The following is a 42,613-nucleotide window of genomic DNA, read 5'->3' as shown; positions in this document are numbered from 1 at the left end:
ACGGTGTCGAGCGCGGTCAGATTCTCTGCAAGCCGGGCTCGGTGACGCCGCACACGAAGTTCAAGGCGGAAGCCTACATCCTGACGAAGGAGGAGGGCGGACGCCATACGCCGTTTTTCACGAACTACCGTCCGCAGTTCTACTTCCGCACGACGGACGTGACGGGTGTGGTCACGCTTCCCGAAGGGACGGAGATGGTGATGCCGGGCGACAACGTGACGGTGGACGTGGAGCTGATCGTGCCGATCGCGATGGAAGAGCGCCTTCGCTTCGCCATCCGCGAGGGCGGACGCACCGTCGGCGCCGGCATCGTCGCAGAGATCGTCGAGTAGCTTCGGGCCATACGTGATCATCGCACGCGCCGTTCGATGCGGCGCGTGCGGTTTTCCAACAAGGACACATTGCCATGAACGGCCAGAATATCCGCATCCGCCTCAAAGCCTTCGACCATCGCATTCTCGATTCCTCGACCCGGGAAATCGTCTCGACGGCGAAGCGTACGGGTGCCGGCGTTCGCGGACCGGTTCCGCTTCCCACCCGTATCGAGAAGTTCACGGTCAACCGTTCGCCGCACATCGACAAGAAGAGCCGCGAGCAGTTCGAGATGCGCACGCACAAGCGCCTCCTCGACATCGTCGATCCGACGCCGCAGACCGTTGATGCGCTGATGAAGCTCGATCTCGCCGCCGGTGTGGACGTGGAGATCAAGCTCTAGGACCCCGAAGGGTTTCGACGAACCGGTAACTCGACCGACAAGAGGCGAGGCAAGCCGACAGGCTTCGACCGGTAGCCAAGCAGACAGAGGCGTGGAGGAGCCGCAAGGCTCCGACAGGGAACTCTAAAAGGAATTGAACCGATGCGTTCAGGTGTGATTGCACAGAAGGTGGGCATGACGCGCGTCTACAACGACGCCGGCGAGCATGTCCCCGTCACGGTTCTTCAGCTGAAGAACTGCCAGGTCGTCGCGCAGCGGACCGAGGAAAAGAACGGCTACACCGCCGTCCAGCTCGGTGCCGGCCTTTCCAAGGTCAAGAACACGACGAAGGCGATGCGCGGTCATTTCGCGAGCGCCAGCGTCGAGCCGAAGATGAAGGTTGCTGAGTTCCGCGTGAGCGCCGACAACATGATCGACGTGGGCGCGGAGATCACCGCCGACCATTTCGTCTCCGGCCAGCTCGTGGACGTGACCGGCACCTCGATCGGCAAGGGCTTCGCCGGTGCGATGAAGCGCCACAATTTCGGCGGTCTCTTCGCCACGCACGGCGTTTCCATCTCGCACCGTGCGCACGGCTCGACGGGTCAGAACCAGAACCCCGGCAAGGTCTTTAAGAACAAGAAGATGGCCGGACACATGGGCCAGACCCGCGTCACCACGCAGAACCTCGAGGTCGTCGCGACCGACGAGGCACGCGGCGTGATCATGCTGAAGGGTGCTGTGCCGGGCTCCAAGGGATCCTGGATCCTCGTTCGCGACGCCATCAAGGCGCCGGTGCCCGACAGTGCGCCGCGTCCGGCCGGCATCAAGGGTTCGGCGGGTGCTGCCGACAACGCAGAAGCTTCGAACGAAGGGGCCGAATAATGGATCTCGCCGTCACCACGCTCGAGGGCAAGGACGCCGGAAAGGTCACCCTTTCCGACGCGATCTTCGACCTCGACCCGCGCGAAGACATTCTCTCGCGCGTCGTGCGCTGGCAGCTCGCCAAGCGCCAGCAGGGCACGCATCACGCGCAGGGCCGCGCCGAGGTCTCGCGCACCGGTGCGAAGATGTACCGGCAGAAGGGCACTGGCCGCGCACGGCATTCGTCCGCTCGCGCCCCGCAGTTTCGCGGCGGCGGCAAGGCGCACGGTCCGCAGGATCGCAGCCACGCTCACGACCTTCCCAAGAAGGTCCGTGCACTCGGCTTGCGGCACGCCCTGTCGGCGAAGGCCCGCGCCAACGATCTGATCGTGCTCGACGACCTGAGCGCGAAGGAAGCCAAGACGAAGGCGCTCACCGGTTCGTTCGAGAAGCTCGGGCTTTCCGACGCGCTGATCGTCGGCGGCGCCGAGATCGACATCAATTTCGGTCGCGCCGCACGCAACATCCCGCATGTCGACGTGCTGCCGGTTCAGGGCATCAACGTCTACGACATCCTTCGCCGCGGCAAGCTCGTCTTGTCGAAGGCCGCGATCGAGGCTCTCGAGGAGCGTTTCAAATGAGCGAACTTCGCCACTACGACGTCATCCTGTCGCCGGTGATCACCGAGAAGTCGACGCTGCTTTCGGAATCGAACCAGGTGATGTTCAACGTCGCGCGCAAGGCTTCGAAGCCGGAGATCAAGGCTGCGGTCGAGGCACTCTTCTCGGTCAAGGTCACAGGCGTGAACACGCTGATCCGCAAGGGCAAGAGCAAGCGTTTCAAGGGTGTCTCCGGGCGCCAGTCCGACGTCAAGAAGGCGGTCGTGACGCTCGCCGAGGGCCAGTCCATCGACGTGACGACCGGCCTTTGAGGGCCGACCGACCCGGCCTGAAGGAATTTCGAGGAACGACGAAATGGCATTGAAGACCTTTAACCCGACGAGCGCCGGCCAGCGGCAGCTGGTCATCGTCGAGCGGAGCGGCCTCCACAAGGGCAAGCCCGTCAAGGCGTTGACCGAAGGCCTTTCGAAGAAGGGCGGCCGCAACAATCTCGGCCGGGCGACGGCGCGCTTCCAAGGCGGTGGCCACAAACGCACCTACCGCATGGTGGATTTCAAGCGGCGCAAGATCGACGTCGAAGGCACCGTCGAGCGGCTGGAATACGATCCGAACCGCTCCGCCTTCATCGCGCTCGTGAACTATGCCGACGGCGAGCAGGCCTATATCCTCGCTCCGCAGCGTCTTTCGGCCGGCGACAAGGTGATGGCGTCCGACAAGACGATCGACGTCAAGCCCGGCAACGCGATGCCGCTGCAGGCGATGCCGGTCGGCACGATCGTCCACAACGTCGAGATGAAGCCCGGCAAGGGCGGCCAGATGGCGCGTTCGGCCGGTGCCTATGCGCAGCTCGTCGGACGCGACCAGGGCATGGCGATCCTCCGCCTGACCTCGGGCGAACAGCGCCTCGTTCCGGGCTCGTGCCTGGCGACGATCGGTGCGGTATCGAACCCCGAGCACGGCAACATTTCGGACGGCAAGGCCGGACGGTCGCGCTGGCGCGGCAAGCGCCCGCACGTTCGCGGCGTCGTCATGAACCCGATCGACCACCCGCACGGCGGCGGCGAAGGCCGCACCTCGGGCGGTCGCCACCCGGTTACCCCGTGGGGCAAGCCCACCAAGGGCAAGCGCACCCGCAACAACAAGTCGACCGACAAGTACGTGATGCGCTCGCGCCACGCACGGAAGAAGTAGGAGAGGGCGTTCGATGGCTCGTTCAGTCTGGAAAGGTCCGTTCGTCGACGGCTATCTTCTCAAGAAGGCCGAGAAGGTTCGCGAAGGCGGGCGCAGTGAGGTGATCAAGATGTGGAGCCGCCGCTCCACCATCCTGCCGCAGTTCGTCGGCCTCACCTTCGGCGTCTACAACGGCAACAAGCACGTGCCGGTCCTCGTCAGCGAGGACATGGTCGGGCACAAGTTCGGCGAGTTCGCGCCGTCGCGGACCTATTACGGTCACGGCGCGGACAAGAAAGCGAGAAGGAAGTAACGATGGGCAAGGCCAAAGCCGAACGTCGGCTGAAGGAAAACGAGGCGATGGCGGTCGCACGCTCGCTTCGCGTCAGCCCGCAGAAGCTCAATCTCGTCGCAGCCATGATCCGTGGCAAGAAGGTCGAGCGTGCGCTCGCCGAGCTGGAATTCTCGCGCAAGCGGATTTCCGACCAGGTGCGCAAGACGCTGGAATCGGCCATTGCGAACGCGGAGAACAATCACGACCTCGACGTCGACACGCTTGTCGTCGCCGAGGCCTATGTTGGCAAGTCGCTGGTGATGAAGCGTTTCCAGGCCCGTGGCCGCGGCCGCGCCTCGCGCATCGAAAAGCCGTTCGCGCACCTGACGATCGTCGTGCGGGAAGCCGAGGAAACGGAGAAGGCCGCGTAATGGGACAGAAGATTAATCCGATCGGGTTCCGGCTCGGCATCAACCGCACCTGGGACTCGCGCTGGTTCGCCGACGACAAGGAGTACGGCGAGCTTCTCCACGAGGATCTTCGCATTCGCGAATACCTCATGAGCGAGCTCAAGAACGCCGGCGTTTCGAAGGTCGTCATCGAGCGCCCGCACAAGAAGTGCCGCGTGACGATCCATTCGGCGCGTCCTGGCCTCATCATCGGCAAGAAGGGCGCGGACATCGAGAAGCTTCGCCGCAAGCTGACCGAAATGACGCGTTCGGAAACGCACCTCAACATCGTCGAGGTGCGCAAGCCCGAGACGGACGCAGCGCTCGTCGCGCAGTCGATCGCACAGCAGCTGGAACGTCGTGTGGCGTTCCGCCGGGCCATGAAGCGCTCCGTGCAGTCGGCGATGCGGCTCGGTGCCGAAGGCATCCGGATCGTTTCGTCGGGCCGCCTCGGCGGTGCCGAGATCGCCCGGACCGAGTGGTACCGCGAAGGTCGCGTGCCGCTGCATACGCTGCGTGCCGACATCGATTACGGGCATGCCGAGGCTCATACGGCCTATGGCATCTGCGGCATCAAGGTCTGGATCTTCAAGGGTGAGATCCTGGAACACGATCCGATGGCTTCCGAGCGTCGCGCCACCGAGGCCGACAATTCGGGCGGCCGCCGTCGCGAAAACGCCTGACGGCCGGATCAAACGCATACGTTCGAGGTATTAGGCAATGTTGCAGCCGAAACGTACGAAATTCCGCAAGTACCACAAGGGTCGCATCCATGGCGACGCGAAGGGTGGGTCGCAGCTGAGCTTCGGGTCCTATGGCCTGAAGGCGCAGGAGCCCGATCGCGTCAACGCGCGCCAGATCGAGGCCGCCCGTCGTGCCATCACGCGTCACATGAAGCGTGCCGGCCGCGTGTGGATCCGCATCTTCCCCGACCTGCCCGTCACGTCGAAGCCGACGGAAGTGCGCATGGGTAAGGGCAAGGGCTCGATCGACTACTGGGCCGCGCGCGTGAAGCCGGGGCGGATCATGTTCGAGATCGACGGCGTCAGCGAGGAGATCGCCCGCGAGGCACTTCGCCTCGGTGCTGCCAAGCTCTCGGTCAAGACGCGCTTCGTCCAGCGCATCGCCGACTGACGGACAGGAGACTGAAGACGATGAAAGCCACCGACGCGCGCTCCAAGACCGTCGACGAGCTGTCCGACGAACTCGCCCGCCTGAAGAAGGAGCAGTTCAACCTGCGCTTCCAGAAGGCGACCGGCCAGTTGGAGCAGACCGGGCGCATTCGCGAGGTTCGTCGCGACATTGCCCGCGTGAAGACCATCGCCCGCCAGAAGGCGGCCGAAGCCAAGGCCTAAGGACCAAGAACAATGCCGAAACGCATTCTGCAGGGCACCGTCGTTTCCGACAAGAACGACAAGACCGTCGTCGTGCGCGTCGAGCGCCGCTTCGCGCATCCGTTGATGCAGAAGACCGTGCGCCGCACGAAGAACTACAAGGCGCATGACGCGGACAACCGGTGCAAGGTCGGCGATCTCGTCTCCATCGAGGAATGCGCGCCGATTTCCAAGCAGAAGACCTGGGCCGTGGTGAACACGCCGGCGCAGGACTGACACGCACGAAGAACGGGCGGGGCGGCAGGGTCCTACCTCCCGGCCAGAGACATAAAGGCGGCCTGACATGATTCAGATGCAAACTAACCTCGACGTCGCGGACAATTCCGGCGCTCGTCGTGTCATGTGCATCAAGGTGCTGGGCGGTTCGAAGCGGAAGTACGCCTCGATCGGCGACGTCATCGTCGTCTCGGTGAAGGAGGCCATCCCGCGCGGCCGCGTGAAGAAGGGCGACGTGATGAAGGCGGTCGTGGTACGCACCGCCAAGGAAATCCGGCGCTCCGACGGCAGCGTGATCCGCTTCGACACGAACGCGGCGGTGCTCTTGAACAACCAGCGCGAGCCGGTCGGCACGCGTATCTTCGGCCCGGTTCCGCGTGAACTTCGAGCCAAGAACCACATGCGAATCATTTCGCTGGCACCCGAAGTGCTTTAAGGAGCGAACCGATGCAGAAGATCCGCAGGGGCGACAAGGTCGTCGTCCTCACAGGCAAGGACAAGGGCCGCAGCGGTGAAGTCCTTCGGGTGATGCCGAAGGAGGATCGCGCAGTCGTCCAGGGCCTGAACATCGTCCAGCGCCACCAGCGCCAGTCGCAGAACCAGGAAGGCGGGATCGTCAACAAGGAAGCGCCGATCCACCTTTCCAACCTCGCCATCGCCGATCCGAAGGACGGCAAGGCGACCCGCGTCGGTTTCCGTATCGACGGCGAGAAGAAGGTTCGCGTCGCCAAACGTTCCGGAGAAGTGATCGATGGCTGAGCAGTACGAGCCGCGGATGAAGAGCGAATACAATTCGCGCATTCGCCAGGAACTTCAGGAGGAGTTCTCCTACGCCAACCCGATGCAGGTTCCCCGCGTCGACAAGATCGTCGTGAACATGGGCGTCGGCGAGGCCACCTCGGACTCCAAGAAGCCGACGACCGCAGCGAACGATCTGAGCGCGATCGTCGGTCAGAAGGCCGTCGTCACCCGCGCCCGCAAGTCGATCGCCGGCTTCAAGCTGCGTGAGGGTATGCCGGTCGGCGCCAAGGTCACGCTGCGCGGCAACCGCATGTATGAATTCATGGACCGGCTGATCAACATCGCGCTGCCGCGCGTTCGCGACTTCCGGGGCGTGAGCCCAAAGAGCTTCGACGGCCGTGGCAACTACGCCATGGGCATCAAGGAGCATATCGTGTTCCCCGAAATCAACTACGACAATGTCGACCAGATGTGGGGAATGGACATTGTCGTCTGCACGACGGCGGCGACGGACGAAGAGGCGAGGGCGCTTTTGAAGGCGTTCAACTTCCCCTTCCGTCAGGCGGCGTAACGGCAGGCGAAGAAAGGACTGAACGACATGGCGAAAGTAAGCGCAGTCGAAAAGAACAGGAAGCGCCAGCGGCTCGCAAAGCGCGATGCTGCCAAGCGCGAGGCGCTGAAGACGGTGATCCACGACGGCTCCAAGCCGATCGAGGAGCGCTTTCAGGCGCAGCTCAAACTCTCGGCGATGCCGCGCAACGGTGCCAAGACGCGCATCCGCAACCGCTGCGAGGTGTCCGGGCGTCCGCGCGGTTACTATCGCAAGCTTCGGATGTCGCGCATCGCGCTTCGCGAACTCGGCTCGCTCGGCAAGGTGCCGGGTGTGGTCAAGTCGAGCTGGTAGGGAGATCGAACCATGGTGAACGATCCTCTGGGCGACATGCTCACCCGCATCCGCAACGGAACCGCCCGGCGCAAGAGTTCGGTGACGACGCCGGCCTCCAAGCTTCGCGCCCACGTCCTCGATGTACTCCAGTCGGAAGGGTATATCCGGGGCTATTCCGAGGCGAGCTTCGAGTCGGGTCGCAACGAGCTGACGATCGAACTGAAGTACGACGAAGGCATGCCGGTCATTCGCGAGATCGCTCGCGTTTCGAAGCCCGGCCGGCGCGTCTACGCTTCGGTGAAGAACATTCCACAGGTCGCCGAAGGGCTCGGCATTATCATCCTTTCGACTCCGAAGGGCGTGATGGCCGACCACGAGGCCCGCGAGCAGAACGTCGGCGGCGAGGTGCTGTGCAGCATCTTCTGATGCTGTACCGGCCGGTCGCGAAAAGGAACAAGGGGTAAGCCAATGTCCCGTATCGGTAAGAGGCCCGTGGTGCTGCCCGACGGCGTGAGCGCTTCGGTCGACGGCCAGAAGGTGACCGTCAAGGGGCCGAAGGGCGAGCGCGAGTTCGTCGCCAACGACGAGGTCATCGTCAAGATGGAAGACAACGCGATCGTCGTGTCGCCTGTCGACCAGTCGCCCGACGCCCGCGCGAAGTGGGGCATGTCGCGCTCGGTGATCAACAACATGGTCGCCGGTCTCAAGAACGGTTTCGAGCGCAAGCTCGAGATCAACGGCGTCGGTTACCGCGCGCAGATGCAGGGCAAGGACCTGCGCCTTTCGCTCGGCTACAGCCACGACGTCATCCATCCCGTTCCCGAGGACGTGACGATCGCATGTCCGAAGCCGACCGAGATCGTGATCTCGGGCGCGGACAAGCAGCGCGTCGGCCAGGTGGCGGCGAAGATCCGCGGCTACCGTTCGCCGGAGCCCTACAAGGGCAAGGGCATCAAGTACGCCGAAGAGCGGATCATCCGCAAGGAAGGCAAGAGAAGGTAGGCGGCAGATATGTCCAGCAGAAAGGAAACGATCCGGCGCCGGGCACTGCGCGTGCGCCGCGACGTAAAGAAGGCCGGCAACGATCGCCCGCGCCTTTCGGTGTACCGTTCGTCCAAGAACATCTACGCACAGATCATCGACGACAGCCGTGGCCATACGATGGCTGCCGCCTCTTCGCTCGACAAGGATCTGCGCGATCAGTTGAAGACGGGTGCGGACGTCGACGCAGCGACGGCGGTGGGCAAGCTGCTCGCCGAGCGCGCTTCGCAGGCCGGCGTCAAGGACGTCGTCTTCGACCGCGGCCCGTTCATCTATCATGGCCGCGTGCGTGCCCTCGCCGATGCCGCCCGCGAGGGTGGCCTCAACTTTTAACCTCGATCAGCCGATTGAACCCGGAAAAGAACAAGGACAAGGACAATGGCACGAGAAGGCCGCCGCGATAACCGCGGCAACCGCGACGAGCGCGACAGCGAGTTCGTCGACAAGCTCGTTCACATCAACCGCGTCGCAAAGGTGGCCAAGGGCGGCCGCCGCTTCGGTTTCGCAGCGCTCGTCGTCGTCGGCGACCAGAAGGGCCGCGTAGGCTTCGGCCACGGCAAGGCGCGCGAGGTGCCGGAGGCGATCCGCAAGGCGACCGAGAGCGCCAAGCGCGAGATGATCTTCGTTCCGCTGCGCTCCGGCCGCACGCTGCATCACGACACCCATGGCCGCCACGGTGCGGGCAAGGTGTTCCTGCGCGCCGCCAAGCCCGGTACGGGCATCATCGCCGGCGGCCCGATGCGTGCCGTCTTCGAGACGCTCGGCATGCATGACGTGGTGGCGAAGTCGATCGGCTCGTCGAACCCCTACAACATGATCCGCGCGACCTTCGATGCTCTGAAGCGTCAGAACCATCCGAAGGACGTCGCCGCACGCCGCGGCATCAAGTATTCGACGTTCCAGGCCCGGCGCCACGCCGCGACCGGTGCGCCGGAAGAACTCGCGGACTAGGAGGCCGACATCCGATGGCTGATAAGAAGAAAGCCGGAACGACGCTGACGGTCGAACAGATCCGTAGCGCCAACCGCCGCCCCGAGGTCCAGCGTCGTACGCTCATCGGTCTCGGGCTCAACAAGATGCACCGTCGCAGCACGCTCGAGGACACGCCCGCCGTTCGTGGCATGATCCGTTCGATCCAGCACCTCGTGCGCGTCGTCGACGAGACCTGAAGCTTTCCGGAGACCCTGCGATGAAACTCAACGAAATTCGTGACCGTGACGGCGCGTCGAAGGCGCGCAAGCGTGTTGGCCGCGGTATCGGCTCCGGCATGGGCAAGACCGGCGGTCGCGGCGTCAAGGGCCAGAAATCGCGGTCGGGCGTTGCCATCAACGGCTTCGAAGGCGGGCAGATGCCGATCTACCGCCGGCTGCCGAAGCGCGGTTTCACCAACATCTTCGCCAACGACTACAACGTCGTTTCCGTCGGCCGTATCCAGCAGGCGATCGACGCCGGCAAGCTCGACGCCGGCAAGACGATCGACGTTGCCGCGCTTCGCGAGGCGGGTGTCGTGCGTCGCGCCAAGGATGGCGTGCGTATCCTGGCCGACGGCGAGCTGACGAGCGCCGTTACGCTCGAAGTCGCCGGTGCCTCGCGCACTGCCGCCGAGAAGGTCGAAAAGGCCGGCGGGTCGGTGAAGAGGCTCGTCGAGCCGAGGGAACGCGCCGAAGCGTAAGGCGAAGCGGGGACTGGCGGCCTTTCATGCGCCCGTGCAGCGTTGCGCGGGCGCGTTCGATCGAATAAACAGGCCGTAAAGCGGCAGCCGTCCGTCGGCGCCCGCGTTTTCGACAGAAGACCCCAAGACGCCCCCGGTTTTCGCGGATCCCCGGACCCCCGCGTTCCTTTCGCCGGCGGGTCATCCGGAGAAATTCATGGCTTCCGCAGCCGAGCAACTCGCAGCCAATCTGAACTTTTCGGCCTTCGCCAAGGCGGAGGACCTGAAGAAGCGCATCTGGTTCACGCTGGGTGCGCTTCTCGTGTATCGGCTGGGCACCTACATTCCGCTGCCGGGTCTCGACCCGGCCGCCTTCGCGCGCGCATTCAATTCGCAAAGCGGCGGCATCCTCGGCATGTTCAACATGTTTTCCGGCGGTGCCGTGCAGCGCATGGCGATCTTTTCGCTCGGAATCATGCCCTACATCTCGGCGTCGATCATCATTCAGCTGATGACGTCGGTCGTGCCCTCGCTCGAGCAGCTCAAGAAGGAGGGCGAGCAGGGCCGCAAGATCATCAACCAGTACACCCGCTACGGCACGGTGCTTCTGGCGCTGATGCAGGCCTACGGCATCGCGATCGGCCTCGAATCGGGCAACGGGATCGTCCCGAACCCCGGCTGGTTCTTCATCGTCACGACGGTCGTCACCCTCGTCGGCGGGACGATCTTCCTGATGTGGCTCGGCGAGCAGATCACCGATCGCGGCATCGGCAACGGCATCTCGCTGATCATCTTCGCGGGCATCGTCGCGCGGTTGCCGCAGGCGCTTGCCGGCACGCTCGAACTCGGCCGTACGGGAGCGATTTCGACGACCGTCGTCATCGCGGTGCTCGTGGTCGCCGTCCTCGTCATCGCCTTCATCGTCTTCGTCGAGCGTGCGCAGCGCCGGCTTCTGATCCAGTATCCGAAGCGCCAGGTCGGCAACCGCATGTTTCAGGGCGACACTTCGCACCTGCCGCTGAAGCTTAACACGTCGGGCGTCATTCCGCCGATCTTCGCCTCGTCGCTGCTTCTGCTTCCGGCAACGCTCGCCGGCTTCTCGCAGCAGCAGAACCTGCCTTCATGGGCGACGGCGATCCTCGCCTCGCTCGGCCACGGGCAGCCGCTCTACATGATCGTCTATGCGGCGATGATCATCTTCTTCTCGTTCTTCTACACCGCGGTCGTCTTCAATCCTTCCGACACGGCCGACAACCTGAAGAAGCATGGCGGTTTCATTCCGGGCATCCGTCCGGGTGAGCGCACGGCGCAGTACATCGATTATGTCCTCACGCGAATCACCTGCGTCGGCGCGATCTATCTGGTGCTCGTCTGCCTGCTGCCGGAATTCCTGATCTCGGAAACCGGCGTGCCGTTCTATCTTGGCGGAACGTCGCTGCTCATCGTCGTCAGCGTGACGCTCGACACGGTCGCTCAGATCCAGGGGCATCTGATCGCGCAGCAGTACGAGGGGCTGATCAAGAAGTCGAAGCTTCGGGGAGGCAAACGGGGGCGATGAGGGTCATTCTGTTGGGGCCACCGGGCGCGGGTAAGGGGACCCAGGCGCACCGGCTGGTGGAGAGACACGGCATTCCGCAGCTGTCGACCGGCGACATGTTGCGCGCGGCGATCCACGCCGGAACGGAAATCGGCGTCAAGGCGAAGACCTTGATGGACGCAGGCGCGCTGGTGCCGGACGACGTCGTCAACGCCATCGTCGCCGAGCGGATCGACCAGCCGGACTGCGCCGACGGGTTCATCCTCGACGGCTTTCCGCGAACGCTCGGCCAGGCTGACGCCACCGCGGCAATGCTTTCCGAACGCGGCCTGCACCTCGATTGCGTCATCGAGTTCAAGGTCGACGACGATGTGCTCGTCGAGCGAATTTCAGGGCGCTATACCTGTGCCAATTGTGGTGCGGGCTATCATGACCCGAACCTGGTGCCGAAGGTCGACGGCGTGTGCGACCGCTGCGGTTCCACGGAGTTCAAGCGGCGGCCGGACGACAATCCGAATACGGTGCGTACCCGGCTTCAGGCCTATTACAAGGAAACGTCGCCGCTGCTCGGCTATTACTACGCCAAGGGCCTGCTGACCGCCGTCGACGGCATGCTCGATGTCGACGCCGTCACCGCGCAGATCGAGGGCGTGCTGGCAAGGCTTTGAACCGACTGCTCGCGGGCCCGGCGGTTGACGTCGGAGCGCGGGCGGGCTATAGCGCGCGCCAATTCGCGATTTTTCGGCGAGCGGCGTGCCCTTCATCCGAAGGGATGGATCACGGCTGGTCGCCTCGTCGTGTTCCACACTTTCGAAATCGCTGCGGCCTCCCCGGAAGGCCGCGACAAGGTTGAACGGGCCTTTCACGGCCCGCATGCAAGGAGAACGGACGTGGCTCGTATCGCTGGCGTCAACATCCCGACCAACAAGCGCGTCGTCGTGGCGCTGCGCTACATTCACGGCATCGGTCCGTCGCTTGCGCAGCAGATCGCCGATCGGTGCAACATCCCGGCCGAGCGCCGCGTGAATCAGCTCTCGGATGCCGAAGTCACCCAGATCCGCGAAGCGATCGATCGCGACTTCAGGGTCGAAGGCGATCTTCGCCGCGAGACCTCGATGAACATCAAGCGCCTGATGGATCTTGGCTGCTATCGCGGCCTTCGCCATCGCCGCTCGCTGCCCGTTCACGGCCAGCGCACGCATACCAATGCGCGCACCCGCAAGGGCCCTGCCAAGGCGATCGCAGGCAAGAAGAAGTAAGACGTCGTCCTTTTCGGCGTCGAGGGCCGGTAGTGTCGCTGCCGGCCTCGCGCATGGATGACCGTGGAAATGGGCCGGAGCGCTTCCTACATGCGCCCCGTCCTGGTGTAGCCGCTGGCGTTACGGCGGTGTCGAGATCAGTGAAAGGAAAATCATGGCACGAGAAGCTGCCGGACGCGTTCGCCGTCGCGAGCGCAAGAACATTTCGTCGGGCGTCGCCCACGTCAATTCGACCTTCAACAACACGATGATCACGATCAGCGATGCCCAGGGCAACGCGATCTCCTGGTCGTCCGCCGGTGCGAAGGGCTTCAAGGGCTCGCGCAAGTCGACCCCCTTCGCGGCGCAGATGGCCGCCGAGGATTGCGCCAAGAAGGCGCAGGAGCACGGCATGAAGTCGCTCGAGGTCGAGGTCTGCGGGCCTGGCTCCGGTCGTGAATCGGCACTGCGCGCGCTTCAGGCCGCCGGCTTCACGATCACCTCGATCCGTGACGTGACGCCGATCCCGCACAATGGCTGCCGGCCGCGCAAGAAGCGTCGCGTCTAGGGACCTAGGGTCGGGCTCGGAAAGAATTCGGCCGCACGAGCGCCAGTCGGCGCTCCTCTCGGCCGCCCAACGTTCGGCCGTCACGAATGGATGGTGACGGCGAAGGAAGGACCTCAATGATGATCCACAAGAACTGGCAGGACCTGATCAAGCCGAACAAGGTGGAGTTCTCCGCCTCGAATCGGACCAAGGTCAGCCTCGTGGCCGAGCCGCTCGAACGCGGTTTCGGCCTCACGCTCGGCAACGCGCTTCGCCGCGTGCTTCTCTCCTCGCTGCGTGGTGCCGCCGTCACGGCGGTGCAGATCGACGGCGTGCTCCACGAGTTCTCCTCGATCCCGGGCGTCCGCGAGGACGTGACCGACATCGTGCTGAACATCAAGGAGATCGCCATCAAGATGGATGGCGACGAGACCAAGCGCATGGTCGTGCGCAAGTCCGGCCCGGGCGTCGTCACGGCAGGCGACATCCAGACGGTCGGCGACGTCGAGATCCTCAATCCGGATCTCGTGCTGTGCACGCTCGACGCCGAAGCCGAGATACGCATGGAATTCACGGTCGCCAACGGCAAGGGTTACGTGCCTGCCGACCAGAACCGCGCCGAGGATGCACCGATCGGGCTCATTCCCGTCGACAGCCTCTATTCGCCGGTCAAGAAGGTTTCCTACCGGGTGGAAAACACCCGTGAGGGTCAGGTTCTCGACTACGACAAGCTGACAATGCAGATCGAGACGGACGGGTCCGTCACCGGCGAGGACGCCGTTGCGTTCGCCGCCCGGATCCTGCAGGACCAGCTCGGCGTCTTCGTCAATTTCGACGAGCCGCAGCGCGAGACGCAGGAAGACCAGGTCGCGGAGCTTTCGTTCAATCCGGCGCTTCTGAAGAAGGTGGACGAGCTGGAGCTTTCCGTGCGCTCGGCCAACTGCCTGAAGAACGACAACATCGTCTATATTGGCGACCTCATCCAGAAGACCGAGGCGGAAATGCTTCGCACGCCGAACTTCGGCCGCAAGTCGCTTAACGAGATCAAGGAAGTGCTCGCCTCCATGGGCCTTCACCTCGGCATGGAGGTTTCCTCCTGGCCACCGGAAAACATCGACGATCTCGCCAAGCGCTACGAGGACCAGTACTAACGGTGATATGACGCGAGCCGGATGCCGGCTCGCGCTTTGCCGGCAACGAAAAGATCGAACTGTGGGCCTGCGGCCTGCAAGCGAAGGAGCAAGACCGATGCGCCACGGAAAAGCGGGCCGCAAGCTGAACCGGACCTCGAGCCACCGTCAGGCGATGTTCGCCAACATGGCGGCCTCGCTCATCGAGCATGAGCAGATCGTCACCACGGTGCCGAAGGCCAAGGAAATCCGACCGATCGTCGAAAAGCTCGTCACGCTCGGCAAGCGCGGCGATCTGCACGCACGCCGTCTCGCGATGTCGAAGACGCGCGACAAGGCCGCCGTCTCGAAGCTCTTCGAGACGATCGGCCCGCGTTACACGGAGCGTAACGGCGGTTACCTGCGCATCATGCGCGCCGGTTTCCGGTACGGCGACAACGCGCCGCTGGCGGTCATCGAATTCGTCGATCGCGATCCGGACGCCAAGGGTGCCGCCGACCGGGCGCGCCTCGAGGCCGAGGAAACCGAAGCGGCCTGATCGGCGTTGCATTTCCAGTCGAAGAAGAAGCCGGGCCGATGCGTCCGGCTTTTTCGTTTCGAACGGACGAAGCCAGGTCGGCGAAGGAGGGCAGGATGGGTGAGGATGGCGAGCGCGGACGTGTTCTCGTTACCGGCGTTTCCGGCTTCATCGGCCGGCATCTCGTGCGGGAATTTCTGGAGCACGGATATGCCGTGCGCGGCACCGTTCGCGACGATGCGAAAGTCGATCCGGTTCGTGCCGGTCTTGCGAAGGAGGTCGACGTTTCGCGGCTGGAGTTCGCGCTCGCGGACCTGACGCAGGACGAGGGCTGGCTAGAGGCAGCCCGCGACACGCGCTTCGTCGTTCATGCCGCATCGCCGTTTCCGCTGCGCCAGCCGAAGGATCCGAATGTCCTCGTGCGTCCCGCCGTCGACGGAACGATGCGGGTGCTGAAGGCAGCGGTCGCCGCGGGAGCGGAACGGTTCGTCCAGACCTCGTCGATCGCCGCCATCTATCCCGGGCATTCCGCGAAGAGCACGACGATCGACGAGAGTTTCTGGGCCGACCTCGGAAGCGAGGCCGCGTCGGCCTACGTGCTTTCGAAAACCTTGGCGGAACGCACGGCGCGCGATTTCGTCGAATCGGACAAACCGGCGATCGATTTCGTCTCCGTCAATCCGGGGTTCGTGCTGGGTCCGGTGCCGGAAGGGGCGGTCGGCAGTTCGGCGGACCTGATCGCGAGCATGCTCAACGGCCGTATTCCCGTCGTCCCGCGCCTTCGCCTTTCCGTCGTCGACGTGCGCGATGTCGCGACGGCGCATCGCCTTGCGATCGAAAGGGGTCGGGCAGGGGGGCGTTATATCGCGGTCGCCGGGTCGATGTGGTTGCGTGAAATGGGCGAAGTGCTTCGCCGCGAGTTGGGCGAAAGGGGACGACGTGCCTCGCGTTTCGAACTGCCGGACTGGGCCCTTCGCGGCTTCTCGAAGGTCGTTCCCTCGCTGCGTTCGATCGTGCCGGAACTCGACAACCCGATCACGTTCGACACGGCAACGAGCGAGCGCGATCTCGGGCTGACGTTCATCGCGCCGGAAGAAGCGCTTCTTGCGACCGCGCGCAGCCTCGTCGAACAGGGTCTCGTGCGATGATCCGGCGCAGGCTATGTTCCACGCTTCCGTCGACTTTCGGCGATAGCGACGTTCCGTATCGAACCGAAACGCAAACCTTCCGAGAACGGCAACGAGCAATGACGAGAGGCGCATTCATCCTACGCATCCTTCTCGCAGCAGCGCTGATCGCGGCTGCACCGGCCACGGCGGCATGGGCGCAGGCGCCCAGCGGCGTGCAGCAGGTGCTCGACCTCGGCACCATGTTCGGCGGAGCGAAGGATGGGAAGGGATTCGGCAAGGACGCCGCCGGCACGAAGGGCGGCGAGACGGCCGCGCCGCCCGCGGGCACCGCCCGGGCCGTGCCGCAGAGCCGTGCCGAGATGCAGCTTTCCTTCGCGCCGCTCGTCAAGAAGACCGCGCCGGCCGTCGTCAACGTCTACGCCACGCGCATGGTGCGCCAGCAGACGCCCTTCGAGCGCGATCCGTTCTTCCAGCGCTTCTTCGGCAACCGTATGCAGCAGCGATCGCGCAAGCAGTCCTCGCTCGGTTCCGGCGTCATCGTCGACAAGAAGGGGCTGATCGTCACTAACGATCACGTCATCCAGGATGCCGACCAGATCAAGGTCGCGCTGGACGACGGGCGCGAGTTTCAGGCGAACGTCGTGCTGAAGGACCAGAAGGTCGATCTCGCCGTCCTGAAGATCGAAAAGGGGCCGAACGACCTGCCGACCCTTCCGATCGGCAATTCCGACGATGTCGAGGTCGGCGACCTCGTGCTGGCGATCGGCAACCCGTTCGGCGTCGGCCAGACGGTGACGAGCGGCATCGTCTCGGGTCTGGCGCGCACGAGCCTCGACCGCTCGCATTTCGGGTTCTTCATCCAGACGGATGCCGCGATCAACCCGGGTAATTCCGGCGGTCCGCTCGTCGGTATCGACGGCCGCATGATCGGCATCAATTCGGAGATCTACAGCCGCTCCGGCGGCTCGGACGGGATCGGCTTCGCGATTCCGGCGAACCTCGTGAAGAGCTTCGTCAGCGCTGCGGAGTCGGGCGACAAGCAGTTCGCCATGCCCTACATCGGCGCGAGCTTCGAATCGCTGACGCCGGATGTCGCCGATGCGCTCGGGCTGGACCGGCCCCGTGGGGCGCTCGTGAACAAGGTCGCCCCGGACGGTCCCGCCGCGAAGGCCGGACTGAAGGCAGGCGACGTCGTGACCGCTCTCGACGGGAAGCCGGTGCAGCATCCCGACGCGCTCGGCTACCGGCTTGCGACGGAAGGCATCGGCAAGACGGTCGAGCTGACGGTGCGCGACCGCGACGGCAAGCATACGATGTCGATCGCGCTCGAACGCGCACCGGAAACCGTTCCAGCCAACCGCACGACGATCGGCGGGCGCACGCCGTTCACCGGCGCGACCGTCGCCAATCTGTCGCCGCGCGTGGCGCAGGAGCTGGACATGCAGAGCGATGCCGAGGGGGTCGTGATCACCGATGTCGCCGACGGCTCGCTTGCCGCCCGCTTCGGTCTCGAGCCCAAGGACATCCTGGTCCGGGTCAATGGCCAGGCGATCGGCAAGGTCGCGGACGTCAAGGCGCTTGCCGACGATCCGCCCGGAAGCTGGCAGTTCGCCGTTCGCCGTGACGGCAGGCTGCTGACGCAAAGCGTGCGCTGATGGCCGATCTCTTCGCCGACGATCCGCCGCAGCCGGAAAGTCCGAAGGCGGATGCCAGCCGGCCGCTCGCCGATCGGCTGCGGCCGACGACGCTCGCCGAAGTGACGGGACAGGCGCATCTTACCGGTGAGAACGGCACGCTGACGCGCATGGTGGCCTCCGGCTCACTCGGCTCGATGATCTTCTGGGGCCCGCCCGGCACCGGCAAGACGACGGTCGCGCGGCTTCTCGCCAACGATACGGATCTTGCCTTCGAGCAGATCTCGGCGATCTTTTCCGGTGTCGCCGACCTCAAGAAGGTGTTCGAGGCGGCGCGTGCGCGGCGCACGAACGGGCGGCACACGCTGCTCTTCGTCGACGAGATCCATCGCTTCAACCGGGCGCAGCAGGACAGCTTCCTGCCGGTGATGGAGGACGGTACCGTCACCCTCGTCGGCGCGACGACGGAAAACCCGTCCTTCGAACTCAACGCCGCGCTCCTCTCGCGCTCGCGCGTGCTGACCTTCCATCCGCACGACGAGGCGAGCCTTGCCGAACTGCTGACGCGTGCCGAAGCGCTGCACGGCACGCCGCTGCCCCTGACGGACGAGGCCCGTGCCAGCCTCATCCGCATGGCGGACGGCGACGGCCGCTCCGTCCTGACGCTTGCCGAAGAGATCTGGCGGGCGGCACGCGAGGGTGAAACCTTCGATGCGGACGAGGTGCAGGAGATCGTCCAACGCCGCGCGCCGGTCTACGACAAGGGGCAGGACGGGCATTACAACCTGATCTCCGCCCTGCACAAATCCGTGCGCGGGTCGGACCCGGACGCCGCCCTCTACTACCTCGCGCGCATGTTCGACGCCGGCGAAGACCCGCTCTATCTCGGCCGCCGGCTCGTGCGCATGGCTTCCGAGGACATTGGGCTCGCCGATCCGCAGGCGCTCGTCATCGCCAACGCGGCGAAGGACGCCTACGACTATCTTGGTTCGCCGGAAGGCGAACTGGCGCTCGCCGAGGCCTGCGTCTATCTGGCGAGCGCGCCGAAATCGAACGCCGTCTATACGGCCTACAAGGCGGCGATGCGCGCGGCGAAGGAGAACGGCTCGCTGCTGCCGCCCAAGCACATCCTCAACGCGCCGACGAAGCTGATGAAGGGCGAGGGCTACGGTTCCGGTTACCGCTACGACCACGACGAGCCGGACGCCTTTTCCGGTCAGAACTACTTTCCCGAGAAGATGGGCCGGCAGCGCTACTACGACCCGCCGGAGCGCGGCTTCGAGCGCGAAATCGCCAAGCGGCTGGACTACTGGGCCAAGCTCAGGCAGGAACGGGGCGAATAGGCGCATTCTTCACGAACGCGCTGCCGTTCCCCTTGGCCGGCCCAACGGTTGCCGGCATGCGATATCAGAAGACGTTTGCATGCAGTATCTCCTCGTAGCGCTCGGCGGTGCCATCGGTGCCAGCCTCCGCCATTTCGTCGGCGTCACCGCGACACGGTTCGGCGGTCCCGGTTTCCCCTGGGGCACGATGACGGTGAACATCCTCGGATCGTTCGTCATGGGCGTTATCGTCGAACTGGTGGCGCGTCGCCTCGGCCAGTCGATCAACATGCGGCTCTTCCTGATGACCGGCCTGCTCGGCGGCTTCACGACGTTCTCGTCGTTCTCGCTCGATACCGCGTTCCTCTGGGAGCGCGGGCAGGGAACGCTGGCGGCGGTCTATGTGGTGGCGAGCGTCGTTGCCGGCATCGCCGCGCTCTTCGGCGGTCTCGCGCTGATCCGCAGTCTTACCTGAGGTTTTCATCATGGCAGGCGTCGAACAGCGGCAGGTCGATGGGGACGAGGCGGGAATGCGCCTCGATCGCTGGTTCAAGACGCATTATCCGGGGCTCGGCTTCGGCCAGCTTCAGAAGCTGTTGCGCTCAGGGCAGGTTCGCGTCGATGGTGGACGGGTAAAGACCGATACGCGCGTCCAGTCCGGCCAGACCGTTCGCGTGCCGCCGCTGCCCGTCGACAGGGCGGAGACGAAGGGGCCGATCAGTGCGAAGGCGCTGAAGCACGGTGGCGATGGCGACCTGCTTTCGAAGATGCTGCTCTACGAGGATGCCAAGGTCTGTGTGCTGAACAAGCCGGCGGGCCTTGCCGTGCAGGGCGGCTCCGGCGTGACGCGCTCGATCGACAGCATGCTGGAAGCCTGGCGCGACAAGAAGGGCCAGAAGCCGCGGCTCGTCCACCGGCTCGACCGTGACACTTCCGGCGTGCTCGTCATCGCGCGCACGCGCGGTGCCGCACAGGCGCTGACGGCCTCCTTCCGCAGTCGAGACACGAAGAAGACCTATTGGGCGCTGGTGCGCGGCGTGCCGAAGAAGCGTGAAGCAAAGCTTTCGACCTGGCTCGTGAGGGAAGCGACGCCCGATGGCGACCGCATGCGCGTCGCCGAGCACGGAGAGCCTGATGCCGACCACGCCATCTCGTTCTACCGCGTGATCGAGCGCGCAGGGCAGGAGCTTGCGTGGCTCGAGATGGAGCCTTTCACGGGCCGGACGCACCAGTTGCGCGTCCACGCCGCCCATATCGACCATCCGATCATCGGCGATCCGAAATATTTTCATGCCGACCAGAACTGGGAGTTTCCGGGCGGCGTCCAGAAGCGGCTGCATCTCCACGCGCGCCGGATCTCGATCCCGCACCCGGACGGAAAGCACATCGTCGTCACCGCGCCGCTGCCGCCGCACATGGTGCAGAGCTGGAACCTGCTCGGTTTCGACGAGGCCGCCGACGATGCGGAGGTGGAAGAATGAGGCTCGTGCTCTTCGATTGCGACGGCACGCTCGTCGACAGTGCCAACTTCATCCATGACTGCATGGTGCGGACCATCGACGATTTCGGTTACCCCGTGCCGGACGTCGCCGAGACGAAGGCGATCATCGGGCTTACGCTGGACGTCGCGATCGCCGAACTGCTCCAACGCCCGGTGGATGCCGAGGTGACGGCGATGACGGCGCACTACCAGAAGACGTTCCGCGCGATCCGCGAGCGCGGCAATTTCCACGAGCCGATGTTCGACGGCATGGCAGAGGTCCTCGCCGGTCTTGCCGCCGAAGAGGAAACGGTGCTCGGCGTCGTCACCGGCAAGTCGCGCCGCGGGCTTGCATCCGTGCTTGCCACGCACGGCCTGGAGCGCACCTTCATCACAATGCGCACCGCCGACGACTGCCCTTCGAAGCCGCACCCCGCGATGGTGCTCGAATGCTGTCGCGAGACCGGTTTCGAACCGCATCGAACGGTCGTCGTTGGCGACGCGATCCACGATATGGCGATGGCGAAGGCTGCCGGGGCCAGAGCGCTCGGTGTGGCCTGGGGCTATGCCGAGCCGAATGCGCTCGCCGCTGCCGGTGCGGACGCAATCGCGCCTGCCGTCGCCGACCTGCGAGCCCTGATCGATGAAGCCGTTCCGATGGGAGCCGACCATGCGTGAGCCGACCGATCACCCGACGGAAGCCGATCCGATCCGCCGAGCGCAGGAGCAGATGAAGCGGCCGCTGCCGAAGCGCTTCTATACCGAGGCGACGGTCGCCGAACACGCGGAAGGCTATGGCGTCGCACTCGACGGCCGGCTTCTGCGCACGCCGGCGAAAAAGGTTCTCGCGGTGCCGAGCCGCGCGCTTGCCGAAAGCCTCGCCGCGGAATGGCATGCGCAGGAAAGCGAGATCGATCCGGCGCGCATGCCGCTGACACGGCTTGCCAACACCGCGCTCGACGGCGTGGCGAACGAGCGCCAGGCCGTTGCCGAGGATATCGTGCGTTTCGCCGCGACCGATCTCCTGTGCTATCGCGCCGACGCGCCGGAAGGTCTCGTCGAGCGCCAGGGCGAGCACTGGGATCCGATGATCGACTGGGCGCACGCTGCGCTCGGCACGCGCTTCGTGCTCGTCGAAGGGGTTATGCATGCCGACCAGCCGCGCGAGACGATCGCGGCCTTTTCCGCATCGCTGAAGCGCTACGCCGACGTCTTCGAACTGGCGGCGCTCCATACGGTCACCTCGCTCACCGGCTCGGCCATCCTCGCGCTTGCGCTCGCCGAGGGCGAGATCACCGCCGACGAGGCGTGGACGGCCGCGCATGTCGACGAGGACTGGAACATCGAGCAGTGGGGCGGGGACGCGGAAGCGGCGGCGCGCCGCGCAAAGCGCCGGCAGGACATGGACGCGGCCGCCGAAACGTTGCAGGCTCTGCGTCGCGATTGCAGCGACCGGTAGGACAGGAGAGGGCATGCGCGACGTTCTGGAGGAACTCGACGAGCGGCGCTCGGAAGCCCGTCTCGGCGGCGGCGAAACGCGCATCGCCGCGCAGCACGAACGCGGCAAGCTGACGGCACGCGAACGCATCGAGGCGCTTCTCGACGAGGGCTCCTTCGAGGAGTTCGACATGTTCGTCACCCATCGCGGCACCGATTTCGGCATGGCCGATAAACGCTACTACGGCGATGGCGTCGTCACCGGCTGGGGCACGGTGAACGGCCGCACGGTCTTCGTCTTCGCCAAGGACTTCACCGTCTTCGGCGGTTCGCTCTCCGAGGCGCATGCGGAGAAGATCCAGAAGGTGCAGGACATGGCGCTCCGCAACCGGGCGCCGATCATCGGGCTCTACGACGCGGGCGGGGCGCGCATCCAGGAGGGCGTCGCGGCGCTTGGCGGCTACGCCGAAGTCTTCCAGCGCAACGTGCTCGCCTCCGGTGTCATTCCGCAGATTTCGGTGATCATGGGGCCATGCGCCGGCGGCGACGTCTATTCGCCGGCGATGACCGACTTCATCTTCATGGTCCGCGATACGTCCTACATGTTCGTCACGGGTCCGGACGTGGTGAAGACCGTGACGAACGAGACCGTGACGTCCGAGGAACTCGGCGGTGCGCGCGTCCACACCACGAAATCCTCGATCGCCGACGGGGCCTACGACAACGATCTGGAGGCGCTGTTGCAGATGCGCCGGCTGATCGATCTCCTGCCGCAGTCGAACACCGGCGCGCTGCCGGAGATCGAATGCTTCCAGTCCGTGAAGCAGGACGATCCGTCGCTCGACACGCTGGTTCCGAAGAACGCGAACACGCCCTACGACGCGCGCGAACTGATCGAGAAGACCGCGGACGAGGGCGACTTCTTCGAGATCCAAGCCGCCTTCGCACAGAACATCGTCGTCGGGCTCGGTCGCATGGAAGGCCGCACGGTCGGCTTCGTGGCCAACCAGCCGATGGTGCTCGCCGGCGTGCTCGATTCCGACGCCAGCCGCAAGGCGGCGCGCTTCGTGCGCTTCTGCGACTGCTTCTCGATCCCGATCGTCACCTTCGTCGACGTGCCGGGCTTCCTGCCGGGCACCGCGCAGGAGCAGGGCGGTCTCATCAAGCATGGCGCCAAGCTGCTCTTCGCCTATGGCGAGGCGACCGTGCCGAAGGTCACGGTGATTACCCGCAAGGCCTTCGGCGGTGCCTACGACGTGATGGCCTCCAAGCACCTGCGCGGCGACATCAACTATGCCTGGCCGACGGCACAGATTGCGGTGATGGGCGCGAAGGGTGCCGTCGAGATCATCTTCCGCAAGGATGTCGGCGACGCCGACAGGATCGCCGAGCACACGAAAATGTACGAGGACCGCTTCCTCTCGCCCTTCGTGGCGGCCGAACGCGGCTACATCGACGAGGTCATCATGCCGCGCTCGACGCGCCGCCGCGTGGCACGCGGGTTGCGAATGCTGAGGGGCAAGGAACTCGAAAATCCCTGGAAGAAGCACGACAACATTCCGTTGTAATGCCGGTTTCCCCCCTTTGCGGGAGAGAGATATCACTGCAGGTGACAGAGGGGGCAGCCTGTCCGTCTGTATCGGATCCTGCGACTCGATCCCATTCGATGCAGAACCCAAAAGACCATGAGAGCTCTATCGCCGACCTGCGTTTTGCGGGCGCAATGATCGGCGGTAAGGCGGACGACGATCCTTCCGCCTCTACCTCGCGACAAACCCGGCCCCTCGACAACAAACCTACCCGCTGCTAGTTAAACACCTATCGTACCAAGCGGTTCGCTAACGCCGCTGTCGAACGATACCGCCGAATTCTTTCCCGTCAGCGCCGCAACCCTTCGCAGTCATGCGACGCTCGTACGGCCGTCAGGTCGTTATCCGAGGACCGTCGTCATGGACAAGAAGGCCGAGACGACCGAGCGCTTCGAGGCGCCGCCGGTCAGCCATCGCGAGCAGAACGTCATCATCGGCGGCGTGCTTCTCGCCATGCTGCTCGCCGCCCTCGACCAGACGATCGTCGCGCCAGCGCTGCCGACCATCGGCGCAGCCCTCGGCCATGCGGATTACCTGCCATGGGTCGTCACCGCCTACCTCCTGATGGCGACGGCGATGGCACCGCTCTACGGGAAGATTTCCGATCTCTATGGCCGTAGGCGGACGATCTTCGGCGCGATCTTCGTCTTCCTCGTCGGGTCGGTGGTCAGCGCGCTGGCGCCGAACATGCTCGTACTCATCCTCGGGCGTGCCTGTCAGGGCCTTGGTGGCGGCGGGCTCTTCACGCTCTCGCAGACGGTGATCGCCGACCTCGTTCCACCGCGCGAGCGTGCGAAATACGCAGCGTGGATTTCCGGCACCTGGGCGGTGGCGAGTATCGCCGGCCCGCTGCTCGGCGGCTATTTCGCCGAGCACCTGCATTGGTCGCTCATCTTCTGGATCAATCTGCCGCTCGGCGCCGCGGCCGTCCTCGTGCTCAGCGAACCGTTGAAGAAGATCGGGGTCGCGTCTCGCGAGCACAAGCTCGACCTTGTTGGCGCCGGCCTGTTGGTCGTCGCGACCTCGCTGTTGCTGCTCGCCCTCAACTGGGGCGGCGAGACGTTTTCCTGGGGTTCGATCGAAGTGATTGGTGCCTTCGTGCTCGCCGTGGTGTTCTTCGCGTTGTTCGGATGGCGCGTGACGTCCGCACGCGAGCCGCTGGTGTCGCTCGAGATCCTGCGTAATGCGATCGTGCTGACGGCGACGACGTCGATGTTCCTCGCGCAGGCGGCGGCGATCGGCACCTCGGTCTACCTGCCGATCTACCTGCAACACCATGTCGGGCTTTCCGTCAGCGAATCGGGAACCGCTCTCCTCGGCCTTCTTCTGGGGACCGTCGGTGGCGCGACCATCAGCGGCCGCCTCGTCGCGCGGATTACCCATTACCGGCGGATCGCCGTTTTCGGTGCGCTGCTCAGCATCTTCGGCTATGTGGTGTTCGCCTGGCAGGCGGAGACCGCGCCGCTCTGGCTGATCGAGGTTCTGGCCGTCTTCACGGGTGCCGGCACCGGCATGACCTTCCCGATCGCCACCATCTCGGTGCAGAACGCCGTTACCAAGGCGCATCTCGGCGTTGCGACCGGCGTTCTTACTTTCCTGCGCTCGCTCGGCGGCGCATTGGGTGTGGCCGTGCTCGGTGCGGTGGCGTTGTCCTTCGGGCTGCCGCTCGCAAGCGAAGGCACCCGCAACGCGGTTCGGACGTCGGTCGATACCGCGCGTCCGTTCGCCGCCATGTTCTTCGTCGCCGCCATCATCATGGTGCTGGCGCTCGTCGCGATCCTGTCGATGACGGAAAAGCCCTTGATGGGGCGGGAAGAACGCGACGCGGAATAGGGGAGGCGCGCGCCTCTCAGACCAGCCGCTCCGCATGCCAGAGTAGGTGGTCGTCCATGAAGGTCGAGATGAAATAATAGGAGTGGTCGTAGCCCTCGTGCATGCGAAGGGTCAGCGGCACGCCGGCCTTGCCGCACGCTTCCGCGAACAACCAGGGCTTCAGGCCCTCCTGCAGGAAGCCGTCGGCCGTGCCCTGGTCGATCAGGAAATCGGAAAAGCGGGCGCCGTCCTCGACGAGGCACGTGGCATCGTGCCGCCGGTGCGCGGCTGTGTCCTCTCCGAGGTACTTTCGAAGCGCTGGCTTCGACCAGTCGGCCATCGTCGGTGAGACGATCGGCGCGAAGGCCGAGCAGCTTCGGAAGCGCTCAGGATGCTTGAGCGCCAGCGTCAGTGCACCGTGTCCACCCATCGAATGCCCGAAGACGGACTGGCGGTCCATGTCGGCCGGGAAGTGCGCCGCGACGAGGGCGGGCAGCTCCTCCATCGCGTAGCTCTCCATGCGGTAGTTCTCGGCGTAGGGCGCAGCCGTCGCATCGAGATAGAAACCGGCGCCGGAACCGAACTGCCAGTTGTCCGGCTCGTCCGGCACATGATCGCCGCGCGGGCTCGTGTCCGGGCATACGATGATCACGCCGAGTTCGGCTGCGAGCCGGCGGTATTCGCCCTTTTCCATGACGTTCGCGTGGGTGCAGGTCAGGCCGGAAAGGTACCAAAGCACCGGGCAGGGCCGGCGCTCGGCCTGCGGCGGGACGAAGATCGCGAAGGTCATCGTGCAGCCGCAGGCGGTCGATTCGTGCGAATAGACGAACTGCGTGCCGCCATGGGCCTTCGACTGCGAAACGAGGGTCGGGGCTTCGGTGCTCATGATGTGCCTTACGGTTGGCGTGATGGGTCGGCCGCGCGCTCGTTCATCTGCCGTCGCAGGATGCGGTCGAGCGCTTCGCGGAATTGCGAGCGATCGCGCGGCGAAAAGGGGGCGTTGTAGCCTTTGATCGCACCCGCTTCGCGCAGATCCTGCTTGAGGTCTCGCATGGCGGACGCCATGCCGATCGATTCCGGCGTGAAGACGCGGCCGGTCGGACCGAGGACGTCGGCTCCGGCTTCGACGCAGCGCACGGCGAGCGGCACGTCGGTTGTCACGACGACGTCGCCGGTGCCAGCGCGTTCGGCGATCCAGTCGTCGGCCGCATCGAAGGCCTTCGAGACCATGACGATGCGGACAAGCGGATCACGCGAGGGGCGCAGGCCGCTGTTGGTCACGAGCCGCACCGGCCGCTCGAAGCGGCCGGCGATCTCGATGATTTCCGTCTTTACCGGGCAGGCGTCGGCGTCGACGAAGACGGTCGGCTCGCGTTCGACGTCTTCGCCCGAACCGGGCTCAGTAGACGACGACACTGCGGATCGACTCCCCCGAATGCATCAGCTCGAAGCCCTTGTTGATCTCGTCGAGCGAAAGCGTGTGCGTGATCATCGGGTCGATGTCGATCTTGCCTTCCATGTACCAGTCGACGATCTTCGGCACGTCCGTGCGTCCGCGCGCTCCGCCGAAGGCCGTGCCCTTCCACTTGCGCCCGGTGACGAGCTGGAACGGCCGCGTCGAGATTTCCTCGCCGGCACCGGCGACGCCGATGACGATCGATTCGCCCCAGCCCCGATGCGAGGCCTCGAGCGCCTGGCGCATGACCTTCGTGTTGCCCGTGCAGTCGAAGGTGTAGTCCGCGCCGCCCGTCTGGTCGTCACCGCGCTTCGTCAGGTTGACGAGATAGGGCACGATGTCCTCGTCGAGTTCGGTCGGATTGACGAAGTGCGTCATGCCGAAGCGTTCGCCCCATTCCTTCTTGTCGTCGTTGATGTCGACGCCGACGATCATGTCCGCGCCGGCGAGCCGCAGGCCCTGGATGACGTTGAGGCCGATGCCGCCGAGGCCGAAGACGACCGCCGTCGCGCCGATTTCGACCTTCGCCGTGTTGACGACGGCGCCCACACCCGTCGTCACGCCGCAGCCGATGTAGCAGACCTTGTCGAAGGGTGCGTCGGGGTTGATCCTGGCAACCGCGATCTCCGGCAGCACGGTGAAGTTCGCGAAGGTCGAGCAGCCCATGTAGTGGTGCAGCTTCTTGCCGTCGAGCGAGAAGCGGCTCGTGCCGTCCGGCATCAAGCCCTGGCCCTGCGTCGAGCGGATCGCGGTGCATAGGTTCGTCTTCTGCGAGCGGCACGAGGGGCACTCCCGGCATTCCGGCGTATAGAGCGGAATCACGTGGTCGCCCTTCTTCAGCGTGCGCACGCCCGGGCCGACATCGACCACGACGCCGGCACCCTCGTGACCGAGGATCGAGGGGAAGAGCCCTTCGGGGTCGGCGCCCGACAGCGTGAAATCGTCCGTATGGCAGATGCCGGTCGCCTTGACCTCGATCAGCACCTCGCCCTCCTTCGGGCCCTCGAGCTGAACGGTAGCGACCTCCAGCGGCTTGCCGGCTTGGGTGGCGATGGCTGCGCGTACATCCATGGTCGGATTTCCTCGGTAGGATGGGGTTCTGGACGGCCGGAACGACCGCCGGTTTGCTGACGAAGCGACGAGGTGGACCGGGTCCGCGCCGTCTGGGGTCGAGTGAAACACATATGACGTCGCGACGCATGCCGCCAGCACGATCTTGGCCGAGGTTTCGTCGGGAATCGCGCGCGATCGATTACCGCCAGGCAACGCTGCGTTCGTTCGGCCGCCGATCGATTCCCGAGCGATCCGAGTTGCCTTTGATTTCGTCACGGCGACCTGTAAGCGTGTCGATGGGGAAGGGAACGGGTGAGCGCATGAGCACATCGGAGAGTACGGATGGCGCCTATGCCGGACGGAGCGCGTTCGATGGCGTTGCGATCATGCTCATGGGGACGATCCTCCTCCCGGTCATGGATGCTCTCGCGAAGTACCTGACAAACACGGGAGAGCTGGCGCCGGGCCAGATCTCCTTCTATCGCTTCGCTCTCCAATTCCTTTTCACCGCACCGCTCGTCGTGCTCGTCGGCGGTATCCCCGCGCTTCGCCCGAAGCGGCCCTGGCTCAATCTCTTTCGCGGTGGGATTATCGGCGTCGCCAGCCTCTGCTTCTTTACCGCACTGAAATACATGCCGGTCGCCGATACGATCGCGATCTTCTTCGTCGAACCGTTCATCCTGACCGCGCTTTCCGCGCTGATCCTTCGCGAGAAGGTCGGCTGGCGGCGATGGGCCGCAATCGTCATCGGTTTTGTCGGCGCGCTGATCGTCATCAATCCGAGCTTTGCGCGTTTCGGCGGCGTTGCGCTGCTCCCGCTCGGCACCGCTGCGCTGATGGCGGTGTATCTGCTGATGAACCGGGCTCTCGGGCGGGTCGATACGCCGCTCGTCATGCAGTATGTCGCAGGCTTCGGCGGAAGCCTGCTTGTCGGTGTCGTGCTCCTGCTCGCAACCCTCGTCGGCGGTACGGAAAACTTCGCCATGTCGCTACCCGGCGGCTCGTTCGAATGGAGCATCCTGCTTGTGATGGGATGCATCGCGAGTTTCGGTCACGTGCTGGTCGTCAAGGCGTTCCAGCTCGCACCGGTCTCGCTGCTCGCGCCGTTCCAGTACGTCGAGATCGTCTCGGCCGCGATCGTCGGATATCTGCTTTTCGACGATTTCCCCGAACCGTCGAAGCTCGTCGGCATGGCCATCATCGTCGCGTCCGGTCTCTTTTTGCTATGGCGCGAACGGCGGCTCGGCCTTCACAGCTGATCGAGAGCCCGCTTCGACCGCGTCATTGCCGGCTTACGGGCGAACGGGCTAAGACTGAAAGGCGAACATCGGGGGAGTGCGGTTCATGTTTTCGAAGATCCTGATCGCCAATCGCGGAGAGATCGCCTGCCGTGTCATCAAGACCGCGCGCCGGATGGGCATTGCGACGGTCGCGGTGTTTTCGGACGCCGATGCGAAATCCCTTCACGTCGCAGTGGCGGACGAGGCCGTTCACATCGGCGGATCGGCTTCTGCAGACAGCTATCTTTCGATCGAGCGTATTCTCGATGCCTGCAAGCGGACTGGCGCGGAAGCGGTTCATCCGGGTTACGGCTTCCTTTCCGAGCGAGCCGCGTTCTGCGAAGCGCTCGAAGCCGAAGGGATTGCCTTCATCGGCCCGGCGCCGAAGGCGATCCACGTCATGGGCGACAAGATCGAGTCCAAGCGGTTCGCTTCGACGGCCGGCGTGAACGTCGTCCCCGGTTCCGAAGGGACGGTCGAAGACGCCGACCACGCGCACGCGATCGCAGCCGGGATCGGCTATCCCGTCATGATCAAGGCCTCGGCCGGCGGTGGCGGGAAAGGCATGCGCGTCGCGTACGACGAAACGGAGGTTCGCGACGGCTTCGAACGGGCGCGCTCGGAAGCGCGGTCGTCCTTCGGCGACGAGCGGGTCTTCATCGAGAAGTTCGTGCTCGAACCGCGGCACATCGAGATCCAGGTCCTCGCCGATACGCATGGCAACGTCATTCATCTCGGCGAGCGCGAGTGCTCGATCCAGCGGCGCAACCAGAAGGTTGTCGAAGAGGCGCCGTCGCCTTTCCTCGATGCTAAGACGCGCGCCGAGATGGGTGCACAAGCGGTGGCGCTGGCGAAGGCGGTCGATTATCGAAGCGCCGGCACGGTCGAATTCATCGTGGATCGTGACCGCGATTTTTACTTTCTCGAGATGAACACGCGCCTGCAGGTCGAGCATCCCGTCACCGAACTCGTGACCGGCGTCGATCTCGTGGAACAGATGATTCGCGTGGCGAACGGTGAAGAGCTGTCGATCGCGCAGGGCGATATCCGCGCGAACGGATGGGCGGTCGAGTCGCGCGTCTACGCCGAAGACCCGTTCCGGGGGTTCCTGCCTTCGATCGGCCGGCTGACGCGATATCGTCCGCCGGAGGAAGGACCGCGCGGCGACGCGTTCGTGCGCAACGACACGGGTGTCTTCGAAGGCGCGGAGATCAGCCGCTTCTACGATCCGATGATCGCGAAACTGTGCACGTGGGCCGGGACGCGCGAGGCGGCCATCGATGCGATGGGGGAAGCGCTCGATTCGTTCGTGATCGACGGCATCAACCACAACATCCCGTTTCTCGCCGCCCTGATGCGCCATCCACGCTGGCGCGAAGGCAGGCTTACGACCGCCTTCATTCCCGAAGAATATCCGGAAGGGTTCGTCGCGCCGGAAGCGGACGAGGACGAGGCGACCGTGATCGCCATCGTCGCGCTGACGGCGGAGCTCGTGCGCAAGGACCGGCTCGACCGGTTCAACGATCGTGTCGCTCCGCATCCGGGCCAGCTTCGCCGGGACTGGGTCGTGCGTGTCGGCGATCGCTATCTGCCGCTCGCCGTCGAGGGAGGAACGCCGGGCTCGCCCCTCGACCTCACGATCGGACGCGAGGATGGCGAACGTATGCATGTGGCCACGCAGTGGCGGCCGGGCGAGGCGGTCTGGCGGGGCCGTATCGGCGAGCGTGCCGTTGCGGCGCAGCTTCGCCCCGTGCCGAACGGTCTCAGGATCGACTGGCAGGGGCTTTCGGCGAATGTGCGGGTCTATACGCCGCGCCTTGCCGAACTCGACCGTCTGATGCCGGAAAAGGCCGCCTCGGACACAAGCAGGATGCTTCTGTGCCCGATGCCGGGCCTCTTGGTCTCGCTTGCCGTGGAGGAGGGGCAGGAGATCAAGGCTGGTGAAACGCTTGCCGTCGTCGAGGCGATGAAGATGGAAAACGTGCTGAAGGCCGAGCGCGACGTGACCATCGAGAAGGTTCTTGCGGCACCGGGCGACAGCCTTGCCGTCGATGCCGTCATCATGGAATTCGCCTGAAGACGGACCGCGGCGCGCTGTCTATTCGGCTGCCGGCCGCATTGCATCGTCTGCGGTCGGGCCGAAGATTTCCTCGAAGGATCGGCGCAGGATGACGTCGACTTCCGGCATGCCGACGAGAATGCCGAGATCCTCGAGGCTCGTCACGCCGTATTGTGAAATGCCGCACGGCACGATTCCGGAAAAATGCTCGAGGTCCGGCGCGACGTTGAGCGCAAGGCCGTGGAAGCTGACCCATCTGCGAAGGCGCACGCCGAGTGCGGCGATCTTGTCCTCCGCCATGCTTCCGTCGGCAAGCGCTGGGCGTTCCGGCCGGCGCACCCACACGCCGACGCGATCCTCGCGCCGCTCGCCCGTCACGTTCATGGCACCGAGTGTCTGGATGATCAGCGCTTCGAGAGCCGAAACGAAGGCGCGCACGTCCTGCCGGCGGCGCTTCAGGTCGAGCATCACGTAGGCGACGCGCTGGCCGGGGCCGTGATAGGTGTATTCGCCGCCACGGCCCGTTCGATGGACCGGAAAGCGCGCTGCGTCGATCAGGCCATCGTCGGTCGCGCTCGTCCCCGCGGTATAGACCGGCGGATGCTCCACGAGCCAGACGAGTTCGTCGGCTTCACCGTCGGCGATCGCGGCCGCTTCGTGCTCCATGAAGGCGACGGCTTCGGCGTAGTCGGTCAGGCCGGAGGCGATGCGCCAACGCACCGGCGGCGCGCCGGCCTCAGCCCGGAAAACCAAGTCGATGTCGTCGCGGTTCATTAAAGCGATCTCCTTGCCGTTCTCATTTGGCAAGCGTGTGCGCAGCGGGCAAGCCCTTGAACGACGATGGCGATCGCAACGAAAAATCTCTTTGGCCGGCCTTGGCAAGGCGAGGGGCGTTTGCTACATCCCGGCCGCCGGCAAGCCGGCTTCTACCACGTGCGGTCGTGGCGGAATTGGTAGACGCGCAGCGTTGAGGTCGCTGTGGGGCAACCCGTGGAAGTTCGAGTCTTCTCGACCGCACCAGTTTTCTTCTCGGAAACGAAACGATAGGCTTCGATCGACCATGCGGCAACCTAGCCGTATGCTCCGAGCCTTTCCCGGATCGCGTAGCGGAATTGCTTACGCTCGTATTACCGATGCGTGCATCGTCGATCGCAAAGCCCGATGCCTCCTGACCGCATGTCATATCTTTGAAGTAAAACAAGCACGCCGCTTCGATGAGCCGGGAAAGCGTCGATCGTAATCGATCGCGCTACATCATGCCCCAGACAAGCGTGTCGATGCCGTAGGGCACTGCCCATGCCAGATAGGCGACGGTGGCGACGACGAAGGCGGTTCGACAGGCGACAGCGCTGGACATGGCGGTTTGCGTCCCGTGCACGTTGCGGATCGGTCGAAATCTATCGAAGCTTTGTTTCAGCCGCGTGACAGGCGGCGCCTTTGCCGATCAGTCGGTGTCGATGGGCAGCTGTCGGGCGCAAGGTCCCGCATGGGGTGGAAGATCCGGCGTCGGATCGAAGGAAAGCGCCGGATCTTCCGCCGGCGGAGCCAAGGAGCGCCCGCCGGGTTGCTGGTCTGGAAGCGTCTTCGCTCGTCAGTTCGACGAGCCGTCGCTGTCGTCGGACTTGGACTGGCCGTCGTTCGACTGACCGGACTGCGGGCGGGCACCGAGAACGCGGCCGCTCGTATCGACCATCATGATGACCTGTTCGCCGTCCGGCGTCGTGGTCTGGACCATGTAGGCGGCGTCCATGACCTTCGAGTCGCTGTAGCCGGCCTTGTCCAGCATCTTTAGGATCTTGTCCTGAGAGGCCACCATGTCGGCCTTCGACATGGCCTTGCCGCCGTTGTTCGAACCGCTGTCGCCGTTCGATTGCGCAAGGGCGGGACCAGCCGCGAGGCAGGCGATGGCCGTGCCGGCGAGAACGATCTTCTTCATGTTCATGACACTCTCCCTTTCAGGGTTGCTCCGGCAAGATGCCGGTATCGACCGGCGCCTAGCGACGCCGGTTCTTGCGAATGGTTCTCGAGATCAGAAGTCGAACAGGCCGTTTTCGCCTGCGTCGTCCCATTCGCCGTTGTCCCAGTGACCGTCCTCGTTGGCATCGTACGAGGCGTAGTAACCGTCGTAGAATTCGCCGCTGTCGAGGTAGTCGTTGCCGTCGGTATCCCAGTCGGCGAAGCTCCAGTCGCGGTCGAGCGCGCCGAACTCGTTTTCGTCGATGAGGCCGTCATTGGTCGTGTCCCAGTCCGAAAACGTGCCGTTGTCGGCTGCGGAGCTGTAGAACTCGTCCCGCGAGATCTGGCCGTTGCCGTCCGCGTCCTGCGCGGAGAAGCTCTTGGCGAGAGACGGGGTCGCACCGAGCGCAAGGGTCGTCGCGACGGCGATGATGAGGGCTTTCTTCATGGTGTCCTCCTTCGGGGGTTCGGGCGGCGGCGAGGGGATACGTCACCGTCCAGACCGGCGAGGTGCGGCCCCGAGATTAACTGAACCTTAGTCCGTCTTTTTTCTTGGAAAATCGAAACCGCCGTATCGGCGAAGCGTTGAGCGCGACGGCACCGCGCCGGAGTTCGTGAAAGACAGGAGACGGCGTGCGTATTCTTCTCGTCGAAGACGACAGGGTTCTCGGCGACGGGCTCAGAACCGGGCTGACGCTCGAGGGACATACGGTCGACTGGCTCGAAGACGGCGAAGATGCCGCGATCGCGGTCGATCGCGAGCGCTTCGACGTGGCGATCCTCGATCTCGCGCTTCCCTCGCGTTCCGGGATGGACGTGCTTGCCGATTGGCGTTCGCGCGAAAATTCCCTTCCTGTCCTGGTGCTGACCGCGACCGGCGACAACGCGCAGTGCATCGCCGCGCTCGATACCGGCGCGGACGACTACGTCGTCAAGCCGGCCGAACTCGACCAGATCCTGGCGCGGCTGCGGGCATTGCAGCGGCGAGCGGCCGGCAAGGCGGACAATCGAATGTCGTGCGGGGCGCTCCATCTGGAACGCGAAAACCGCATGGCCTGGCTCGCCGACGAACCTCTCGACCTTTCCGCCTACGAATTCGCCATTCTCGAAACGCTGATGGAACATCCCGGCCGGCCCGTCTCCCCGGAACGGCTGGAATCACTGCTTTACGGCTGGAACGCCATGCCCGAGAGCAACAGCGTCCAGGTACTCATCCACAAGCTTCGCTCGAAGATCGGCACGAAGCGAATCGAGACGCTGCGCGGTCTCGGCTACCGGCTTTCGACGTGACGCGCAGAAGGACGAGCCTGCATGCCCGTCTTGCCGCCTTGTCGCTCGGCCTGCTGGCGGTGGGTCTCGCAGCATGGTGGCTGGTCGCGTACGAGCGGGCCGGTTCCGTTGCCGAACGCGACGTCGATGGACGGCTGCAAACCACGGCGATCATCCTTCTTCAGGTGAGCCGAACCGACGTTTCCCCGTCCTCCCCCGGGGCGTTCGGGGCTCCGCACCCGGTTGCCGGCATTCATGGCTGGCGCCATCCGCCGAGCTTCGAGGTGACGACGACCGGCGACGCGCTGATCCACCGTTCGCCCGATTTCCCGCAAGGGATCGGCGATCCGTCCCCGGGCTTTCGCGATCGCACGGTCGATGCGATGCGCTGGCGGATCTACACGAGGGTGGATGACGCCCGCGGCCTCGTTGTGCGCGTGGCGATGAACGAGCGAGACCGGCAGGATCGTACGCGCCTCGCCGAAGTGGACTTCGCGTGGCCGCTTCTTCTTGCGATCCCTATCCTCGCCGTTCTGGCGCTTCTTTCCGTCTGGCGCGGTCTCGCGCCGCTGCGCCATGTCGAACGGACGCTTGCCAGCCAGGACCCAGGAAACCTGCGACCCTTCGAACCGGCGCCGCGCGGTCTGCCGCGCGAACTCGCCCGCCTCGTCGATACGATGAACGGTCTCTTCGCGGAGGTGCAGGATCTCCATGCCCGGCGAAAGGCCTTCGCCTCCTTCGTTTCGCACGAGTTGCGCACGCCGCTTGCGGGTTCGCGCAGCCAACTCGACGTTGCCAAGCGAAGCCCGGAGAGGCATCAGCAAAACCGTGCGCTCGGGCTTCTGGGCGAAGCGCTCGGACGGATGGAGCGTCTCGTCACCCGGTTGCTTCTGCTCGCGCGCGTCGATGCCTCGCGTCGGGAAATCGAGCGGCGCCCGCTCGATCTCGGCCTGTTGGCGAAGGAATGCGTGACGCAGTTCAATGACGAAACGGAGGGCGTCCGCGCGGAAATCGGCAACGTCTGCGGGCCGATGACGATCGAGGGAGAGGAGGATCTCCTGCGTTCGCTCTTCTTCAACCTGATCGAGAACGCCGCACGTGTCTCACCGGACGAGTGCCCCGTCGAAGTGTCGCTGGAGCATGAGGCGGATGCCTTCGTACTCGCCGTCGCCGATCGCGGGCCCGGCATGGACAAGGCAGAGCTGCAGGCCGTCGCGGCCGGCGATTTTCCGCTTCGCCGGAATGACGCGCGGGGCACGGGCCTCGGTTTGGCGATCGTGCGCAGCGTCGCCGAGGCGCATGGCGCACGGCTGAACCTTCTTGCGCGCGAAGGCGGAGGCACCGTCGCGCGCGTGCATTTCGACCGCGCGCCGGTGGAAGGCACTGCCTGAGCGGCAAGTCCGGCGCGCCGCGCTACCGCCGTTCAGGCAGGGATCGACGCCTCGACCACGGCGAGCGTCGCCATGTTCACGACGCCGCGCGAGGTGACCGATGGCGAGAGGATGTGGGCGGGCATCGCGCTGCCGAGCAGGATCGGGCCGACATGCAGGCTGTCCATCATCGACTTGAGGACGCCGAGCGTGATGTTTGCCGCGTCGAGGTTGGGGAAGACCAGAAGGTTCGCTTCGCCCCTTAGCGTGCTCGTCGGCATCACGCGCTGACGCAGCGCTTCCGAAATCGCCGAATCGCCGTGCATCTCGCCGTCCGCCTCGAGTTCCGGATCCAGTTCGCGCACCAGCTGGATCGCCCGGCGCATCTTGGCCGAACTGTCGGAATGTCGTGATCCGAAGTCGGAGTGCGAGACGAGGGCGGCCCGCGGCGTGATGCCGAAACGCCGGATCTCGCGCGCGGCCATGACCGTCGTCTCGGCGACTTCCTCGGCCGTCGGGTTTAAAGATACGTAGGTGTCGGCAAAGAAGGTCGCACCGCGCTGCGAGATCAGAAGGCTCATTGCCGAGAAGTCGAGCGCGCCCTCGCACTTGCCGACGATCTGCGCGACGTCGCGCAGATGATGGTCGTAGCGCCCCTCGACGCCGCAGATCATCGCGTCCGCTTCGCCGCGCTTGAGGGACAGCGCACCGATGACGGTCGGATTCGTGCGCACGATGGTCCGCGCCGCCTCGGGAATGACGCCGAGCCTGCCGACGAGCGAGAAGTAAAGGTCGACATATTCGCGAAACCGCGGGTCGTCTTCCGGGTTCGTGACGGAGAAGTCGCTGCCCGGCCGGATCTTGAGGCCAAAACGCTCGAGGCGGCTTTCGATGACGGCCGGCCGGCCGATCAGGATCGGCTCGGCGATGCCTTCTTCGATCAGCACCTGCGCGGCGCGCAGCACCCGCTCGTCCTCACCCTCCGAAAAGACGACACGCTTCTTCCGCGCCGCTTTGGCGGCAGAAAAGAGCGGCTTCATGATCAGACCCGAGCGATAGACGAAGCGGGTGAGCTGGTCGAGATAGCCCTCCATGTCGGCAATCGGCCGCTTCGCGACGCCGCTTTCGGCGGCCGCCTTCGCGACGGCGGGCGCAATCCGCAGGATGAGCCGCGGATCGAAGGGCGAGGGGATCAGGTAGTCCGGCCCGAAGGTCGGCGGTTCACCGGAATAGGCACGTGCGGCGACCTCGGAAGGCTCCTCGCGCGCAAGCTCGGCGATGGCTTCTACCGCCGCCATCTTCATCTTTTCGTTGATCGTGCGCGCGCCGCAATCGAGCGCGCCGCGGAAGATGTAGGGAAAGCACAGGACGTTGTTGACCTGATTGGGAAAGTCGGACCGTCCCGTGCAGATCATCGCGTCGGGCCGTGCCTTGCGCGCGGCGTCCGGCATGATTTCCGGCGTCGGATTGGCGAGCGCCATGATCAGCGGTCGCTCGGCCATCTTTTCCAGCATTTCCGGCTTCAGGACGCCGGCCGCCGAAAGACCGAGGAAGACGTCCGCTTCGGGAATGGATTCGGCGAGGTCTCGCTTCGTCGATTTCTGCGCGAAGGTTTCCTTCCAGCAGTCCATCAGCGTTTCGCGGCCTTCGTAGACGAGGCCTTCGAGATCGTGGACCCAGATGTTTTCCCGCTTCGCGCCGAGCTCGACCAGCAGATTGAGGCAGGCGAGTGCCGCCGCACCGGCACCGGCGGTGACGATCTTAGCCCTGGCGATCTCCTTGCCGGCCAGTTCTAGCCCGTTGAGGATCGCCGCGGCAACGATGATCGCCGTGCCGTGCTGATCGTCGTGGAAGACGGGAATATCGAGCTTGTCGCGCAGTTGCTGCTCGACCTCGAAGCATTCGGGCGCCTTGATGTCCTCGAGGTTGATGCCGCCGAAGGTCGGCTCCAGCGAACCGATGACGGAGACCATGCTGTCGACGGTGCCGGCGTTCACCTCGATGTCGAAGACGTCGATATTGGCGAACTTCTTGAAGAGCACCGCTTTGCCTTCCATCACGGGCTTGGAGGCGAGCGCGCCGATATTGCCGAGGCCAAGCACGGCCGAACCGTTGGAGACGACGCCGACGAGGTTGCCGCGTGCGGTGTAGTCGGCGGCCGAATCCGGATCGTCGCGGATCGCAAGACAGGGTGCCGCAACGCCCGGCGAATAGGCCAGTGCGAGATCACGCTGGTTGCCGAGCGGCTTCGTCGCCTGGATCTCGAGCTTGCCCGGTCGTGGATAGCGATGGAAGAAGAGGGCGCTTTCCTGGAACTCCGACGTCGACTTGTCCGTCGGCGTCGCATCGAACCCTTCCACGGGCTTGATCTTCTCGTCCAATCGTCTCTCCTCCACCTGCCGCGCGAATGCGCGCGTATCGCGGTGCATGTCTCGTCGTTTAAGCCGTGCGGCCACATTCGTATCGCCAAAGGGATAAAGGGCTTCGCAACCGAAATCGAGGGCCGTCTTGCCGATTTCCGTCGCTTGCCCCCGGGCCGTGCCGGGAGATTGCCGGTCCGGCCCGGCGGTCGCCGAGCTTTGACGGTGACAGCGTACGAGACAGCGACTATGTAGCCGATCATGGAAACGGCTCCGTCCATTACCTCCCGTCTCAATCCATCGGTGGATGCGCCCGCCCGGGCCGGCTCCGCGGAAGTTCGCCTGGAGCGTGAAGACGATGCGACGCGCATCGTGCTGACGGGCGACTGGCGGCACGCGACGGTCGGCGACATCGATGTGCGAATGCGCGAGATCGCAAGGGAAAGCGGGAAGTCCGCCGTCATCGACATGGGCGGCATCACGCATATCGATACGGCCGGCGTCTGGCTCGTACGTCGCCTGCAGGGCGACCTGGCCGCGGCGGGATGCGACGTGGCGATCGACGGCGCGGACGACAGCGAGTCCGTCCTCATGGAGGCCGTGCCGCAGAAGCTGCCCGAAGCGCAGAGCCCGCGCAAGCGAGCCTCGATCTTCGAGCGGATCTTCGCCCCGGTCGGCGCACGCGTCCTCGACCTTTGGGGCGACATCGTCGCGTCGATGTACATTCTCGGTTCGGCCGTACGCGGCGCGCAGCTGAAGCTGAACCGCACGAGCGGGGCCTCACCCGCCGCGATCGTTTCGCAGATGGACCATATGGGCGTGCGCGCGGTGCCCATCATCGCGCTCATGTCCTTCTTGATCGGCGCGATCATCACTCAGCAGAGCGCCTTCCAGCTGCGCTATTTCGGAGCGGAAATCTTCGTCGTCGATCTCGTCGGCATCCTGCAGCTGCGCGAGGTCGGCGTGCTCCTGACCGCGATCATGATCGCCGGGCGTTCGGGCAGCGCGATCACCGCCGAGATCGGCTCGATGAAGATGCGCGAGGAGATCGACGCGCTGAAGGTGATGGGCCTCAATCCCATCGGCGTGCTGGTCTTCCCGCGCCTGATCGCGCTCGTCATCGTGCTGCCGCTTCTGACCGTCGTGGCGGACGCCGCCGCACTGTTCGGTTCGGCCGTCGTCGCCTTCAGCTATTCGGGTATCACGCCGGACGTGTTCCTCAACCGGCTGCAGAGCTCGGTCGACATGTCGACGATCATCTCCGGCATGCTCAAGGCGCCGTTCATGGCGCTCATCATCGGCATCGTCGCGGCGGTGGAAGGCATGAAGGTCGGTGGCAGCGCGGAGTCGCTCGGCCAGCACGTGACGGCCTCCGTGGTCAAGGCGATCTTCGTCGTCATCCTCGTTGACGGCCTGTTCGCGATCTTCTACGCGGCGATCAACTACTGAGGCGCCATGTGCCCGAAGCGTCTGCCACGCGTGCCCGACGTTCGGCGAAGCCGCTGGCGCAACTGGCAAAAAGGCAACATCGCCGGCAAAGATCGTTCGCGACCCTTGGGTGACGGTGCGGTTGCCCCCATATGCGGCGATTGAAGTCAAGCGGCGCTTTTCGTTGCGCGTAACCGAGAGCCGATGCTTTGAAGACCACCGACGAAACGAAGCTTCGGGGAGCTGCGACGCAAGGCGACGTCATCCTTTCCGCACGCGACATCTGCGTCGCCTTCGACGGTTTCAAGGTTCTCGATCATCTCGATCTCGACATCTATCGCGGCGAGATCCTCGGCTTCGTCGGCGGGTCGGGTACCGGAAAATCGGTGCTGATGCGCACCATCCTGCGCCTCCTGCCGCGCCAGGCCGGCGATATCCATATGCTCGGCATCGACTACGACGAGGCTGACGAAGAAGAACGCATCGCGCTCGACATGCAACTCGGCGTTCTCTTCCAGCATGGTGCGCTTTTTTCCGCGCTCACCGTCAAGGAAAACATCCAGGTGCCGATGCGCGAGTATCTGGATCTGCCGCGGCCGCTGATGGACGAACTCGCGCACCTGAAGATCGATCTCGTCGGCCTCGCGCCGGAGGCGGCGAACCGGTATCCTTCCGAACTTTCCGGCGGCATGATCAAGCGTGCGGCCCTTGCCCGTGCGCTCGCGCTCGACCCCATGCTCGTCTTCCTGGACGAGCCGACGTCCGGCCTCGATCCGGTCGGCGCCGCAGAGTTCGACGAACTGATCGCGAAACTGCGCGATACGCTCGGGCTTACGGTCTATATGGTCACCCACGATCTGGACAGCCTGTTTTCCGTATGCGACCGCATCGCCGTGCTCGGCCAGAAGAAGGTTCTCGTCGCCGGCACGCTGGACGCGATCCTCGCCAACGACGATCCGTGGATCCAATCCTACTTCCACGGCAAGCGGGCACGCCTCCTTCCCGGCAACGGCGAGCAGAGGCAGGCGGTATGAGCGCTTCGACGAGACATTCCGGTGGAGCGAGCTGATGGAAACGCGAGCCAACTACGCCGTCGTCGGCTTTTTCACGATCCTCGTCATCGCCGCCGCGTTCGGCTTCGTCTACTGGATGTCGAATTACGGCCGCCAGGGCGACATGGCGCCGATGGACGTGCGCATTCCCGGCTCGGCGAACGGCCTGAGCGTCGGTTCGCCGGTGCGTTTCAACGGCATTCAGGTCGGCTCCGTCAAAGGGCTGACGATCGACGACGACGATCCTACCTATGTCGTCGCCCGCACGGAGGTGCGCACGGACGCGCCAGTCTACCCCTCGACGAAGGCGAACCTCGAGGTGCAGGGGCTGACCGGCTCGGCCTATATCGAGCTTTCCGGGGGCGAGAAGGCGGGCGAAAACCTGCTTCAGAAGGCCGAACGCACGGGCGATGTGGCGACGATACGCGCCAACCCCTCGAGCGTCGCCAACATCCTTTCGACGGCCAACCGCATCCTGACGAAGGTCAACGCGACGGTCGGCGAGTTGCAGACCTTCTCCACCCAGGTGCGCGGGCCGCTCACCAAGACCATCCAGAACACGGAAACGTTCTCCCAGGCGCTCGCCGACAACTCGAAGGGCATCGACCAGTTCCTTCAAAGCGTCGGCTCGCTTTCGGATACGGTGAAGAACCTTTCCGGCAGGCTCGATTCGACGCTCGCCAGCGTGCAGACGCTCGTCGAGGCGGTGGACGCGAAGAAGATCGACGACATCGTCACGAACGCCGACCATACGACCCGGCAGATCGCCGAGGCTTCCGATCAGCTCAACGAGACGATGGGCGAGATCCAGAAGACGGCGGCGACCTATCGCGCGGTCGGCGAGAAGGCGGAGAAGGCGCTCGATTCCGTCGACACGCTGCTCGCCTCGGTCGATCCCGAACAGGTCGGCGGCGCGATCGACAACGTCGCCGCCGCCAGCCAGTCCGCCCGCACGGCCCTGAAGCAGGTGCAGCAGGTGGCCGAGCAGTTCAGCAAGCACGATCAGGACATCGACCAGACGATCGACAATATTACGGCCATGTCCAAAAAACTGAACGCGGCGTCCTCACGCGTGGACTCGGTGCTGGCCAAGGTCGACGGCTTCCTCGGCCAGAGCGGATCGACCTCCATCATGTCGGACGCGAAATCGACCCTGGACTCCTTCAAGCAGGTCGCCGACACGCTCAACAAGCGTATCGGACCGATCGCCGACAATCTGCAGCAGTTCTCCGGCAACGGCCTGAAGGGCGTGGAGCAGCTCATCGACCAGCTCAGCCATGCGGTGAACCAGATCCAGGGCGCGGTCTCGTCGATCGAAGAGAACCCGCAGCAGTTGATTTTCGGCGGAAAGAACGTGAAGGAATACAATGGCGGACGTACCCGCCGTTGACCCGTCTACGGACCTTAGGGGGGCGTTCTTAAGGCTTTGCAAACGCTCTTCATGGTAGCGTTTCCGGTTCGCGTCGATCAGAGATCGGGCCCGTGGTCATCGACGGCGGTTCCCGCTCGCGCGGTGCCCGGGCGAAGAGGAAAGGGTGACGCATGAGAAAGAGGTTTTGCGGGCTTCTGGCGGCGGCGGTCGGGACCATGCTCCTGAGCGGTTGCGCGAGCCTGCCCTTCGGCGGTTCCGCGCCCGATACCTTCGATCTCTCCACGCCACAGGTTCAGCAGCGCGGTGGGCGAACGCGCCAGCAGCTTCTCGTTCCCCAACCGACCGCGCTGAAGGCGCTCGACGGGACGAACGTCGTGATCCGCACGGCGCCGTTGACGATCCAGTTCCTGGCCGCCGCCCAGTGGAACGACACGCTGACGAACATCGTCCAGGCCAAGCTGATCGAGGCGCTCGAGAACAGCGGCCATTTCAAGGGTATCGGCCGGCCGGGCGATGGGCTGGCGATCGACTACCGTGTGCTCGTGCACGTGCGAGAGTTCGACGTCGCGACCTACGGTGCGCCGG

At 64.8% G+C, this 42,613-nt stretch carries 52 protein-coding genes and 1 tRNA gene (1 of these 53 running past the window's edge); 46 read left to right on the top strand and 7 right to left on the bottom strand.

What is annotated here, in order from left to right; all coding sequences use genetic code 11:
• From FJU11_RS08125 to FJU11_RS07945, 37 genes are all read left to right on the top strand, one after another.
• Positions 1 to 332, top strand: a 332-nt coding sequence (locus FJU11_RS08125; RefSeq protein ID WP_456320050.1) for an EF-Tu C-terminal domain-related protein, incomplete at its 5' end; no start/stop codon positions are given.
• A 74-nt stretch (positions 333 to 406) separates the two neighbouring features.
• Entirely contained in the window at positions 407 to 715 is a 309-nt protein-coding gene (rpsJ, locus tag FJU11_RS08120) for a 30S ribosomal protein S10 (protein ID WP_141166536.1), read from the top strand.
• A gap of 141 nt (positions 716 to 856) precedes the next feature.
• Positions 857 to 1,579 (top strand): 50S ribosomal protein L3, encoded by a 723-nt coding sequence (rplC, locus tag FJU11_RS08115; protein WP_141166535.1) that lies wholly within the window; start codon positions 857 to 859, stop codon positions 1,577 to 1,579.
• Positions 1,579 to 2,199: a 50S ribosomal protein L4 gene (gene rplD / locus FJU11_RS08110; RefSeq protein WP_141166534.1), complete on the top strand. Its 621-nt coding sequence runs from the start codon at positions 1,579 to 1,581 to the stop codon at positions 2,197 to 2,199. Before rplC ends, rplD begins: the two co-directional genes overlap by 1 nt.
• Positions 2,196 to 2,489, top strand: coding sequence for a 50S ribosomal protein L23 (locus tag FJU11_RS08105; protein ID WP_141166533.1), 294 nt, complete (start codon positions 2,196 to 2,198; stop codon positions 2,487 to 2,489). Before rplD ends, FJU11_RS08105 begins: the two co-directional genes overlap by 4 nt.
• A gap of 43 nt (positions 2,490 to 2,532) precedes the next feature.
• Positions 2,533 to 3,369 (top strand): 50S ribosomal protein L2, encoded by an 837-nt coding sequence (rplB, locus tag FJU11_RS08100; protein WP_141166532.1) that lies wholly within the window; start codon positions 2,533 to 2,535, stop codon positions 3,367 to 3,369.
• Positions 3,370 to 3,382: 13 nt separating this feature from the next.
• Positions 3,383 to 3,661: a 30S ribosomal protein S19 gene (rpsS, locus tag FJU11_RS08095; protein WP_141166531.1), complete on the top strand. Its 279-nt coding sequence runs from the start codon at positions 3,383 to 3,385 to the stop codon at positions 3,659 to 3,661.
• 2 nt (positions 3,662 to 3,663) lie between these two features.
• Positions 3,664 to 4,053 (top strand): 50S ribosomal protein L22, encoded by a 390-nt coding sequence (gene rplV / locus FJU11_RS08090; RefSeq protein WP_141166530.1) that lies wholly within the window; start codon positions 3,664 to 3,666, stop codon positions 4,051 to 4,053.
• Positions 4,053 to 4,754, top strand: a complete 702-nt coding sequence (rpsC, locus tag FJU11_RS08085) for a 30S ribosomal protein S3 (protein WP_141166529.1) — start codon at positions 4,053 to 4,055, stop codon at positions 4,752 to 4,754. Before rplV ends, rpsC begins: the two co-directional genes overlap by 1 nt.
• Before the next feature lie 37 nt (positions 4,755 to 4,791).
• Entirely contained in the window at positions 4,792 to 5,205 is a 414-nt protein-coding gene (rplP, locus tag FJU11_RS08080; protein WP_141166528.1) for a 50S ribosomal protein L16, read from the top strand.
• A gap of 20 nt (positions 5,206 to 5,225) precedes the next feature.
• Positions 5,226 to 5,426, top strand: coding sequence for a 50S ribosomal protein L29 (gene rpmC / locus FJU11_RS08075; protein WP_141166527.1), 201 nt, complete (start codon positions 5,226 to 5,228; stop codon positions 5,424 to 5,426).
• Positions 5,427 to 5,438: 12 nt separating this feature from the next.
• Entirely contained in the window at positions 5,439 to 5,681 is a 243-nt protein-coding gene (rpsQ, locus tag FJU11_RS08070) for a 30S ribosomal protein S17 (RefSeq protein WP_141166526.1), read from the top strand.
• Positions 5,682 to 5,748: 67 nt separating this feature from the next.
• Positions 5,749 to 6,117 carry a 50S ribosomal protein L14 gene (rplN, locus tag FJU11_RS08065; RefSeq protein WP_141166525.1) on the top strand — a complete coding sequence of 123 codons (369 nt, stop codon included), beginning with the start codon at positions 5,749 to 5,751 and terminating at the stop codon, positions 6,115 to 6,117.
• Between the two features lie 11 nt (positions 6,118 to 6,128).
• On the top strand, positions 6,129 to 6,440 hold the full coding sequence (rplX, locus tag FJU11_RS08060; RefSeq protein ID WP_141166524.1) for a 50S ribosomal protein L24: 312 nt from the start codon (positions 6,129 to 6,131) through the stop codon (positions 6,438 to 6,440).
• On the top strand, positions 6,433 to 6,993 hold the full coding sequence (gene rplE, locus FJU11_RS08055) for a 50S ribosomal protein L5 (protein ID WP_141166523.1): 561 nt from the start codon (positions 6,433 to 6,435) through the stop codon (positions 6,991 to 6,993). Before rplX ends, rplE begins: the two co-directional genes overlap by 8 nt.
• Before the next feature lie 27 nt (positions 6,994 to 7,020).
• Positions 7,021 to 7,326, top strand: coding sequence for a 30S ribosomal protein S14 (gene rpsN, locus FJU11_RS08050; RefSeq protein WP_141166522.1), 306 nt, complete (start codon positions 7,021 to 7,023; stop codon positions 7,324 to 7,326).
• A 12-nt stretch (positions 7,327 to 7,338) separates the two neighbouring features.
• A complete protein-coding gene (gene rpsH / locus FJU11_RS08045) occupies positions 7,339 to 7,734 on the top strand; it encodes a 30S ribosomal protein S8 (RefSeq protein ID WP_141166521.1) in 396 nt (131 codons plus the stop codon).
• Between the two features lie 42 nt (positions 7,735 to 7,776).
• Positions 7,777 to 8,310 (top strand): 50S ribosomal protein L6, encoded by a 534-nt coding sequence (rplF, locus tag FJU11_RS08040; protein ID WP_141166520.1) that lies wholly within the window; start codon positions 7,777 to 7,779, stop codon positions 8,308 to 8,310.
• A 9-nt stretch (positions 8,311 to 8,319) separates the two neighbouring features.
• A complete protein-coding gene (rplR, locus tag FJU11_RS08035; RefSeq protein WP_141166519.1) occupies positions 8,320 to 8,682 on the top strand; it encodes a 50S ribosomal protein L18 in 363 nt (120 codons plus the stop codon).
• 45 nt (positions 8,683 to 8,727) lie between these two features.
• Positions 8,728 to 9,300, top strand: coding sequence for a 30S ribosomal protein S5 (gene rpsE / locus FJU11_RS08030; RefSeq protein WP_141166518.1), 573 nt, complete (start codon positions 8,728 to 8,730; stop codon positions 9,298 to 9,300).
• A gap of 14 nt (positions 9,301 to 9,314) precedes the next feature.
• Positions 9,315 to 9,518, top strand: coding sequence for a 50S ribosomal protein L30 (gene rpmD / locus FJU11_RS08025; RefSeq protein WP_141166517.1), 204 nt, complete (start codon positions 9,315 to 9,317; stop codon positions 9,516 to 9,518).
• Between the two features lie 20 nt (positions 9,519 to 9,538).
• A complete protein-coding gene (gene rplO / locus FJU11_RS08020) occupies positions 9,539 to 10,021 on the top strand; it encodes a 50S ribosomal protein L15 (protein ID WP_141166516.1) in 483 nt (160 codons plus the stop codon).
• 196 nt (positions 10,022 to 10,217) lie between these two features.
• The gene (secY, locus tag FJU11_RS08015; RefSeq protein ID WP_141166515.1) at positions 10,218 to 11,558 is read left to right on the top strand and encodes a preprotein translocase subunit SecY; all 1,341 of its coding nucleotides are present in this window, start codon (positions 10,218 to 10,220) and stop codon (positions 11,556 to 11,558) included.
• The gene (locus tag FJU11_RS08010) at positions 11,555 to 12,205 is read left to right on the top strand and encodes an adenylate kinase (protein ID WP_141166514.1); all 651 of its coding nucleotides are present in this window, start codon (positions 11,555 to 11,557) and stop codon (positions 12,203 to 12,205) included. The genes secY and FJU11_RS08010 overlap by 4 nt, the downstream gene beginning before the upstream one ends.
• Before the next feature lie 222 nt (positions 12,206 to 12,427).
• Positions 12,428 to 12,796: a 30S ribosomal protein S13 gene (gene rpsM, locus FJU11_RS08005; protein ID WP_141166513.1), complete on the top strand. Its 369-nt coding sequence runs from the start codon at positions 12,428 to 12,430 to the stop codon at positions 12,794 to 12,796.
• 154 nt (positions 12,797 to 12,950) lie between these two features.
• Positions 12,951 to 13,343: a 30S ribosomal protein S11 gene (rpsK, locus tag FJU11_RS08000; RefSeq protein ID WP_141166512.1), complete on the top strand. Its 393-nt coding sequence runs from the start codon at positions 12,951 to 12,953 to the stop codon at positions 13,341 to 13,343.
• 119 nt (positions 13,344 to 13,462) lie between these two features.
• Complete coding sequence (locus FJU11_RS07995) at positions 13,463 to 14,473, top strand: DNA-directed RNA polymerase subunit alpha (RefSeq protein ID WP_141166544.1); 1,011 nt, start codon at positions 13,463 to 13,465, stop codon at positions 14,471 to 14,473.
• Between the two features lie 97 nt (positions 14,474 to 14,570).
• The gene (rplQ, locus tag FJU11_RS07990; RefSeq protein ID WP_141166511.1) at positions 14,571 to 14,990 is read left to right on the top strand and encodes a 50S ribosomal protein L17; all 420 of its coding nucleotides are present in this window, start codon (positions 14,571 to 14,573) and stop codon (positions 14,988 to 14,990) included.
• A gap of 95 nt (positions 14,991 to 15,085) precedes the next feature.
• A complete protein-coding gene (locus FJU11_RS07985; RefSeq protein WP_181408095.1) occupies positions 15,086 to 16,117 on the top strand; it encodes an NAD-dependent epimerase/dehydratase family protein in 1,032 nt (343 codons plus the stop codon).
• 98 nt (positions 16,118 to 16,215) lie between these two features.
• Entirely contained in the window at positions 16,216 to 17,754 is a 1,539-nt protein-coding gene (locus FJU11_RS07980) for a DegQ family serine endoprotease (protein ID WP_235890903.1), read from the top strand.
• The gene (locus tag FJU11_RS07975) at positions 17,754 to 19,076 is read left to right on the top strand and encodes a replication-associated recombination protein A (protein ID WP_141166509.1); all 1,323 of its coding nucleotides are present in this window, start codon (positions 17,754 to 17,756) and stop codon (positions 19,074 to 19,076) included. The genes FJU11_RS07980 and FJU11_RS07975 overlap by 1 nt, the downstream gene beginning before the upstream one ends.
• A gap of 79 nt (positions 19,077 to 19,155) precedes the next feature.
• Positions 19,156 to 19,530, top strand: a complete 375-nt coding sequence (gene crcB / locus FJU11_RS07970; protein ID WP_141166508.1) for a fluoride efflux transporter CrcB — start codon at positions 19,156 to 19,158, stop codon at positions 19,528 to 19,530.
• A gap of 10 nt (positions 19,531 to 19,540) precedes the next feature.
• The gene (locus FJU11_RS07965) at positions 19,541 to 20,536 is read left to right on the top strand and encodes an RluA family pseudouridine synthase (protein WP_141166507.1); all 996 of its coding nucleotides are present in this window, start codon (positions 19,541 to 19,543) and stop codon (positions 20,534 to 20,536) included.
• On the top strand, positions 20,533 to 21,213 hold the full coding sequence (locus FJU11_RS07960; RefSeq protein WP_141166506.1) for an HAD-IA family hydrolase: 681 nt from the start codon (positions 20,533 to 20,535) through the stop codon (positions 21,211 to 21,213). The genes FJU11_RS07965 and FJU11_RS07960 overlap by 4 nt, the downstream gene beginning before the upstream one ends.
• Entirely contained in the window at positions 21,206 to 21,994 is a 789-nt protein-coding gene (locus FJU11_RS07955; RefSeq protein ID WP_141166505.1) for an ATP12 family chaperone protein, read from the top strand. The genes FJU11_RS07960 and FJU11_RS07955 overlap by 8 nt, the downstream gene beginning before the upstream one ends.
• A 13-nt stretch (positions 21,995 to 22,007) precedes the next feature.
• Complete coding sequence (locus FJU11_RS07950; protein ID WP_141166504.1) at positions 22,008 to 23,540, top strand: acyl-CoA carboxylase subunit beta; 1,533 nt, start codon at positions 22,008 to 22,010, stop codon at positions 23,538 to 23,540.
• 381 nt (positions 23,541 to 23,921) lie between these two features.
• Entirely contained in the window at positions 23,922 to 25,394 is a 1,473-nt protein-coding gene (locus FJU11_RS07945; RefSeq protein WP_141166503.1) for an MDR family MFS transporter, read from the top strand.
• Between the two features lie 16 nt (positions 25,395 to 25,410).
• Here the strand turns inward: FJU11_RS07945 and fghA are convergent, their stop codons facing one another.
• Genes fghA through FJU11_RS07930 form a run of 3 tightly spaced genes read right to left on the bottom strand, consistent with a single transcriptional unit; the run spans position 25,411 to position 27,900 of the window.
• Complete coding sequence (fghA, locus tag FJU11_RS07940; RefSeq protein ID WP_141166502.1) at positions 25,411 to 26,259, bottom strand: S-formylglutathione hydrolase; 849 nt, start codon at positions 26,257 to 26,259, stop codon at positions 25,411 to 25,413.
• 8 nt (positions 26,260 to 26,267) lie between these two features.
• The gene (locus tag FJU11_RS07935) at positions 26,268 to 26,789 is read right to left on the bottom strand and encodes a YaiI/YqxD family protein (RefSeq protein WP_141166501.1); all 522 of its coding nucleotides are present in this window, start codon (positions 26,787 to 26,789) and stop codon (positions 26,268 to 26,270) included.
• Positions 26,773 to 27,900, bottom strand: coding sequence for an S-(hydroxymethyl)glutathione dehydrogenase/class III alcohol dehydrogenase (locus FJU11_RS07930; protein ID WP_141166500.1), 1,128 nt, complete (start codon positions 27,898 to 27,900; stop codon positions 26,773 to 26,775). The genes FJU11_RS07935 and FJU11_RS07930 overlap by 17 nt, the downstream gene beginning before the upstream one ends.
• 302 nt (positions 27,901 to 28,202) lie before the next feature.
• Here FJU11_RS07930 and FJU11_RS07925 point away from each other — a divergent pair, with 302 nt between their 5' ends.
• Positions 28,203 to 29,141, top strand: a complete 939-nt coding sequence (locus FJU11_RS07925) for a DMT family transporter (protein ID WP_235890901.1) — start codon at positions 28,203 to 28,205, stop codon at positions 29,139 to 29,141.
• A gap of 85 nt (positions 29,142 to 29,226) precedes the next feature.
• Positions 29,227 to 31,239, top strand: coding sequence for an acetyl-CoA carboxylase biotin carboxylase subunit (locus FJU11_RS07920; protein WP_141166499.1), 2,013 nt, complete (start codon positions 29,227 to 29,229; stop codon positions 31,237 to 31,239).
• A gap of 21 nt (positions 31,240 to 31,260) precedes the next feature.
• Here FJU11_RS07920 and lipB read toward each other — a convergent pair whose 3' ends face one another.
• Positions 31,261 to 31,995 carry a lipoyl(octanoyl) transferase LipB gene (gene lipB, locus FJU11_RS07915; RefSeq protein ID WP_141166498.1) on the bottom strand — a complete coding sequence of 245 codons (735 nt, stop codon included), beginning with the start codon at positions 31,993 to 31,995 and terminating at the stop codon, positions 31,261 to 31,263.
• Between the two features lie 161 nt (positions 31,996 to 32,156).
• Between lipB and FJU11_RS07910 the strand changes: the two genes are divergently transcribed.
• Positions 32,157 to 32,241 (top strand) — tRNA-Leu (locus FJU11_RS07910).
• Between the two features lie 571 nt (positions 32,242 to 32,812).
• Here FJU11_RS07910 and FJU11_RS07905 read toward each other — a convergent pair.
• Positions 32,813 to 33,163: a hypothetical protein gene (locus FJU11_RS07905; protein ID WP_141166497.1), complete on the bottom strand. Its 351-nt coding sequence runs from the start codon at positions 33,161 to 33,163 to the stop codon at positions 32,813 to 32,815.
• Between the two features lie 87 nt (positions 33,164 to 33,250).
• Positions 33,251 to 33,625, bottom strand: coding sequence for a penta-EF hand family protein (locus FJU11_RS07900; RefSeq protein ID WP_141166496.1), 375 nt, complete (start codon positions 33,623 to 33,625; stop codon positions 33,251 to 33,253).
• 185 nt (positions 33,626 to 33,810) lie between these two features.
• On the opposite strand from FJU11_RS07900, the gene FJU11_RS07895 reads away from it, so the two are divergent.
• Together FJU11_RS07895 and FJU11_RS07890 are read left to right on the top strand one after the other, a co-directional pair.
• Positions 33,811 to 34,467, top strand: coding sequence for a response regulator (locus tag FJU11_RS07895; RefSeq protein WP_141166495.1), 657 nt, complete (start codon positions 33,811 to 33,813; stop codon positions 34,465 to 34,467).
• Positions 34,464 to 35,837 (top strand): sensor histidine kinase, encoded by a 1,374-nt coding sequence (locus FJU11_RS07890; protein ID WP_141166494.1) that lies wholly within the window; start codon positions 34,464 to 34,466, stop codon positions 35,835 to 35,837. Before FJU11_RS07895 ends, FJU11_RS07890 begins: the two co-directional genes overlap by 4 nt.
• 32 nt (positions 35,838 to 35,869) lie before the next feature.
• Here the strand turns inward: FJU11_RS07890 and FJU11_RS07885 are convergent, their stop codons facing one another.
• Positions 35,870 to 38,176 (bottom strand): NADP-dependent malic enzyme, encoded by a 2,307-nt coding sequence (locus FJU11_RS07885; RefSeq protein WP_235890910.1) that lies wholly within the window; start codon positions 38,174 to 38,176, stop codon positions 35,870 to 35,872.
• A 261-nt stretch (positions 38,177 to 38,437) separates the two neighbouring features.
• Between FJU11_RS07885 and FJU11_RS07880 the strand changes: the two genes are divergently transcribed.
• The 4 genes from FJU11_RS07880 to FJU11_RS07865 all read left to right on the top strand — a co-directional run.
• Positions 38,438 to 39,625, top strand: a complete 1,188-nt coding sequence (locus FJU11_RS07880) for an MlaE family lipid ABC transporter permease subunit (protein ID WP_141166492.1) — start codon at positions 38,438 to 38,440, stop codon at positions 39,623 to 39,625.
• A 188-nt stretch (positions 39,626 to 39,813) separates the two neighbouring features.
• The gene (locus tag FJU11_RS07875; protein WP_141166491.1) at positions 39,814 to 40,638 is read left to right on the top strand and encodes an ABC transporter ATP-binding protein; all 825 of its coding nucleotides are present in this window, start codon (positions 39,814 to 39,816) and stop codon (positions 40,636 to 40,638) included.
• A 34-nt stretch (positions 40,639 to 40,672) separates the two neighbouring features.
• Positions 40,673 to 42,046 carry an MlaD family protein gene (locus FJU11_RS07870; RefSeq protein WP_141166490.1) on the top strand — a complete coding sequence of 458 codons (1,374 nt, stop codon included), beginning with the start codon at positions 40,673 to 40,675 and terminating at the stop codon, positions 42,044 to 42,046.
• Between the two features lie 152 nt (positions 42,047 to 42,198).
• Positions 42,199 to 42,613: the 5' portion of an ABC-type transport auxiliary lipoprotein family protein gene (locus tag FJU11_RS07865; protein WP_141166489.1), read on the top strand. It continues 221 nt past the right edge of the window; 415 of the gene's 636 nt are visible here — the first part of the coding sequence; it begins with the start codon at positions 42,199 to 42,201; the stop codon falls past the right edge of the window.

This window comes from Pararhizobium mangrovi (assembly GCF_006516965.1).
Classification (GTDB): domain Bacteria; phylum Pseudomonadota; class Alphaproteobacteria; order Rhizobiales; family Rhizobiaceae; genus Pararhizobium_B; species Pararhizobium_B mangrovi.
The sequence above is the reverse complement of the archived record's forward strand: the minus strand, read 5'-3'. Positions and strand labels throughout refer to the sequence as shown.

Coding starts and splice junctions, on each gene's coding strand:
- FJU11_RS07925 (WP_235890901.1), top strand. CDS start 28,203: ATGAGCACATCGGAGAGTACGGATGGCGCCTATGCCGGACGGAGCGCG.
- FJU11_RS07870 (WP_141166490.1), top strand. CDS start 40,673: ATGGAAACGCGAGCCAACTACGCCGTCGTCGGCTTTTTCACGATCCTC.
- rpmD (WP_141166517.1), top strand. CDS start 9,315: ATGGCTGATAAGAAGAAAGCCGGAACGACGCTGACGGTCGAACAGATC.
- rplD (WP_141166534.1), top strand. CDS start 1,579: ATGGATCTCGCCGTCACCACGCTCGAGGGCAAGGACGCCGGAAAGGTC.
- FJU11_RS07900 (WP_141166496.1), bottom strand. CDS start 33,625: ATGAAGAAAGCCCTCATCATCGCCGTCGCGACGACCCTTGCGCTCGGT.
- fghA (WP_141166502.1), bottom strand. CDS start 26,259: ATGAGCACCGAAGCCCCGACCCTCGTTTCGCAGTCGAAGGCCCATGGC.
- rplP (WP_141166528.1), top strand. CDS start 4,792: ATGTTGCAGCCGAAACGTACGAAATTCCGCAAGTACCACAAGGGTCGC.
- rpsQ (WP_141166526.1), top strand. CDS start 5,439: ATGCCGAAACGCATTCTGCAGGGCACCGTCGTTTCCGACAAGAACGAC.
- FJU11_RS07950 (WP_141166504.1), top strand. CDS start 22,008: ATGCGCGACGTTCTGGAGGAACTCGACGAGCGGCGCTCGGAAGCCCGT.
- rplX (WP_141166524.1), top strand. CDS start 6,129: ATGCAGAAGATCCGCAGGGGCGACAAGGTCGTCGTCCTCACAGGCAAG.
- rpsE (WP_141166518.1), top strand. CDS start 8,728: ATGGCACGAGAAGGCCGCCGCGATAACCGCGGCAACCGCGACGAGCGC.
- FJU11_RS07945 (WP_141166503.1), top strand. CDS start 23,922: ATGGACAAGAAGGCCGAGACGACCGAGCGCTTCGAGGCGCCGCCGGTC.
- rpsJ (WP_141166536.1), top strand. CDS start 407: ATGAACGGCCAGAATATCCGCATCCGCCTCAAAGCCTTCGACCATCGC.
- FJU11_RS07975 (WP_141166509.1), top strand. CDS start 17,754: ATGGCCGATCTCTTCGCCGACGATCCGCCGCAGCCGGAAAGTCCGAAG.
- rpsH (WP_141166521.1), top strand. CDS start 7,339: ATGGTGAACGATCCTCTGGGCGACATGCTCACCCGCATCCGCAACGGA.
- rpsS (WP_141166531.1), top strand. CDS start 3,383: ATGGCTCGTTCAGTCTGGAAAGGTCCGTTCGTCGACGGCTATCTTCTC.
- rpmC (WP_141166527.1), top strand. CDS start 5,226: ATGAAAGCCACCGACGCGCGCTCCAAGACCGTCGACGAGCTGTCCGAC.
- rplO (WP_141166516.1), top strand. CDS start 9,539: ATGAAACTCAACGAAATTCGTGACCGTGACGGCGCGTCGAAGGCGCGC.
- FJU11_RS07980 (WP_235890903.1), top strand. CDS start 16,216: ATGACGAGAGGCGCATTCATCCTACGCATCCTTCTCGCAGCAGCGCTG.
- FJU11_RS07995 (WP_141166544.1), top strand. CDS start 13,463: ATGATCCACAAGAACTGGCAGGACCTGATCAAGCCGAACAAGGTGGAG.
- FJU11_RS07920 (WP_141166499.1), top strand. CDS start 29,227: ATGTTTTCGAAGATCCTGATCGCCAATCGCGGAGAGATCGCCTGCCGT.
- rpsN (WP_141166522.1), top strand. CDS start 7,021: ATGGCGAAAGTAAGCGCAGTCGAAAAGAACAGGAAGCGCCAGCGGCTC.
- rpsC (WP_141166529.1), top strand. CDS start 4,053: ATGGGACAGAAGATTAATCCGATCGGGTTCCGGCTCGGCATCAACCGC.
- rplV (WP_141166530.1), top strand. CDS start 3,664: ATGGGCAAGGCCAAAGCCGAACGTCGGCTGAAGGAAAACGAGGCGATG.
- FJU11_RS07880 (WP_141166492.1), top strand. CDS start 38,438: ATGGAAACGGCTCCGTCCATTACCTCCCGTCTCAATCCATCGGTGGAT.
- FJU11_RS07965 (WP_141166507.1), top strand. CDS start 19,541: ATGGCAGGCGTCGAACAGCGGCAGGTCGATGGGGACGAGGCGGGAATG.
- lipB (WP_141166498.1), bottom strand. CDS start 31,995: ATGAACCGCGACGACATCGACTTGGTTTTCCGGGCTGAGGCCGGCGCG.
- FJU11_RS07985 (WP_181408095.1), top strand. CDS start 15,086: ATGGGTGAGGATGGCGAGCGCGGACGTGTTCTCGTTACCGGCGTTTCC.
- FJU11_RS07955 (WP_141166505.1), top strand. CDS start 21,206: ATGCGTGAGCCGACCGATCACCCGACGGAAGCCGATCCGATCCGCCGA.
- secY (WP_141166515.1), top strand. CDS start 10,218: ATGGCTTCCGCAGCCGAGCAACTCGCAGCCAATCTGAACTTTTCGGCC.
- rplQ (WP_141166511.1), top strand. CDS start 14,571: ATGCGCCACGGAAAAGCGGGCCGCAAGCTGAACCGGACCTCGAGCCAC.
- FJU11_RS07930 (WP_141166500.1), bottom strand. CDS start 27,900: ATGGATGTACGCGCAGCCATCGCCACCCAAGCCGGCAAGCCGCTGGAG.
- rplN (WP_141166525.1), top strand. CDS start 5,749: ATGATTCAGATGCAAACTAACCTCGACGTCGCGGACAATTCCGGCGCT.
- rplB (WP_141166532.1), top strand. CDS start 2,533: ATGGCATTGAAGACCTTTAACCCGACGAGCGCCGGCCAGCGGCAGCTG.
- FJU11_RS07905 (WP_141166497.1), bottom strand. CDS start 33,163: ATGAACATGAAGAAGATCGTTCTCGCCGGCACGGCCATCGCCTGCCTC.
- rpsK (WP_141166512.1), top strand. CDS start 12,951: ATGGCACGAGAAGCTGCCGGACGCGTTCGCCGTCGCGAGCGCAAGAAC.
- FJU11_RS07960 (WP_141166506.1), top strand. CDS start 20,533: ATGAGGCTCGTGCTCTTCGATTGCGACGGCACGCTCGTCGACAGTGCC.
- crcB (WP_141166508.1), top strand. CDS start 19,156: ATGCAGTATCTCCTCGTAGCGCTCGGCGGTGCCATCGGTGCCAGCCTC.
- rplE (WP_141166523.1), top strand. CDS start 6,433: ATGGCTGAGCAGTACGAGCCGCGGATGAAGAGCGAATACAATTCGCGC.
- rplF (WP_141166520.1), top strand. CDS start 7,777: ATGTCCCGTATCGGTAAGAGGCCCGTGGTGCTGCCCGACGGCGTGAGC.
- rplR (WP_141166519.1), top strand. CDS start 8,320: ATGTCCAGCAGAAAGGAAACGATCCGGCGCCGGGCACTGCGCGTGCGC.
- FJU11_RS08010 (WP_141166514.1), top strand. CDS start 11,555: ATGAGGGTCATTCTGTTGGGGCCACCGGGCGCGGGTAAGGGGACCCAG.
- FJU11_RS08105 (WP_141166533.1), top strand. CDS start 2,196: ATGAGCGAACTTCGCCACTACGACGTCATCCTGTCGCCGGTGATCACC.
- rplC (WP_141166535.1), top strand. CDS start 857: ATGCGTTCAGGTGTGATTGCACAGAAGGTGGGCATGACGCGCGTCTAC.